Raw genomic sequence first — 57671 nt, forward strand, 5'->3', positions numbered from 1 at the left:
CCCGCGCGCACATGGACCGCGACGCCTATGAGGCGGCCCGGATCGCGGCGCGCGAAACGCCCGAAGCCTACTGGGGCGAACAGGCCAAACGCCTCGACTGGATGACCTTCCCGTCGAAGATCAAGGACGTCTCCTTCGCCAAGGAAGACTTCCGCATCCGCTGGTTCGAGGACGGGGTGCTGAACGTCTCGGCCAACTGCATCGATCGCCACCTGCCCCATCGCGAAAACGATGTCGCCATCATCTGGGAAGGCGACGAGCCGACCGACAGCGAGCACGTCACCTACGGCCAGTTGCATGAACGCGTCTGCCGCATGGCCAATGTGCTCAAGGCCAACGGCGTTCAGAAGGGCGACCGCGTCACCATCTATCTGCCCATGATCCCCGAGGCCGCCTACGCCATGCTGGCCTGCGCCCGCATCGGCGCGGTCCACTCGGTCATCTTCGGCGGCTTCTCGCCCGACAGCATCGCCGGGCGCATCGAGGACTGCGGCTCGACCTTCGTCATCACCGCCGACGAGGGCTGCCGCGGCGGCAAGAAGGTGCCGCTGAAGGCCAATGTCGACAAGGCGCTGGAAAAGGTCGCGGGCGTGGACGGCGTCCTGCTGATCCGCCACACCGGCGCGGACGTGGGCTTCATCGAGGGCCGCGACCGGGACTATGAGACCGAGGCCGCCAAGGTCACGACCCATTGCCATCCCGAGCCGATGCAGGCCGAGGATCCCCTGTTCATCCTCTACACCTCCGGTTCGACCGGCAAACCCAAGGGCGTGCTGCACACCACCGGCGGCTATCTGTTCTGGGCCAGCTACACCCACGAACTGGTCTTCGATTACCGTCCCGGCGAGGTCTTCTGGTGCACCGCCGACGTGGGCTGGGTGACGGGCCACTCCTATGGCGTCTACGGCCCCCTGGCCAACGGGGCCACGACCCTGTTGTTCGAGGGCGTGCCCAACTATCCGAGCGTCAGCCGCTTCTGGGAGGTCATCGATAAGCACAAGGTCGAGATCTTCTATACCGCCCCCACGGCCCTGCGCTCGCTGATGCGCGAAGGCGACGCGCCGGTGAAAACGACCAGCCGCAAGAGCCTGCGCCTGCTGGGCAGCGTCGGCGAGCCGATCAACCCCGAGGCCTGGCGCTGGTATCGAGAGGTGGTCGGCGACGGCCGCCTGCCCATCGTCGACACCTGGTGGCAGACCGAAACCGGCGGCGTGCTGATCTCGCCCCTGCCGGGCGCCACCGACCTCAAGCCCGGCTCGGCCACCAGGCCCCTGCCGGGCGTCGAGCTGCAGATCGTGGACGCCGAAGGCGCCGTGCTGGAGGGCGCGACCGAGGGCAATCTGTGCATCACCGACAGCTGGCCGGGCCAGATGCGCACCGTCTATGGCGATCACCAGCGCTTCTTCGAGACCTATTTCTCGACCTATCCGGGCAAGTATTTCACCGGCGACGGCTGCCGCCGCGACGCCGACGGCGACTACTGGATCACCGGCCGGGTCGATGACGTCATCAACGTCTCGGGCCACCGCATGGGCACGGCCGAGGTCGAGAGCGCCCTGGTCCTGCACGAAGCCGTGGCCGAGGCCGCCGTCGTCGGCTTCCCCCACGACATCAAGGGCCAGGGCATCTACGCCTACGTCACCCTGAACAAGGGGGTGGTGGCCACCGACGCCCTGCGCACGGCCCTGGTCGCCCAGGTCCGGCTCGAGATCGGCCCCATCGCCGCCCCCGACGTCATCCAGTGGGCCCCGGGCCTGCCCAAGACCCGCTCGGGCAAGATCATGCGGCGGATTTTGAGAAAGATCGCCGAGAACGAGATCGGCGCCCTGGGCGACACCTCGACCCTCGCCGACCCGTCGGTCGTCGAGGATCTGGTGAAGAACCGGGCGGGAGCGGCCTAGACCATTATCGGTTCGGATCGGATCAATCCGAACCCAGATTTCGCCCTAGACCGCTTCCAGCGCCTGCATCAGGTCGGCGTGCAGGTCTTCCACGTTCTCGATCCCGACCGACAGGCGGACCAGATTGTCGCCGATGCCGCAGCGTGCCTTGGCCTCGGGCGTATAGTCCGAGTGGGTGGTGCTGGACGGATGGGAGGCCAGGCTCTCGGTCCCGCCCAGCGACACGGCCAGCTTGAACAGCTGCAGGGCGTTCAGCATCCGGAAGGCCTCGGCCTCGCCGCCCCTGAGCCGGATCGAGAAGGTCGAGCCCGGGCCGGAGCACTGACGCGCGAAGACAGCCTGCTGGGCTGGCGAGCTCTCGGCGCCGCCGGCGTCCAGCACCGCCTCGATCTTCGGGTGGCCGCGCAGGCGGCTGACCAGTTCGACCGCATTCTGCTGCGACCGCTCCATGCGGATATGCAGGGTCTCCAGACTGCGGGTCAGCAGCCAGGCGGTATGGGCGTCGGTGATCGTGCCGCAGATGGTGCGCATCTCGGCCACCCGGCCCATCAGGTCGGCGCGACCGAGACAGGCGCCCGCGATCAGGTCGGAGTGGCCGCCGACATATTTGGTCAGGGAGTAGAGGATCAGGTCCGCCCCGTGCTCCAGCGGCTTCTGCCACAGGGGGCCGAGGAAGGTATTGTCCACCACCAGCGGCGGGGGCTCGGCCTGATCCAGCGCCTTGATCGCGGCGGCGGCCGCCTCGAGGTCGATCAGCTGGTTGGTCGGATTGGCCGGGGTCTCGACATAGACCGCCGCCAGCCGCCCGCCGCGTGACTTCGCAGTCCCGGCCGCCTCAAGGATCGCGCGGTTCAGCCCCTCGCCCTCGCCGCAGTCGGCGACGCTGACGGTCTGCACGCCCATGCGCGGCAGGATGCGGTCGAACAGGTACTCGGTGCCGCCGTAGGCCGGGGCCGTATAGACGACCACGTCGTTCGGACGGCTGAGCGCCAGAATGGTGGTCGAGATGGCCGCCATGCCGCTGGAGAAGACCAGCGCCTTGTCCGCGCCGTCCCAGACCGCGAGGCGATCCTCGAGGATTTCGAGGTTGGGGTTGTTGATCCGCGAATAGATCAGCCCCAGAGCCTCCTCCGGATCCTTCTCGCGCAGGCCGTAGGCGACCTCGAAGAAGCGCTTGCCGTCCTCGGCAGAGCGGAAGACGAAGGTCGAGGTCTGGAAGATCGGGGCCTTGATGGAGCCCTCTGACAGGGCGGGATCATAGCCGTAGCCCATCATCAGGGTTTCAGGCGAAAGCGAACGCTGGCCGATCGAGCGGCTCTTGTGACGACTCATACTGGGGTCTCCTCCGGGGCGCCTCCTAGGGCCCGCGTCAGAAGGTGTCACGCTGCACCGCGGCGCCGTCGCTGGCCATTGTCACAAATCACGCCTAGACAGTTCGCGGCCGACGGATCGTACACCCAAGCTGTGCGTTGAAGCCCGGCAAAGCCCGAAGCGGGGGGTTCCCGGGCGACGCCTGCCGCGTCCGCGCGCCCTCCGTTTGAGATTGTCTGGAAGGCCCGATGACGACCAAGAAGACCGCGCTGATCACCGGAATCACGGGCCAGGACGGCTCCTATCTGGCGGAACTGCTTCTCGAGAAAGGTTACGAAGTCCACGGCATCAAGCGCCGGTCGTCGCTGTTCAACACCGACCGCGTGGACCACATCTATCAGGACCTGCACGACGCGGACGTGCGCTTCCAGATGCATTTCGGCGACCTGACCGACACCTCGAACCTGGTGCGGATCATTCAGGAGGTGCAGCCGGACGAAATCTACAACCTCGGCGCCCAGAGCCACGTGGCCGTCAGCTTCGAGACGCCGGAATACACCGCCGACGTGGATGCGCTGGGCACCCTGCGCCTGCTGGAGGCGATCCGTCTGCTGGGGCTGGAGAAGAAGACCAAATTCTACCAGGCCTCGACGTCGGAACTGTACGGACTGGTGCAGGAGCCGATCCAGTCGGAGACCACGCCCTTCTACCCGCGCAGCCCGTATGCGGTGTCGAAGATGTTCGCCTACTGGATGTGCGTGAACTACCGCGAGGCCTACGGAATTTTCGCCTGCAACGGCATCCTGTTCAATCACGAGAGCGAGCGCCGCGGCGAGACCTTCGTCACCCGCAAGATCACCCGTGGTCTGGGCGAAATTGCGCAAGGCCTGAGCGACTGCCTGTACCTGGGCAATATGGACGCCCTGCGCGACTGGGGCCACGCCAAGGACTATGTCCGCATGCAGTGGATGATGCTGCAGCAGGATGAGCCGGACGACTACGTCATCGCCACCGGCAAGCAGTACAGCGTGCGCCGGTTCGTCGAGGTCTCGGCGGCTCGCATCGGCGTGACCCTGCGCTGGGAAGGCACGGGCGTGGACGAGGTCGGCATCGTCGAGAGCGTTGACCCGGCCCATGCGGTGACCCGCTGCCCGGCCATCAAGGAAGGCCAGACGATCATCCGGGTCGATCCGCGCTACTTCCGTCCGACCGAGGTGGAGACCCTGCTGGGCGATCCGTCGAAGGCGAAGGCGAAACTGGGCTGGGAGCCCGAGATCACCTTCGAGGAAATGGTCGACGAGATGATGGAGGCCGACCTGCTGGCCGCCCGCAAGGCGCTGCTGCTCAAGACCGCCGACTGGAGCTGACCGGTGGACCCGTTCGTCCGTCTCGACAGCACCGCGCACCGGCGCGAGGACAACCGCGGCTGGCTGGAGGTCCTCTACGAGAGCGACGCCATGGTGCTGAAGCGCTCGTTCTCGAAGCAGGGCGTCTTCCGCGGCCTGCACGTCCAGCGCGCGCCCTCGCCCCAGACCAAGGTGATCCGCGTGGTCGAGGGCCGGATCGTGGACATCGTCGTCGATCTGGACGACCCGATGCTCGCGCTGAAGACCGCCACCCTGACCCCCGCCGACGGCTGGGTGCGCATCGACGAACAGTACGCCCACGGTTTCTACGCCCTGGAAGACACCCTCTTTGAGTATGCGTGCGACGGCGGATACGATGAGGCGTCGGAAGAGGCCTGGTCCATCGCCGACCGCCTCCCGGCCCTGCTGGGCGTGGACACAGTGATCCTGTCGGACAAGGACCGCGCGGCGCCGCCCCTGCCGACGCCCGGAGCAGAGTGATGACCAAGCTTTCCCTGATCACCGCCAGCTACAACAGCGCCCGGACGATCGCCGACACCCTGCGCTCGGTGAACGCCCAGACCTATCCGGACTTCGAATATCTGGTCGTCGACGGCGGCTCGAAGGACGAGACGATGGAGATCGTCGCGCGCGAGGGCCAGCGCGTCACCTCCGCCGTGTCCGAGCCGGACAAGGGCATCTACGACGCCTACAACAAGGGCCTGTCTCGGGCGACCGGCGACGTGATCGGCTTCATCAACTCGGACGACTACTACTGCACGCCCGAGGCCCTTTCGGAGGTCATGGCGGCCTTCGAGGCCGATCCGGAGCTGGAGGCCGTGCACGGCGATCTGGTCTATGTCGATCCGGTCGACACCTCGAAGATCGAGCGACACTGGAAGTCGCGCCCGGCCACGGTCGAGAACCTGCGCCGCGGCTTCATCCCGGCCCACCCGACCCTGTTCCTGCGCCGCAGCGTCTATGACAAGGTCGGCGGGTTCGACACCGCCTACAGGCTGGCGGCCGATTATGACTTCATGCTGCGGACCTTCTACGTCCACCGGGTGAAGTCGCTCTACATCCCCAGCATCTGGGTGCGGATGCGCTCGGGCGGGGCGACCGGCGGCAACGCCTCCAGCATCATCCGCCAGAACGACGAGATCCGCGCCAGCCAGCAGGCGCACGGGCTGAACTACCCCAAGGCGCTGTTCTTCGCCCACAAGGTGCTGGACCGCTCGGTCCAGCGCGCCCGCGCCCCGTTCGTGAAGGCGCCCGACATCGCCGGAGCCGGCGGCAAATGATCGACGGCAAGCGCGTCCTCGCCATCGTCCCGGCCCGCGCGGGCTCCAAGGGCCTGCCGGGCAAGAACGTCCGGATGCTGGCGGGCAAGCCCCTGCTGGCTTGGCCCATCGCGGCCGCGCGCGCCTCGACCCGTGTCGACCGGGTGATCATCTCGACCGACAGCCAGGCCTTCGCCGACATCGCGGTCGAGTACGGCGCCGACGCCCCCTTCCTGCGCCCGGCCGAACTGGCCAGCGACACGGCCCCGTCCATCGGCTTCATCCTGCACGCCGTCGACACCCTGGCCGAGGCGGGCGAGGCCTATGATTACATCGTCCTGCTGGAGCCGACCTCGCCCCTGACCGAAGGGTCGGACGTCGATGCGGCGCTGGCCCAGCTGGTCGCCGCGGATGCGGACGCCATCGTCGGCGTGTCGAAGCTGGAGGCCACCCATCCCGCCTTCGCCGTGCGCAAGGACGGACAGGGCGGCATCACCCCCTACGCCTCGGCCAGCTTCGGCGAGATGCCCCGCCGGCAGGATATCGAGCCGTTGTTCTCGCTGGACGGGACCCTCTACATCTCGACCGTCGAGGCCCTGAGACGCGAACGGGGCTTCTGCCATGCCCGGACGCTGGGCTACGAAAGCGCGCGCCACAAGGCGCAGGAGGTCGACGATCTGGTCGACTTCATTTGCATCGAGGCGATCGCCTCCAACCTTGATACGATCCTTGAGGAAGGCCGGACCTCCCCGTCCGGCGCGGAATGACCATGCGCAAGTGCACCCGTTGCCTGACCCCCGAGACGGTCGACACCATCACCTACGATGACGAGGGCGTGTGCTCGGTCTGCCGTCAGGTCGAGTTCAAGCAGGACAAGATCGACTGGGCCGACCGCGGCCGGCAGCTGGAAGAGATCGTGGCCGCCCACAAGGGCAAGGGCCTGTACGACTGCATCGTCCCCTATTCGGGCGGCAAGGACTCGGTCTTCCAGCTCTACTACATCATCAAGGTGCTGAAGCTTAAGCCGCTGGTGGTCCGCTACAACCACTGGGGTTACCGGCCGCTGGTCGAGGAGAACAACACCTCGGTCTTCAAGCAGCTGGGCTGCGACGTGGTCGAGTTCACGCCGAACTTCCATGTCGTGCGTGAGCTGATGCTGGAGAGCTTCAAGCGCCGCGGCGACTTCTGCTGGCACTGCCACACGGGCATCTATTCGGGCGTCATGCACATGGCCGTCCGCTTCGAGGTGCCGCTGCTGTTCTGGGGCGAAAGCACGGCCGAGTACCACAGCTGGTACACCTTCGAGGAAATGGAGGAGGTCGACGAGAAGCGCTTCAACCGCCTGATGAACCAGGGGATCACGGCGGACGACATGTACGAGTTCCTGCAGGGGCGCGTGGAACGCCGCGACCTGTGGATGTTCGACTATCCGAAGCGCAAGGACCTGATCAAACTCAAGGTCCAGTCGATCTGCCTGGGCAACTACATCGAGTGGGACACCAAGGCGAACGTCGAGCTGATCAAGAAGGAGCTCGGCTGGAAGGGCCAGGAAGTCGAGGGCGTGCCGCCCGAGTACGACTACGAGAAGATCGAGTGCACCTTCCAGGGCATGCGCGACTGGTCGAAGTATGTGAAGCGCGGTTACGGCCGGGCCAACCACCTGCTGTCCATCGACATCCGCAACGGTCGCAAGACCCGCGAGGAGGCGCTGGAGATCGAGGCCAAGTACGACGGCAAGCGCCCGGCCTCGATGGACTGGTTCCTGCAGCATCTGCAGATCACCGAGGACGAGTTCTACGACATCCTGGCCCCGCACCAGGTCCACCCGTGGAAGTTCGACCGCAAGAACCTCGAGACCGGCGACGTCATGCCGGACTTCGACAAGTGGGACCGCACCGACCTGAGCGACCTCAAGGTCGGCCCGCCCAAGTAGGAGACCGCGCCCGATGACCATCGCCATCATCGACTACGGCATGGGCAACGTCCGTTCGCTGATGAACGCCTTCGAGTACATCGGCGAGGATGCGGTGGTGACCGCCGACTTCGACGAGCTGGAAGAGGCGGACCGGCTGGTCCTGCCCGGCGTGGGCGCCTTCGGCGACGCCATGGCCGCCATCGACGCCAAGGGCCTGCGCCCGGTGCTGGACCGGCTGGCGCTGGAGGTGAAGAAGCCGGTGCTGGGCGTCTGCCTGGGCATGCAGCTGTTCGCGAAAAGGAGCTTCGAGCACGGCGAGCACGAAGGCCTCGGCTGGCTGGACGCCGAGATCCGCCCCCTGCAGGTGCAGCGCCCGGCCAAGGTCCCGCACGTCGGCTGGAACGCCGTCTCCTTCGCGCCGGACGAATGGCTGTTCAAGGGCCTGCCGTCGGGCGAGAGCGACTACTATTTCGTCCACTCCTTCCACATGGTCTGCGCCGATCCGGCGGACGTGGCGGGCACCTGCGATCACGGCGGCCCCTTCACCGCGGCGGTGCGGCGCGGCAATCTGGTCGCGGCCCAGTTCCACCCGGAGAAGAGCCAGGACAACGGCCTGCAGCTGCTGCAGAACTGGCTGGCGCACGAATTCTGATGCTGAAGAAACGGATCATCCCGAAATTCCTGATCCGCGGCGGCCGTCTGGTGAAGATGCGCCGGTTCCACGACGATCAGCGCGAGGCGGGCAACCCTGTCTCGACCGCCAAGGTCTATGACTCCTACGGCGTGGACGAACTGCTGTTCGTCGACATCGACGCCACCAACGAGGGCCGGGTCGTCACCGGCAACGTCATCGAGCGGGTGGCCGAGGAGGTCTTCGTGCCCCTGACCGTCGGCGGCGGCGTGACGACGCTGGAGCAGATCGAAAGCCTGCTGAAGAGCGGCGCCGACAAGGTCAGCATCAACACCGCCGCCATCGAGACCCCGGACTTCATCACCCAGGCCGCCAGCCGGTTCGGCGACCAGTGCATCGTGGTCTCCATCGACTATCAGGCCGACGAGTTCGGCAAGAAGCGCGTGGTCGGCCGCGGCGGCACGACCCCGACCCACCACGATCCGGTCGAGTTCGCCCAGCGGATGCAGGACCTGCACGCCGGCGAAATCCTGATGTCGTCCATCGACCGCGACGGGATGATGAACGGCTATGATCTGGACCTGATCGCCGACCTGTCGAACAAGCTGTCGATCCCGCTGATCGCCTCCTCGGGCGCGGGCTCGCTGGCCGACTGCAAACAGGCGCTGGACGCGGGGGCGTCGGCGATCACCATCTCGTCGATGTTCATCTTCACCGACCACAGCCCGATCAAGGTCCGAACCTATCTGGCGACGAACGGGGTCTTCGTCCGGAACCAGAAGGGCAGCCGGTCCTGATGGACTTCGGGGGGGTACAGGATCTGGCGGTCAGGGTGGCGAGCGCCGCCGTGCGCAACATCGGCGCGGAACTGGCCTTCTACGCCGTCCTGGCCCTCGCCCTGACGCTGGTCATCGTCGCTGAACTGATCCAGCGCCGGGATGTCCTGAAGCGCTACACCTCCCGCAACGTGCGCACGGACGTGCTGTATGCGGTGCTGGAGCTCAGCCATCTCGAGGCCCTGTTGGTGCTCGCGCCGGTCGCGGCGAGCCTCAACGCCGGCATCGACGCCCACCTGCCCTGGCTGCGGCTGGACGCGGTCGCCGCCGCGCCCCTGTGGCTGAAGCTGGTCGTGACCCTGATCGCGGCCGACTTCGGCGCCTACTGGCTGCACCGGTGGAAGCACGCCTGGCCGGTGCTGTGGCAGTTCCACAAGGTCCACCATTCGCAGAGCGAGCTGAACGTCTTCACCCGCTTCCGCTTCCCGCTGCTGGACCGGTTGCTGGACATGGTGGTCCTGTTCCCGATCGGCGTCATCACCGGCTCGGCGACCGTGCCGCTGGCGCTGTATCTGCTGATGGTGCTGCGCTCCTGTCTGGAGCATTCCGGACAGAACTGGACCTACGGCCCGCTCGGCTGGCTGATCGTCTCGCCCAGCTACCATGGCGTCCACCATTCGGATGCGCCCGAGCACATCGACCGCAATTTCGCGGGCGTCTTCGCCATCTGGGACCGGATGTTCGGCACCCATGTTCCGAGGGGCGACAAGCCGCTGACCTACGGCCTGCACCACGAGAAGATCCCGCAGGATTTCCTGTATGGTCAGGTCGCCCCGATCCATGGCCTGTGGAAGCTGGCGCGCGCGAAGCGGGCCGGCTCGACCATGGAGACCGCCGCATGACCCTGCGTGTCCGTTCCAGCCTCGATGCACGCGGTCTGGCGACCTATGCCGCCAACCAGCTGAACGCCATGTTCCCCGATCCGGACGTGGTCGAGGCGGACGATCTGATGCCCGCGGTCACCGTGGCCCTGTCCCGGCTGGAGCACTGCTTCAGCCACGTCGACAACAAATACTTCTTCGACGGCGAGACCGCCGTGTTCAGCCATCTGCACGGCGACCAGTACGCCATGTGGCTGTACCTGCTGTCGAACGAGCTGTTCCGGCAGGGCGGCCCGGCCTCGACCTGTTCGAAGCTGTTCCTTCTGAACAAGGCGCTGCACGGCGTCGACGCCTTCTACGAGGTTGAACTGCCGTCGGTGTTCCTGCTGGTCCACCCGCTGGCGACCGTGCTGGGACGCGGGACCTACAGCGACTTCTTCGTCGCCTACCAGCGCTGCGGCGTCGGCTCGAACAAGGACGTCTATCCGACCTTCGGCAAGCACGTGACCCTGCGCCCGGGCAGCGCCGTGCTGGGCGGCTGCACAATCGGCGACCACTGTCAGATCGCCACAGAATCGCTGGTGCTCGATCGCGACCTGCCCGACCATACGCTCTACATAGGCGGCCCCAAGACCGCGACGCTGAAACGCCAGGACAAGCCCTACCCGCTGTGGCGGGTGTGAGGATCCGGACCCGATGACGACTGAACCCAAGACCAACGCCGAAGCCGATTTCGCGGAACTGCGCCGCCGGCTGCACAGGGCCATTCCGGGCGGGGCCCACACCTATTCGCGCGGCGATGACCAGTTCCCGTCGATTGCGCCGCCGGTCCTGAGCAAGGGCAAGGGCGCCCATGTCTGGGACACCCACGGCAACAGGTACCTCGACTACGGCATGGCGCTGCGGGCGGTGACCATCGGCTATGCCGACGACCGGGTGAACGCCGCCGCCATCCGCCAGATCGAGAACGGCGTGAACCTGACGCGCGCCACGGAGATCGAGCTGGAAGCGGCCGAACTGATCTGCGACCTGATCCCCTGCGCGGAGATGGTCAAGTTCGGCAAGAACGGCTCCAACGTGACCACCGCGGCGGTGAAGATCGCCCGCGCCTACACCGGCCGCCGCTACGTCTGCGTGCCGCGCCAGCATCCCTTCTTCTCGTTCGACGACTGGTTCATCGGCGTCACCGCCATCAAGCGCGGCACGCTGGACGATCACGCGGCGACGACGCTGGTGTTCGACTACAACGACCTCGGCTCGCTGAGGGCCCTGTTCGACCAGTATCCCGACCAGATCGCCGCGGTGATGCTGGAGCCGTCGACCCACATCTGGCCGCATCTGGCCAACGGCGATCCGGGCCTGCCGCCCGAGCCGTCCTTCGGCCCCGACCACTATGCGGGCGGCTTCCTGCATCAGGTGCGCGATCTGGCCCACGCCAACGGCGCCCTGTTCATTCTGGACGAGATGATCACCGGCTTCCGCTGGCATCTGAAGGGCGCGCAGGAGGTGTTCGGCATCGAGGCCGACCTGGCCACCTACGGCAAGGCGATGGCCAACGGCTTCTCGCTGGCCGCCGTGGTGGGCAAGCGCGAGTTCATGGAGGTCGGCTCCATCGACAAGCCGGGGATGGAGCGGACCTTCCTGCTGTCCTCGACCCACGGCGCGGAAATGCCAGCCCTGGGCGCCTTCGTCGAAGCCACCCGCATCAACGCCGCCGAGGACGTGCCCGGCCACATCTGGACCTACGGCGCGAAGCTGAAGGCGGGCCTTGCCGAGGTCGCGGGCCGTCACGGGCTGCAGGACCACGTCTTCATGGAAGGCCCGGCGGTCGCCCTGAACTACGTCACCCGCGACGCATCCGGCGCGCCGTCCCTGCCGATGCGCACCCTGTTCGCGCAGGAGATGCTGAAGCGCGGGGTGATGATGCCCTGGCTGGCGATTTCGCAGGCGCACGGCGACGCCGAACTGGCCACCACGCTGGACGCCTTCGACGGCGCGCTTGGCGTCTACAAACAGGCGCTGGACGCGGGCGTCGAGACGCAACTGAACGGCCCGGCGATCAAGCCGGTCTTCCGGACGCACAACTGATGACCGCCCCCACGTTCGCCTCCACCCGGCTGGACGGACAGGTCGCGCTGGTCACCGGCGGCGCGGGCATCCTCGGCAAGCTGTTCTGCCGTGCGCTGGCCGAGGCGGGCGCGCAGGTGGCCGTGGTCGACCTGTTCGAGGACGCCGCGAAACAGACCGCCGCCGATCTGGGCGACGCCTGCGCCGGCTTCGGCTGCGACGTCTCCGATCCGGCTTCGGTGCAGGCGGCGGTGGACGCGGTCATGGCGCGGTTCGGCCGCATCGACGTGCTGGTCAACAACGCGGCCACCAAGACCGCCGACGTGCGCGCCTTCTTCGAGCCGTTCGAGACCTACAGCCTCGACGTCTGGCGCGAGGTGATGAGCGTCAACATCGACGGCATGTTCCTGATGGCGCAGGCGGTCGGCCGGGAGATGCTGAAGGCCGGTCGCGGCGGTCGGGTGATCCAGACCGCCTCCATCTACGGCCTCGTCGGCCCCGACAGCCGCATCTACGAAGGCTCGGACTATCTGGGCGGCCCGATCAACACCCCGGCCGTCTATTCGGCGTCCAAGGCGGCGGTCGTCGGCCTGACGAAGTGGCTGGCCACCCACTGGGCCGACAAGGGCATCCGGGTGAACTGCCTCGTGCCCGGCGGCGTCTCCAGCGGCCAGAACTCGGTGTTCGGGGACAAATACTCCGCCCGCGTCCCGATGGGCCGGATGGCCAAGGGCGAGGAGATGGCCCCGCCGCTCCTGTTCCTGGCCAGCGAGGCCTCGTCCTATGTGACCGGTCAGGTTCTGGCGGTCGACGGCGGGTGGACCGCCTGGTGACCACCCAACGCAGGCGCGACCTGTTTCTGGTCGGGGTGAAGCTGGTCGACGTGGGAGCCCGCGCCGCCTTCATCCTGACGGCGACCTATGGCTTGCAGATCGCGCAGGCGGGCCGGTTCGGCCTGATCGCCACCCTGGTCGGGCTGTTCGCCTTCGCCTTCAATTTCGAGCGCCACATCGACATCCAGCGCCGCTCGGCGGGCGAGGCGCACGGGGTGTTCGACCGCCATGTCGTGCAGGCGCTGAAATTCTTCGCCTTCAACTGGGCGATCATGGTCCCGCTGTTCGTGCTGGCGGTCCTGCTGTGGACCCACGCGAGCCCGCTGATCCTGCTGCTGGCGGTGGTGGTGGTCGTCGGCGAGCACCTGTCCAACCAGGCCTACCAGTACGCCCTGATCAACCACCGCTACTATCCGATGCTGGTGGTGGTCGCGGCCAAGAACAGCCTGCTGGCGCTCGTCGTCCTGTACCGGGCCCTGTTCGCCCGGGACGGCTTCGACCTGCTGTTCGTGATGCAGCTCTGGACCGTCGGCGCGGTGTTGTGCACCGCGGGGCTGGCGGTGATGTTCGCGCGCCTGAACCAGGCCGACCGCCGGACCGAGCCCTTCCGCTTCAGCGTCGACATTCTGGGCCAGCACAGGGCGTCCCTGACCCATTTCCTGATCGGCCTGATCGCCATCCTGATCCTGCAGTTCGACCGGCTGGCCGTCGGCGGGCTGATGAGCTTCGAGCAGACCGGCCAGTATTTCCGCCACACCCTGCTGGTGTCCTTCGCCTACCAGGCCTTCAACATCGCGTCGTTCAACCGGATCACCCCGGCCATCTTCGCCGAGGCGAAGAGCCACGACATCCCGCACCTGCGCCGCCGGGTGCTGCGCGAGTATCTGAAGACCGTCGTCGGCGTGCCCCTGCTGCTGCTGCTCGCCTGGGGCGCGGACGTGGTCACCGGCCATGTCTGGTCCGAGCGGTTCCACCTGTCGCTGGCGCTGATGGCCGCCCTTCTGGTCGGCTTCGTCCTGCGCGCGGCCGCCGACTTCCACGCCCTGATCCTGAACGCCCGCCACGATGAGCGGCATATCCTCGTCTCGCAGGGGATCGCCTTCGCCGTCGGCGCGGTGCTGCTGGTGGTCCTGACCTGGCGGTTCGGGGTATACGGCGCCGCCTTCGCCACCATCGCCACCTCGGCCCTCTATCTCGTGCTCGTCAGCCGGGCCGTCCGAAGACTGCAGTCATGACCAGCGCCCTGATCTACGCCATCCACCGGACCCATAGCTGGTGGAGCCATGTCGGCGCCCATCTGGGCTTCGACAAGGTGACCGTGCTGACCGATCGCCGCGGACAGGGCGACGCCTCGATCACCGATGACTATTACCGCGCCTACCGCGCCCGCTACGCCGCGCGGGACACCGCCTCGGCCCTGCTGTCGGCGTCCGAGGTGATCGACGTGATCGCCCGCTGCCGGGTGCTGCGCTGGCTGCCGGTGCGCAAGGCCTCGGCGATGGCGCTGGCCATGGCCGACGCCATGCAGGCCCAACTGGACGCGATCCGGCCCGGCTATGTGATCAGCTTCCCGATCGACAATTACAACCAGGATGTGCTGGCCCGCCTCGCCCGCAAGCGCGGCCTGCCCTATTTCGAGGTCACCGCCAGCGCCCTGCCGGGCATGTGCATGCTGATGCACCGGGGCCGGCTGATCACCGCCCGCGCCGAGCCCGAGGCCGCCGACGTCGAGGCCCGCATCCGCGAGATCGCCGATCCCCTGTTCACCCCCGCCTATGTGCAGGGTCAGGCCGCCTACACCCCCGCCCGGTTCGTGAAGACCCTCGGCTATTTCCGCGTCCGCGCCGCCTTCTTCCAGCTCTACGCCTGGGCCCGGCGCGATCCGCTGAACACCCATTACGTCGACGCCCAGCCCTGGCTCGGCCACAAGGCGAAGTGGTCGGACGTGCGCGTCACCGGCATGGTCGAGCCCGACTGGGAACAGAAGGTCGAGGCCTTCCCGAAGGAGAAGCGGGTCCTGTACGGCCTGCAGCTCTTCCCCGAGGCGGCCATCGACTACTGGATCGAGGACCTCGATCTGGTCCGCCATGAAGACATGCTGGTCGAGATCGCCCGCGGCATGACCGCCGCCGGCTACCAGATCGTGGTCAAGGACCACCCGCTGCAGTTCGGCTTCCGCCAGACGCAGTTGCTGGACCGGCTGAAGGCCTTCCCGAACGTCGTCATCGTGCCCTACGAGGTCAGCGGCAACGCCCTGCTGGCCCGCTGCGGGGTCAATGTGACGGCCACCGGCACCCTGGGCCTGCAGGCCGGGCTGCTGGGCAATGTCTCGGTCACCGGCGAGGCCTATTACGTCACCGCCGACGACTTCGTGGTGCTGCACCGCTGGGCCGATCTGGAGACCCTGCCGCAGACCGTCGCCGCCCGCGCCGCGCCCGATCCCCTGCGCGCCCGTCAGGCCCGGATCATCGCCAACCTGCTGCAGGGCAGCTTCGACGCCGACTTCTTCTCGTTCCGCGGCTTCGATCCCGCCAGCCCCAATCCGGCCGCGGCCGAGCTGGGCCGCCGTCTGGGCGAACGCCTGCGCCTGCTCGGCCCCGAGGGCGAGGACTGGCACGGAAGCCACATGCCGCAAGGCGGCGGCGCCCATGACGGCTCGCCGCTGAACTGAGTTCCCCGGCCTGCGGCCCCGGGCGCGCTTGCCTCGCCCCCCTGGCCTAGCTACTAACTCAAGGGGTCGGCAGGACCCGCGTCTCGCGGGTTTCACGTCCCCCGGAACGGCTCCGGAGCGGCGGTCCGACGGATCGGTCGAGGATACTGCCAGATGGCTCAACCCGTTTACCTTGGCGTCGAACCCGATCAGGCCGTGAAGCCCGTCGGCCTCGCCAGTTGGTCGCCGGAGCTGGTCGAATACGACAAGCACGCCGCCTATGGCGTCTACGTCCGGACCCCGTCGGCGGCCTCTCGCGCCAAGGCCCTGACCATCTTCGGCGTCAGCATGGCCAAGCTGCTGTTCAAGCGGGCCATCCGCTACGAGTTCATTCCGCACGACACCCGCGCCGACAAATCCCTCGGCGGTCGGATGAAGTTCGCCGGCGCCGCCGCTCGCAACCTCTTCCGCGGCGATGACCGCGCTCAACGGCGCGCCGCCACCGGCGATCAGGGCCGTCTGGGCGAGCACGGCATCCACGTCGTGACCATGCCTGCCGACCGCTATGAAGCCCTCGCTGGCGTGGCCCAGCCCGAGTTCGACAAGCTGAAGGCCCGGCGTGGCAAGTCGAACGGTCAGCGCCAGTTCGAGGAATCGCGCGGTCAGGCCAGCCGCACCAGCCAGCGCGACCTTTTCGACGTCGTCGAGGCCACCCTGCGCGAGGCGGGCGTGTTCGACGTCGCCTCGGCCTATCTGGGCCGCAAGGCCGGGCTTATCGACGTCAATCCGCAGATCAACGACACCAGCGACACCTTCTGGCGCGACATCTTCCCGGATGCCGAGCTGTCCACCCTGCCACCGACCGCCTACTGCCACCGAGACGCCTCGGGCGGCGACCTGAAGGCCATCTTCTACATGACCGACGTGGACGACCGCTCAGGCCCGTTCAGCTACGTCGTCGGCTCGAACCGCATCGCCATCAGCCGCGTCGACGACCTGATCTGCGAGGCCAACGACTCCAACGGCCTGGCCGGGACCGACGCCAATGCCCGCGCCCTGTTCGCCGCCCTGCCGAAGAAGCTTCGCCAGAAGGGGTCGTTCGGCAACGACCTGACCCCGGAATCCGCCCTGGGCCGCGAGATCGGTCAGGGCCTGTGGAAGGTAAAGGCGGGCAAGGGCTCCATCGTCCTGTTCGACACCAAGGGCATTCACCGCGGCGGCATGGTTGAGGACGGCGAGCGCCGGGTCATCACCTGCGTGATCGGCTGACGGTCGTTCCGACCGCGCGGCGAAAGGCACCAGAATGAAATTCCATCCGGCCGCCCTGATGCTGATGGTGTGGACGGGCTGCATCGCGGCCTTCTACATCCTGCCGTTCCAGCTCGAGGGACGGGTCATGACGCTGTACGGCTTCATGATCCTGATTCTGTTCATCGCCACCTTCTGCACCGGCGCCTTGGTGGCCGCCCGGCCGCAGGCGCAGCGCCCCCGGCCCACCGATGTCGCCATCGACTTCCGGCTGACCGACCGCATACTGATGGTCGCCGCCATCATCGCCATCCTGGGCGCCCTGCTGGATGTCCAGGGCCGCAACGTGCTTGATCTCGCCGCCGCCTATCAAGCCCGCTCGGACCGCGCCGGCGCCCTGCTGGCGGGCGGGGAGTCGGATTCGACTCTCTGGTTCCAGCTGGCCTTCCTTACCTATCCGGCGGGCTATGTGTACATCGTGCGCGAGGTCGCCTTCCGGTCCCGTCCCGTGCTGTGGCGCATCGGCGTCTTCGGCATGGCGCCGGTGGTGCTGACCTCTCTGGCCATGGGCGGTCGCGCCCCGCTGTTCTACGCCCTGCTGATGCTGATCTACGGCTTCGCCCTGCGCAGCCAGCTGTTCAAGACCAAGCCCAAGCGCGCCGTCCCGACCCGCCGCGCCGCGCCCGGTCGCCCGGTCCGCAAGCCCTTCCGCCTGTCGACTCCAGCCAAGGCCGGCATCGGCCTGCTGGGCGCCGTCTTCTTCGTCTACTTCGTCCAAGTCTTCATCGCCCGCGCCGATGTGGTCGGCGGGATCGAGGGCATGTTCGGCGTGGCCAGCACCCGCTGGGGCGTCAATTTCGACGGCCATTTCTCGGACTTGATCTTCGGCGTCTTCGGTCTGGACGGCGCCTATATGATCTTCATCTTCGTCTGGTACCTGGTGCAGGGGCTGGTGATGTCGAACGCCATCTTCACCAGCTATGACGGCGGCATGCTGCTGGGCGGCTACGGCATCGACCTGGCCGCAGCCCTACTGCGCCGGGTCAATGGCAACTTCATCGCCGACGGCTATGCCGTGCTGCTGCAGATGAACACCTACGGCTTCCTGCCCTCGGCCTTCGGTTCGCTGTACGTCGATCTGAAATTCTTCGGCCTGATCCCCTGCCTTATCTGGGGCTGGCTGGCCGGCAAGGTCTACGGTCAGGTCAAGCGAGGGCAGGACCCGCGCTGGCTGCTGATCGTGCCCTTCGTCACCGTCGGCATCTTCTTCAGCCTAATCAACACGCCCATCGGCTTCTCGAACGGCTTCGTCACCCACCTCTGGCTGGTCGCCGCCTTCATGACGGCCAAGGTGGTTCGCCGCCCCGCCGGTCCCCGGCCCATGCGACCGCGGATCCCCGCCTGATGGCCGCCGGGGGGAGGGCTTACAGACCCGAGATCGACGGCCTTCGCGCCGTCGCCGTCGTCGCGGTCATCCTGTTCCACACCAATCTGGGCGCGGCGACGGGCGGCTACGTCGGGGTCGACGTCTTCTTCGTCATCAGCGGCTATCTGATCTCGTCGATCATCCTGCGCGAGCTGTCCCAGAAGAAGTTCACCTTCGTCGACTTTTACGAGCGGCGCATCCGCCGCATCTTCCCGGCCCTGTTCGTGACCCTGATCGCGACCAGCGTCGCCTCGTGGATCATCCTGCCGCCCGAGCAGCTGCAGACCTACGCCCAGAGCCTGATCGCCACGACGGTCTTCGCCTCTAACATCTTCTTCTGGCTGAAGAGCGGCTATTTCGGCGGCAACGCCGAGCTGTTCCCACTGACCCACATGTGGAGCCTGTCGGTCGAGGAGCAGTACTACATCTTCTTCCCTTTCCTCGCGATCGTCGCGGGCTGGGGCCGCAAATGGCTGCTCGACGTCCTCATGGGCCTAGGCCTGCTGGTCTCGCTCTGGCTCTGTCTGGACTACGCCCCGCGCGAGCAGATGATGGCCTTCTTCCTCACGCCGATGCGGGCGTGGGAGCTGCTGTTCGGCGTCTTTATCGCCATGCACGAGGCGCGCTGGCGTCCCGCCCTGACCCGCATCCGCTTCGCCGGTCCGGTGATCGAGTTGCTGGCGGCGGCGATGATCCTGATACCGATCTGGCTCTACGACAGCACCACCCTGTTCCCGGGCTGGAGCGCCGTGCCGCCGGTCCTCGGCACGGCCCTACTGATCCTGATGGCGCGCCCCGACACGGTGACCGGCCGGGTGCTGGCCAGCCGCCCGTTCGTCTTCATCGGCCTGCTCTCCTACAGCGCCTATCTGTGGCACCAGCCGCTCTACGCCCTGTCGCGGATGCAGGGCTTCGCCGAGCACGGCTGGCCCGCCTACGCCGCTCTGATCGCCGCCACCTTCGGCCTGGCCTGGCTGTCGTGGAAATACGTCGAGGCGCCGTTCCGGTCGAAGGACCGGTTCAGCCGCCTGCAGATCTACGCCCTGTTCTTCATCGGCTCGACCCTGTTGGGCGCGGCGGGTCTGGCCGGGCATTTCGCCAAGGGCTTCCCCCAGCGCTTCAGTGAGAAGAGCCTCGCCGTCGCCGCCAGCGGCGCGCCCAGCCCCATCCGCGACCAGTGCCACGTCGAGGGCGTCGACGCGCGGGGCCCCGAAAGCGCCTGCCGCTACTTCGTGTCCAGTACCGTCCACTGGGCCGTGCTGGGCGACAGCCACGGGGTCGAGGTCGCCTATGCTCTGGCCCAGCGCCTGCGTCCGGCGAACGAAGGCGTCCTGCACCTGACCTTCACCGGCTGTCAGGCGGCGCTGACCTTCCAGTCGGCCAATCCGGGCTGCACCGCCTGGATGAACAAGGCCATCCCCTACCTCGAGAAGGATCGCGAGATCACCGATGTGATCCTCGCCTTCCGCCACAGCTTCTACCTGTCGGGCGACCAGACGAGGAGCTATCCGCATGTCCCCAACATGGCGCCGAACTTCCTGACCGACCTGCCGCCGGCACAGGCGCGCGAGCGCTACGTCGCCAGCCTGACCGCGATCGTCCAGCGCCTGACCGCTTCGGGCAAACGGGTCCATCTGATGGCTCCGATCCCGGACCTGCCGACCCATGTGGAGCGCTACACCTTCACCGGCGATCCGAACGACGCGACCCGCGTCACCGGGACCACCCGCGCCTTCTATGAGCAGCGTAACGCCTACATCCTCCCGGTGCTGCGCCGCCTCGACGCCCTGCCGAACGTCAGCCTGCTGAACACCGCCGACACCGTTTGCGGGCCGGAGCGCTGCGCCTCCCTGATCGGCGGCCGGTCGATGTATTTCGACGACAATCACTTCAGCGCCGAGGGTGCCCGCCGCTTCATCACCGAGGAAGAGAAGCGCGGCGAACTGATCCTGCCCCGAGCCGCCCCTGAGCCTGCCGATGCCCGCTGACCGCAAGGTTCTGGTCACTGGCGCCACCGGCTTTCTGGGCAAGGCCGTCGTCGAGCGACTGATCGCCTCGGGTCGGTCGGTGCGGGGCGCGGTCCGCGCCCATCCCGGTCCCGGCGCGGTCGCCGTCGGCGACCTGTCCGTCGACACCGACTGGTCCGCCGCGCTGGAGGGCGTCGACACCGTCGTTCACTGCGCCGCCCGCGCCCATGTGCTGAAGGAGACGGCCGCCGACCCGCTGGTCCAGTTCCGCGCGGTGAACCGGGACGCCACGACGGCGCTGGCGCTCCAGGCCGCGGCGGCCGGCGTGCGGCGGTTCATCTTCATCTCCAGCATCGGGGTGAACGGCGCCGAGACCCAAGGGGCGCCCTTCCGCCACGACGACACGCCGGAGCCGCACTCGCCCTACGCCGTCTCCAAGTCCGAAGCCGAGGGCGATCTGCACAGGGTCGCCTATGAGACGCGGCTGGAGATCGTGATCATCCGCCCGCCGCTGATCACCGGGCCGGAGCCCAAGGGCAATCTGGCGACCCTGAACAAGGTCATCGCCAAGGGCCTGCCCCTGCCCTTCGGACTGGCCAACCGGAACCGCCGCGACCTGGTCTCTCGCGAGACCCTGTGCGACCTGATCGACGTGGTCATCGACCACCCCGCGGCGGCGGGTCAGACCTTCCTCGTCAGCGACGGGGCCCCCGTCTCGACCCGCACCCTGCTGGAACAGATGGCCGCCGCGCAGGGGCGCGCCCTGACCCTGCTGCCGGTTCCGACGGCGCTGCTGGCCCTGCCGCTGAAGCTGATCGGCAAGGGCGCCATGGCGTCCCAGCTGTTCGGCGATCTGGAGGTGGATATCGCCCACACCCGCCGGACCCTGAACTGGTCGCCCCCGGTTTCGTAGCCGCGACGCAATCTGCCGCTACCTGTCCAGCGAGGCTTGGGCTAGACGGGTCTGCTATCCGGGAGGAGCCGTTGAGCGTCTTCATCATCGCCGAAGCCGGCGTGAACCATAACGGCGACGCCGACCGGGCGCTGGCCATGGTCGACGCCGCGAAGGCGGCCGGGGCGGACGCAGTCAAGTTCCAGACCTTCTCGGCCGACAAGCTGGCGGCGCCCGGCGCGGAGAAGGCTGACTACCAGAAGCGCGAGACCGGCGAGGGCAACCAGCACGAGATGCTGAAGGCGCTGGAGATGTCGGAAGGCCTCCACCACCGCCTGATCGCGCGCTGCGCCGAGGTCGGCGTCGAGTTCATGTCCACGCCCTTCGACGAGGAGGCGGCGGACTTCCTCGTCGCCTCGGGCATGGCGCGGATCAAGGTCCCGTCGGGCGAGATCGTGAACCATCCCTTCCTGCGTCATCTGGCGGCCAAGGATCGCCCGCTGATCGTCTCGACCGGCATGGCCACGATGGAGGAGATCACCGACGCCGTCGCCGTCATCGCCGGGACCCGCGCGAAACACGGCCTGGCCGCGCCGCTGGATCAGGTGCTGACCATCCTGCACTGCACCTCCAACTACCCGGCCGCGCCGACCGACGTGAACCTGCGCGCCATGCGCACCATCGGCGAGGTCACCGGCCTGCCGGTCGGCTATTCGGACCACACGCTGGGCCTCGCGGTGTCGACCGCCGCCGTGGCCCTGGGCGCGACGGTGATCGAGAAGCATTTCACCCTCGACGTCACCCTGCCCGGCCCGGACCACCGCGCCTCCCTGACCGTCGAACAGCTGACCGATCTGGTGCGTCAGATCCGCGATGTCGAACAGGCGCTCGGCTCGCCGGTGAAGGCGCCGACCGCCGCCGAACTGCCCGTCCGCGCCGTGGCCCGTCGCTCGGTCATGGCCCGGACGGCCCTGCCCGCCGGTCATGTCCTGACCGAGGCCGACCTGATCCTGCTGCGCCCGGCCTCCGGCATCGCGCCGCGCTTCTTCCACACCCTGCCCGGCCGCGCCCTTCAGGCGGATGTCGAGGCGGGCCAGCCGCTGACCTGGGACCTGTTGTCCGGCGAGGCCCTGATCTGATGGATCGCCGCATCTGCTACATCAGCGGCACCCGCGCCGACTTCGGCCTGATGCGCTCGACGCTGCAGATCCTGCGCGACCATCTGGAGCTGGACCTGTCGGTGATCGTCACCGGCATGCATCTGTCGCAGGCCTATGGTCACACGGCGGACGAGATCGAGGCGGCGGGCCTGCGCATCGCCGCCCGCGTGCCGGTTCCGCTGGAGCCCGCGACGGGCGCGACGATGGCGCGCAATCTGGGGACCATGGTCACCGCCTTCACAGACGCGCTGGAATCCGAGCGGCCGGACGTGGTCCTGCTGCTGGGCGACCGGGGCGAGATGCTGGCCGGGGCGTTGGCGGCCATCCACCTGAACATCCCCGTCGCCCACATCCACGGCGGCGAGCGGTCGGGCACGGTGGACGAGCCGGTGCGCCACGCCATTTCCAAGCTCAGCCACCTGCACTTTACCGCCACGCAGGAAGCCGCCGACCGGCTGGCGCGGATGGGCGAGAACCCGGCCAACATTCACGTCACCGGCGCGCCCGGCCTCGACGGGCTGGTCGACGCCGAACTGCCGGACCTGACCGAGGTCACCCGCCTGCACGGACTGGACCCGGAGCGCCGCTTCGCCCTGATGGTCTATCACCCGGTGCTGCAGGAGGCCGCGACCGCCCCTGACGACGCGCGTCGGATCCTGAAGGGTCTGACCGACGCCGGTCTGCAGGTGCTGGCCCTGATGCCCAACGCCGACGCGGGCAGCGACGGGGTCCGCGCCGTCCTGACCGAGGCGAAGGGGACGCGGGACATCACCGTGCGCACCCATCTGGCCCGCCCCGCCTTCATCGCCGCCATGGCCCATGCGGACCTGATGATCGGCAACTCCAGCGCCGGGATCATCGAGGCCGCAAGCTTCGGCACGCCGGTGCTGAATGTCGGTCCGCGCCAGAACCTGCGCGAGCGCAACGCCAACGTCCGCGACGTCGAGGCGACCGAGGCCGCCCTGGCCGCCGGGATCACCGACCTGCTGGCGAAAGGACGGCTTGCGCCGGTGAACGTCTATGGCGACGGTCAGGCCGGGCCGCGCATCGCCCGATTGCTGGCCTCCGTCCCGCTGGACGCGGCCCTGATGATGAAGGTCAACGGGTACTGAGATGATCCATCTGATCGGCGCCGGCGGGCATGCGAAGGTGGTGCTGGACGCCCTGCTGGAAAGCGGGACGAACCTGTCCGGCGTGACGGCCCGCGCCGACGCCCCCGCGCCCGACCTGCTCGGCCTGACCGTGGAGGCGCCGGCGGTCGCCCCCTCGCTGGCGGGGCTGTCGTTTCATGTAGCCATCGGCGCCGCCGCGATCCGCGAGCGCCTGACCGCGGAGGCCGGGAGCGCCGGCGGCGCGGCCCTGACCGTGATCCATCCGGCGGCGACCGTGTCCCGCTTCGCCCTCGTCTCGGACGGCAGCTTCATCGCGGCCGCCGCGGTTCTCGGCCCGAAGGCGATCATCGGACGGGGCGTCATCGTCAATCACGGCGCCGTCGTCGACCATGACTGCGCCGTCGGAGACTTCACCCACATCGCGCCCAACGCCAGCCTCGGCGGCGGGGTCACCGTCGGCGCGCGCTGCCTGGTCGGCGCCGGCGCGGTCGTCCTGCCCGGCGTGGCGATCGGCGACGACGTGACCATCGGCGCCGGTGCGGTCGTGACCCGCGACGTGGCCGCCCACCAGACCTGGACCGGCGTTCCCGCCGCCCCGAAAGCCTCCTGAATGACCGAAGTCGAAGCCTTCAGCGCTCCCCGGACCGCGACCATCCGCGACGCGATGGAGACCATCAACACCTCCGGCATGCAGATGCTGCTGCTGGTCGATGAGGAGCGGCGCTTCCTGCGCACGGTGACTGACGGCGACCTGCGCCGCCTGCTGTTGGCGGGCGCCGAGATGAGCGACACCCTCGAGGGCCTGCCCGACCTCGCCTCCGTCACCGCGCCCGAGGAAGTCACCCGCAAGGCCGCGCTCGGCCTGATGGACCAGCACGAGATCAACCACCTGCCGCTGATCGACGGCGAGGGCCGGGTCGTCCGCGTGCTGAACCGCCGCGACATCGGCGCCCCGATCCTGCTGTCGACCCCGCACATGGGCGAGGCCGAACTGCATTTCGTGGAAGAGGCCTTCCGGACCAACTGGATCGCCCCGCTGGGCCCCAACGTAGACGCCTTCGAGCGCGAGATCGCCGGGCTGGCGGGCGTGCAGCACGCCGCCGCCCTGTCGTCCGGAACGGCCGCCATCCATCTGGCGGTGCGGATGCTGGGTGTTCAGCGCGGTGACAAGGTCTTCTGCTCGACCCTGACCTTCGCGGCCTCGGCCAACCCCATCGTCTATGAAGGCGGCGAGCCGGTCTTCATCGACAGCGAGCCGGACAGCTGGAACATGTCGCCGGTGGCGCTGGAGCGCGCCTTTGACGCGGCGAAGGCCGAGGGCTGGATGCCCAAGGCGGTCATCGTCGTGAACCTGTACGGCCAGTCGGCCGACATGGATCCGATCCTGGAGCTCTGTAACCGCTACGGCGTGCCGATGATCGAGGACGCCGCCGAAAGCCTGGGCGCGACCTACAAGGGCAAGGCCTCCGGCTCGTTCGGCCTGATGGGCGTCTTCTCGTTCAACGGCAACAAGATCATCACCACCTCGGGCGGCGGCATGCTGGTGTCCGACGACGAGGCCCTGATCAAACAGGCCCGCTTCCTGTCGACCCAGGCCCGCGATCCGGCGCCGCACTACCAGCACAGCCAGATCGGCTTCAACTACCGCATGTCGAACATCCTCGCGGGCGTCGGACGCGGCCAGTTGCAGGTGCTGGGCGACCGGGTCGAGGCCCGCCGCGCCGTGCACGACGCCTACCGCGAAGGCCTGAACGGCATCCCCGGCCTGGAGTGGCAGCCCGAGCCGGAGTGGAGTTGGTCCAACCGCTGGCTCTCGGCCCTGACGCTGGACCCGGCGATCACCGGCGTCAGCGCGGCGGAGGTCATCCAGCGCCTCGCCGACGAGATGATCGAGGCCCGCCCCGTCTGGAAGCCGATGCACCTGCAGCCCGTCTTCGCCGGCTGCCGCCACTTCGCCCACGGCAATGAGCCGGTGTCGGACCGCATCTTCGACGAGGGCCTCTGCATGCCCTCAGGGTCCAACATGACCCGGGCCGAGATCGACCGGATTATCGACGCCATGCGCGGCATCCTGAAGGCCCGGTGACCCCGTGAAGCGCGCGTTTGATTTCGTGATGGCGGGCGGCGCCCTGATCGCCCTGTCGCCGGTCATGCTGGCGACCGCGATCGCCGTGAAGGCGACGTCCAAGGGGCCGGCGATCTACTGGTCGGACCGGGTGGGCCGGGACAACAAGCTGTTCCGCATGCCCAAATTCCGCTCGATGCGGACCGAGACCCCGGCGGTCGCCACCCATCTGCTCACCGACACCACCGCCTGGCTGACGCCCATCGGCGGCTTCCTGCGCAAGTCGAGCCTGGATGAGCTGCCCCAGCTGTGGAGCATCTTCGTCGGCGACATGTCGATCGTCGGCCCGCGGCCGGCCCTGTTCAACCAGGACGACCTGATCGCCCTGCGCACCGAGAAGGGGGTCCACACCCTGCGTCCCGGCCTGACCGGCTGGGCCCAGGTGAACGGACGGGACGAGCTGTCCATTCCGGACAAGGTCGCCCTGGATCTCGAGTACCTTCAGAACCGCTCGTTCGGAATGGACCTGAAGACCATCTGGCTGACCGTCGGCAAGGTGCTGGGTGCGCGCGACATCTCGCACTGACCGGGACGTACGGCGGGCCGGTCAGGCCCGCTTGATCGGCACGACCTCGGCGCCCGGACGCTCGTCCTCGACCGCGCGCACGCGGGCCAGGGTGTCGAAGATCAGGGTCCGCGCGGCAGCGTTGTCGCCGGTGCGCGCCGTCTGCTCCAGCTTGTGCACCATCCGTTCGGTCATGCGGACGCCCTCGATGCGGTCGGTGACGCACATCAGGCTCTGGCCGCACATCTCGGCCACCTCGGTCGAGTCGACCAGTTCCTCGAACAGCTTCTCACCGGGACGCAGGCCGGTGACCTCGATCTCGATATCCTTGCCCGGGACCTTGCCGTAGAGGCCGATCAGCTGGCGGGCCAGGTCGATGATCTTCACCGGCTGGCCCATGTCGAGCACGAAGACGCCCAGCGGTCCGTCGGGCTGGCCCGCCGAATGGGCGGTGGCGTGCAGCACCAGCTGGACCGCCTCCGGAATGGTCATGAAGTAACGTTCGATATCCGGGTGGGTCAGGGTCACCGGCCCCCCGCGCTCGATCTGCGCCCGGAAGGTCGGCACGACCGAACCCGCCGAACCGAGAACATTGCCGAAGCGCACGACGCTGAAGCGGGTGTTGCCGCCCTCGCCCGTCTGCTGGGCGCGGACCACGGCCTCGGCCAGGCGCTTGGTGGCGCCCATCACGTTCGGCGGATCGACGGCCTTGTCGGTCGAGATGAAGACCATGTGCTTCACCCCGGCGGCGTTGGCCGCCTCGGCGACGTTCCAGGTGCCGACGACGTTCGTCAGCACGCTCTCGCACGGATGCTTCTCCATCAGCGGCACGTGCTTCAGCGCCGCGGCGTGGAAGACCACCTCGGGCCGCTCGGCCTCGAAGGCGTCCTTCAGCAGCGCCTTGTTGCGGACGTCGTACAGGTATTCACGACGCGACAGGGTCGGCCAGCGCGTGGCGATCTCCTGCTCGATCTTGAACAGGCCGAACTCCGAGTTGTCGACCAGCACCAGATGGCCGCAGCCGAGGCTGGCGACCTGACGGCAGATTTCCGAGCCGATCGAACCGCCGGCGCCGGTGACCAGCACCCGCTTGCCGGCGACCAGGGCCCGCAGCGGACCGTCGTCCAGCCGCACCGGCGGGCGGGCCAGAAGCTCTTCCAGCTCGAACCGGCGCATGACCGGCTCATCGGCCTTGCCCCCCACCTCGACCAGGCTGGGCACGCGCAGCAGGTGAACGCCGCGCGTCCGCAGCTGACCCAGCCGCTCCACGCCGAAGTCCACGGGGGTCAGGGTGTCGTCGAGGAAGACGATCGCCGCCTCGATATCGTGGTCGGTGAGGTCCTCAAGGATTTCGAACGCGCCGGCGGCGCCCGACAGCACGGGGGTGCCGCGCAGTTCGCGGGTGGCCGCGCCCCGGGTGTCCGTGACGATGCCCGCGGGACGATAGGCCTCGCCGCTGCGGGCGAGTTCGCGCAGGAAGGTCTCGACCCGGTCCATGGCGCCGACCACGATCAGGGGCTTGCGTTCATCCCGCGATCCCACGAAGGGCGCGATGGCCAGCAGGGCTTCCTTGTCGTGAACGATGCGGCGCAGCAGCACGAGCGCCAGCGTCATTCCGATATCAAAGATCGGGGCGATCAGAAGGGTCGAGCGGGGCAGCGAGGCGCCGCGGTCCAGGAAGAAGCTGAACACCAGGAAGATGGCCGCCGTCAGCAGCGAGGTGCGAACGATCGGCCCCACATCGACGATCGAGACATATCGCCACAACGCCCGGTCGGTCCGGAAAACGAGATCGAGCGCCAACCCCAGGGCGGCGAAGACGAGGGCGAACTCCCAGGCGGACCGGGTGGCGTCCAGGATGGCGTCCGGCGTCAGGCCGTTGCCCGAGGCGACCAGATAGCCGCCGATCATCGCCACGACGCGGACGCCGGCGCGAGTCGCCACCTTCAGACCGCGGATCAACATTACGTTTGCGTTGCCCAAAACTGTCCCGTCTGACAGGTTTCGTCCGGAAGACCCGTCGCGCCTGAGTAATAGCGCGCCGCGATCACAGTACGGTGACGAATCCCGTCGCCCTCCACTTCGGTCGTTCAAACTGCGCGCGCGACAGGGTTTTTCCCCGCATGACGCCCGCCCCGATGCGCTCAAATCGGCCCGATCGGAAAAAGTTCCACGCTTCTAGTCCCTTATTGCGCCGCTGTCACGCTTGGGCCACACACCGGCCTCGGCTGCCGGAACACCAGTATTCCAGAAAGCCGTTCATGTAGAAAAAGGCCGATTTCTTGAGTGATCCGGAGGCAGGTCGAACATCCATTGACACCGGGCGACACAAACTGTTCCGAGACGCGGAGCCAATCTGCCTTTAGAAGCGGGATCGCGGCGTCCGTGGGGAACTCATGAAGATCTATCCGGTGATCATGTGCGGCGGCGCGGGTTCGCGCCTGTGGCCCGCGTCACGTCCCGGACGGCCCAAGCAGTTCCTCCCCCTGACCGGCGCCCGCTCCCTGTTCCAGGAGACGGTGTTGCGGGTGGCTCCGCTCGCCGCAGAGGGCGACGTGGTCGTGGTGGCGGGCCTCGGCCACGCCGACGCCATCTCGGCCGAACTGGCCGCCATCGGGATCGAGGCGACCATCCTGCTGGAGCCCGAGGCCCGGGATTCCGGCCCGGCCATGGCCGCCGCCGCCGCCTTCGTTCAGCGTCGCGATCCCGACGGCGTCGCCGCCATCATCGCCTCGGACCACCACATCCCCGACGCCGCCGCCTTCCAGGCCGCCGTCCGGACCGCAGCCGACGAGGCGGCGCGCGGGCGGATCGTCACCCTGGGCGTGACCCCGACCTGGCCGTCCCCGGCCTATGGCTACATCTGCCCCGACGGCGCCGGCCTGACCGCCGTGAAGCGCTTCGTCGAAAAGCCCGACGCCGCCACGGCGGCCCGCTATCTGGCCGACGGCTTCCTGTGGAACAGCGGCAACTTCATCGTCTCGGCCGCCGCCCTGCTGGATGAGCTGACCCGCCACGCGCCCGGCATCGCCGAGGCCGCCCGGGCCGCCCTGCCGGCCGACCTGACCGGCCCGCTGGTGCGCCTGAACGACGCCTTCCGCGAGGCCCCGCGCATCTCGATCGACTACGCGGTGATGGAGAAGAGCGACCGGACCTCCGTCCTGCCGGTCGCGTTCGAATGGTCCGACGTCGGCGCCTGGGACTCGGTGCTGGCCACCGGGGCCGGACATACCGGGCTGCACATCGGCGTCGACAGCGCCGGCACCCTGGTCCGCGCGGCGGACGGCATGGTCGTCGCCACCCTGGGGGTCTCGAACATCGCCGTCATCGCCGAGCCCGACGCGGTGCTGGTGTGCGACCTGTCGCGCGCCCAGGACGTCAAGGCGGTGGTCGACCGGGTCAAGGCCGAGGCGCCCCGCCACGCCGACGTCCCCGACGCCGCCGAGCGCGCGCCCTACCAGCGGTTCGGCGACTGGATGCGCACCGCCGCCCTGCCGCTGTGGGCGACGCTGGGCGTCCATCCGGACGGCGCCTTCGTCGAAACCCTGACGCTGGAGGGGCGACCGGTCGAAAGCCGCCGTCGCGCCCGGGTGCAGACGCGCCAGATCTATGTCTTCGCCCGCGCCGGCGCGCAGGGCTGGACGGGTCCCTGGCGCGAGCGGGTCGAGAAGGGGCTCGAGCAGTTCCTCGCCGGCTACCTTCGCCCCGACGGCGCCGTGCGCAATGCGCTGAACGCCGACGGCTCGGTGCTGGACGACGGGATCGTCCTGTACGAGCAGGCCTTCACCCTGCTGGCCCTCTCGGCCGTCCATGCCGCGGGCATCCGGACCGACCTGTGCGAGGCCCAGGCCGGGCGCATGCTCGACCGCCTGTTCGCCGAGCGCCTGCCGAACGGCGGCTGGAAGGAAAGCGGCGACCATCCCTATCAGGCCAACGCCAACATGCATCTGTTCGAGGCCGCCCAGGCCTGGGCGGCGCGGGGCGTCGATCCGCGCTGGAACGACGTCGCCGACAGCCTGGCGGAACTGGCCCTGACCCGCTTCATCGACGCCGAGGGCGGCTTCCTGCGCGAGTTCTTCGACGCCGACTGGAACCCTGCGCCGGGCGCGGACGGTCAGTTGGTCGAGCCGGGCCACCAGTTCGAATGGGCCTGGCTGCTGTCCCGGCATGCGCTGAACCGGGGCGACGAGCGGGCGATGGCGGCTGCGAAGCGGCTCTACGTCCATGGCCTGCGCGGCGTCGATCCGCGCCGCGGCGTCGCCATCGACGAACTGGACGACAGCCTCGCGGTGCGCAGCGCGCGGGCGCGCCTGTGGCCCCAGACCGAATGGTTGCGCGCGGCCCTGGCCTTCGCCGAACTGGCGGGGGGATCGGAGCGGGAGCAACGACTGGCCGAGGCGCGCAAGGCGGCGGCGGGTCTGGCGCTCTACCTGCGTCCAAACGGCGCCTGGCGCGACAAGCTGGAGCCCGCGGGCGCCTTCATCGACGAGCCGGCCCCGGCCAGCTCGCTGTATCACATCGTCGGCGCCTTTGATCAGGTGTGCGCCGCGGCCGAGGCGGGCATCATCACCGAGGCGCCGTTCGGATTGAACTAAACGCCTGTTTGCACGTTTGAGGCCGGACCGCGGGGGCGGCCCTTTCATCCCCTGTTCAGCCGCGAGCGTCTCCCGTAGGGCGACGCCGCTGCAACGCGAGACCGACGTGATCGACCTCCACTGCCATATCCTGCCGGGCATCGATGACGGCGCGCCGGACCTGGAGACCTCGCTGGCCATGGCGCGCATCGCGGTGGCGGACGGGATCACGGTGACCGCCTGCACCCCGCACATGATGCCGGGCTATTACGAAAACACCTCGGACGGCGTCCGCGCGGCCGTGGTCGCGCTCCAGGCCGAGCTGGACAAGGCGGGAATTCCCCTTCGCCTCGTCACCGGCGCCGACGTGCATCTGGTTCCGGGCCTCGCCTCAGGTCTGCGGGACGGGACCAAGCTGACGCTGGCCGACACCCGCTACTTCCTGTTCGAACCGCCCCACAACACCGCCCCGCCGCGCATGGCCGACGCGGTGTTCGACTGCATGGCGGCCGGCTTCCATCCGCTCATCACCCATCCGGAGCGCCTGCGCTGGATCGAGGAGCAGTACGACCTGATGGTCCAGATGGCCCAGGCCGGCGCCTGGATGCAGATCACCGCCGGCTCGGTCACCGGCCGCTTCGGCAAGCGCACCCAGTACTGGGCCGAACGCATGCTGGACGAGGGCATCGTCCACATTCTGGCGACCGACGCGCACAATCTGCGCAGCCGCTCCCCGGTGCTTTCCGAAGCCGTCGAGGCGGTGTCGAATCGTCTCGGTGAACAGGCGGCGAAAGACATGGTGTTGACCCGACCCCTCGCCGTGCTGGAAAACGCTACGCCTGCTTCGGTCCCGCCCGCGGTCGGCGCCCCTCGTCCGGCCAGTCGGCCGGGCTTTCTCAAACGGCTGTTCAAGGCCGCCTGATTTTCAAGGTGACTGTCGCATGATGCGCGCCCTCCCGCCGGTCCTGACCGCCACGGCCCTGCTGCTCGCCGCTTGCGGCGGTCCCCGCATGGACCTGTCCCAGGTGACGGCCGCCCAGCCGGTGGACCTGCAGACCGCCCAGGTCTCCGCCACCTCGCAGGCCGAGTACCGCATCGGCGTCGGCGACAAGCTGGCCATCCGCGTCTTCCAGGTCCAGGACCTGTCCTTCGATTCGCTGACCGTCGACACCTCGGGCAACATCCAGCTGCCGCTGATCGGCGCCGTGCGCGCGTCCGACCGCACCGCCGGCGAGCTGTCGGCCGACATCGCCACCCGCCTGAGCGCCCAGTACCTGCGCAATCCGCAGGTCACCGTCACCGTGACCGAGGCCGCCAGCCAGAAGATCACCGTCGACGGCGCCGTGACCAAGCCCGGCGTCTACGAGATGCGCGGCACCACCTCCCTGCTGCAGGCCGTGGCGATGGCCGAAGGCCCCAGCCGCGTCGCCGACCTGACCAAGGTGGCGGTCTTCCGCACCGTGAACGGCCAACGCTCGGTCGCCCTGTTCGACCTGCAGGCGATCCGCCAGGGCCGCGCCGATGATCCGGTGGTGCTGGGCGACGACATCATCGTGGTCGACACCTCGCGCCTGAACTCGGCGCTGCGTGAAGTCGTGGGCGCCCTGCCGGCGCTGTCGATCTTCCGCCCGTTCTGATCATGACGGCGCGCCGCGCGCCGGTCCTCGCCGCCCTTCTGGTCCTCGGGCTGGGGGCGGCGGCCTGCGGCCACCCGTCCCCGGACGCCGGTTTCGCGGAAGCCCCGCCCGCCGTCCGCCTCGAAGCGCTGAACGCCGTCGACGTCCGCGTCGCACGGGTCTCCTGGACCCTCGCCCGCGCCAATGCCGACCTCTGCCCGGTCAACCGGCGGCGCGCGGGCTGGACCCTGCAGTCGGCCAGCCAGTACGGCGGCGAACTGCGTCCGCTGGCCGAGGCCCGCTATGGCCTGGACGGCGACCTGCCCGGCGTACTCGCCGCCCCCGCCGACAGTCCCGCCGGCGAGGCCGGACTGGCGCAGGGCGACCTGATCCTGTCGGTCAACGGCCAGCCCCTGTCACGCGGCGAGGCGGCGGTCGAATCCTACGACGGCCTGCAGGCCAACATCGCGGTTCTGGACGCCGCCGCGGCGCGGGGGCCCGTCAGCCTGCGGGTCCGTCGTGACGGCGTGGAGCGCGAGGTCACGATCCGTCCCGTCCTCGCCTGCGTCTACCCCACCCAGGTGGAGGTCACCGGCACCCTGCGCAGCCGCGCCGACGGCCGGAACATCTTCATCTCCGACGGCATGGTCAGCGTCGCCGCCGACGACGATCAGCTGGCCTTCGTCCTGGCCCACGAACTGGCCCATGCGGTGCTGGAGCATCGGACCCAGCCGGACGTCACCGGGACCCGCGGCGCCTCCAACTGGGCGATCAGCCTGCGCCGCGGCCTGTCGCTAAGCGCCGAGGCCGACGCTGACAAGGCCGGGCTGTTCCTGCTCACCCGCGCCGGGTTCGATCCCTGGCGATCCGTCGAGTTTCTCACCAGCTACGAGGAAGCGGACCGCGGCGCGCGCTATGCGCAGGTCAACAGCGGCGGCGTCTATGAATCCGCCTCATCCCGCCGGCGCGCCCTGCAGCCGGTGCTGGCCGACATCGCCGCACGCAGGGCGGCGAACCGGGCGCTCATCCCCTAGGCACGCCGCCGTCCGAGGGCCGTCGCGGCCGCCAGCAGGCCCCACCCCGCCAGGAAGCCGGTCATGTCGGCGACCACGTCCCAGACATCCGCGTCCCGCCCCACGGCCGGCAGTCCCTGGACCAGCTCGATGCCGATCCCGAGCGCCAGCATCACCGCCGCCAACCGCAGGAAACCTGCCCGCGGCCACCCGCATCCGGCCAGGATCGTCCAGGTCAGAAAGGCCACGGCGTGGTTGGCCTTGTCCCACGGCAACCCGCTTTCCACGCCGGTCGACGGGGTGAAGGCGAACCAGGCCACGGCGAAGGCGAAAAGGACCGTCCCCGCACGGAACATGTCTCTCAGCCGGGTGTTCGACATGCGGGGAGTGCGCCGCTTTCCGTGATTCGAAGGTGTCATGGATTGGGCGTATCCATCGGGTCGGAGGGTTGTTTCATGGCGACACGCATCAGTGACGCGCGCGACCGTCGGCGGGGCCTGTCCCGCGGCGCGGAAGCGGCTCCTTACGCCGGACGAGGCGCCGGGCTCTACAGCGAAGTGAGCCTGTCTCCGGTTTTGCGGCCATCGTCCCGTCCCGAGCTCCCGCCCACCGATGACGAGCGCCTCGGTCCGCGCGCCTGATCGCCGCGGAGACCGAAGACAAGGCTTGACCGCGGGGGGCCTGCCCCGCGACATGGCGGAGGCCGCGCGAACGCGAATTCGTGTGCGTGGTGTAGGGCTTTGCGGTATCAGCCCGGTTGGATTTCGATCGGCGGCTCCGGCCGCCATGATGTGACGGATGGCATGATGCTGGGCGACAATCACTTCGCTGACGAACGAAACCCGCGCCCCGGCCGCGCGTCCGGGCCGTTCGGCGAGGGTGCGTACGACGAAACCCAGCACGGGGTCTGGTCCGACGACGCTGACGAGGCCCCGGCGTTCGACCTGGGCGCCTACTGGCGCCTGGCCATCAAGCACCGCATCCTGATCATCGGCTGCTTCCTGGCGGCGCTCGCCGTCGGCGCCGCCCTGACCCTGCTGATGACGCCGATCTACACCGCCCAGGCGACCCTGCAGATCGACCGCGAGGCCGCCCGCGTCTTCAACTCCGCCGAGGACGTCAGCCCGCGCGAAAGCATGGCGCAGGGGGAAGAGTTCTTCCAGACCCAGTACGGCCTGCTGCGTAGCCGCTCGCTGGCCGAGCGCGTGGTGGAAAGCCTCGGCCTGGCCAGCTCCGACCAGGCCCTGCGCAACCTCGGCGTCGAACCCCCGGCGGCCAACGGCTCCGCCGCCGCCCAGGCCGAGCGCCGCCGCAACGCCGCGCTCAACTATGTGCAGGAAAACCTCGCCGTGACCCCGGTGCGCGGTTCGCGCCTGGTGGCCGTCGGCTTCGACAACCCGGATCCGGTCGTCGCCGCCCGCGTCGCCAACGGCTTCGCCGAAAACTTCATCCAGGCCAACCTCGACCGGAAGTTCCAGTCGTCGGCCTACGCCCGTGAATTCCTGGAAGACCGCATCGCCCAGACCAAGGCCCGCCTCGAAGAGGCGGAGCGCCAGCTGGTCGCCTATGCCGCCAACCAGCAGATCATCAACGTCGGCGAGCCGTCGGAAGGCGGCGCCGACTCTTCGGGCGGCAGCTCGCAATCGCTGGCCTCGAACAACCTGGTCGCCCTGAACTCGGCCCTGGCCGAGGCCCGCGCCGCCCGCGTGGCGGCCGAGGAGCGCTGGCGTTCGGCCCGCACGGCCGAGGTCATGACGCTGCCGGAAGTCCTGCAGAACCCGTCGATCCAGCGCCTGGGCGAACAACGCGCCCAGCTGGAAGCCGAGTACCAGCAGAAGTCGAGCATCTATCAGGCCGACTATCCGGAAATGGTCCGTCTGCGCGGCCAGATCACCGAGATCGACGGCCAGATCCGCGCCCTCGCGACCAACATCCGCGCCTCGATCCAGAGCCAGTATGTCGTCGCCGCCAACCAGGAGCGTTCGCTGCAGGGTCAGGTCAATGCGCTGAAGGGCGACGTGCTCGACCTGCGTGACCGCTCGATCCAGTACAACATCCTGCAGCGCGAGCTGGACACCACCCGCACCCTCTATGAGGGCCTGCTGCAGCGCTACAAGGAAGTCGGCGTCACCGGCAACGTGACCGCCAACAACATCTCGATCGTCGACAACGCCACCCCGCCCCCGGCGCCGTCCAAGCCCAACATGATCATCAACCTCGCCCTGGCCGCCATCTTCGGCCTGGGTCTGGGCGTGGTCGCGGCCCTGGTGCTGGAAGCCCTCGACGAAACCGTCGCCACCCCGGACGACGTCGAGAAGAAGCTGGGCGTGCCGGTTCTGGGCGTCGTGCCGCTGCTCGAGAAGGGCCAGACGACCTCGGCCGCCCTGGCCGACATCCGCTCCGGCTTCTCCGAGGCCTACTACTCGCTCCGAACGGCGTTGCAGTTCTCCACGCCCGACGGCGCGCCGGCCAGCCTGCTGGTCTCCTCCGCCCGTCCGGCCGAGGGCAAGTCGACGACCGCCTACGCCGTGGCCCTCAACCTGGCCCGCGTCGGCAAGCGGGTGCTGCTGGTCGACGGCGACCTGCGCAACCCGTCCATGCACCGCGTGGTCGGCGTCGAGAACGAGCGCGGCATGAGCAACCTGCTCTCCGGCTCGACCGATCTGGCGACCGTCGTGCAGCGCACCCGTCAGGACAATCTGTTCTTCATCCCCTGCGGCCCGCTGCCGCCCAACCCGGCCGAACTGTGGGGCGGCGATCGCCTGCGCCAGTTCCTGAACGAAGCCCGCACCAATTTCGACCACGTGATCGTCGACGGCCCGCCGGTTCTGGGCTTCGCCGACTCGCCCCTGCTGGCGGCCACGGTCGGCGGCGTGCTGTTCGTGCTGGAATCGCGCGGCACCCGTCGCGGTCAGGCCCGCGGCGCCCTGCGTCGCCTGAAGATGGGCCGCGCCCGCCTGCTCGGCGCCGTGCTGACCAAGTTCAACGCCAAGACCACCAACTACGGCGGCTACGACTACGCGTACGACTACAACTACGGGGTCGAAAGCGAGCGTAAGGGCGGCAAGAAGGGCAAGTCCGCTTGAGGGATCAGGCGGCTCCGTCCGCGACGGCCGCGCCCGGTCGCGGCCGGGTCGCCGAAGCGTCCTCCTGGGTGCTGATCGCCGCCGGCGTCGTGCTGGGATGGCAGGTGGTGATCCAGCCGCTGATCCAGCGGGCTCCGGCGGAGGTCGCCATCCGGCTAGCGCCGGGCTCGCCGCTGGTCCTGCGCCGCGCGGCCGAGAGCGAGTTCGCCGCCGGCCAGAAGGACAATGATCCGCGCCGGTACGCCAACGCCGCCGCCCTGTCCCGCGACGCCTTCGCCCGCTCCCCGTTCGACGTCCGCGCCCTGCGCGTCATCGGCCTGACCGAGGCCCAGGCCGGGCGGGAGGCCGTCGCCGACGACATCCTGACCCTGGCCGGCAACTGGAGCCTGCGGGACGACCCGTCCCACGCCTGGCTGGTCCAGCACCGGCTGAAGGCGGGCGACTACGCCTCCGCCTTCGCCCACGCCGACACCCTGGTGCGCCGCCGCGACGACATGCGCCCGCGCATCTTTGAACTGTTCACCACCGCCGCCACCCTCGACGGCGCCCGGGCCCTGCCCGAGGTGGCCGTGCTGCTGTCGGCCAGCCCGCCCTGGCGGCAAGCCTATCTGGAAAGCCTGCACGCCGACGCCCGCGGCCTCCAGGTCGCCGTCAATCTGGCCATCATGCTGCAGGCCGGTCGCGCGCCGCTGACCAACGACGAACTGCACCAGCTCTACATCCAGCTTCTGGAAAAGGGTCAGCTGGAGGCGGTCCGCGTGGTCCGCACCCGGCTGAACCGTCCGTCGAACGCCACGCTCGTCACCAACGGCGGCTTCGGCGACGCCTCCGCGCCCGCGCCGTTCCAGTGGGCCCTCGCCCAGGACGCCGGCGTCGTGGCCGAGATCGTGCCGGACGACGTGCGCACCGCCGATCCCGCCCTGCGCGTGGACTACGACGGCTACGCCTCGTCGAGAATCGCCGAACAGCTGATGTTCCTGACGCCGGGCCGCTACCGCCTGACCGCCGAATCCCGCGCGGAAGAAGGCGACCCTGCCGCGCGGCTGGCGATCACCGTAACGTGCGCGCCGGGCGACCTGCGGGTCCTGTCCGCCCCCGCCGCCGCGCCGGGAGCCCAGGTCTGGACCCCGTTCAGGGCCGATTTCACCATTCCGGCGGGCTGTCAGGCCCAATGGCTGCGCCTCGAAACGCGCCCCGACGACAAACGCTCGCGAACCGTCGCCTGGCTGGACAAGGTGGCTGTGAGCCGCCTCCCGTGAGGGGCGGCTTAATGTCTTAACGGTGGCCGATTTGCATCATGAGCGACCGGAATCGTATTGATTTCGAAACCTTCGGCCCCTATACCCATTCTCGATACGTCGCGGGCCAGCCCGTACCAAAGACCTGATTGAAGGGGATTAGCATGCGTAAGACCATCGCCGCTGTAACGGCCGGCCTGCTGCTCGTGGCTGGCCAAGCCGCCGCCGCCAACACCACCGCCACCGCTCGCGTTGGCGACCGCGTGGGCGCTCGCGCCGACGCCTCGTCGGAGTTCGCCGGCATTCCGATGCCCGTGCTCCTGATCGGCACCGCCGTGATCGTCGCGGTCGTGGTTGTCGCTTCGGACGACGACTCGGAAAGCGACTAAGCCGACCCGGTCCGCGCTACGCCTTCGTAGTCGTAACGCGTGCCGACAAGAGCTTTGAAGGGCCAGTGGGACGCTGTGGCAATCGCCGCGGCTATCCTGCTGGCCCTTTCGTTTGTCTTCGGCGGCGCCAGCCGTGAGCACGCCCTGCGGCTTGCCCTCGTTGAACTGGCCGCCCTGCCCCTTCTGGTCCTCAGCGCCAATCGCCTGATCCGCACCGGCCTGTGGCGCGAGCATCGATTCGCCCTCGGCCTGCTCGGCCTGATCGCGGCGATCCCCCTGATCCAGCTGATTCCCCTGCCGCCGTTCCTCTGGACGGCCCTGCCCGGCCGCGCGGACATGGTCCTGGCGCTGCAACTGGCCGGCATCCAGCCCGGCTGGGCCCCCATCACCGCCACGCCGGACCTGACCTGGCAGTCGGTCCTCGCCCTGCTGCCCCCGGCCGCCATGTTCATGGCCGTTCTGGGCGCGTCCCACGCCCAGACGGCACGGATGATGTGGTTCTATCTCGCCGGCGCCGTCGTCGCCGTCCTGCTGGGCGCGGCCCAACTGGCCAGCGGCGGGACCCAGCTCTACCTGTGGGCCACCACCGCCGCCGGTTCGGTCACCGGCTTCTTCGCCAACCGCAACCACCTCGCCACCCTGCTGCTGTCCTGCCTGCCCTTCGCGGCGGTGTTCGGCGCGGCCGTCCTGCGCCGCCGCAGCGACGAGCGCCTGCCGCTGTGGTTCGGCGCCCTGTTCATGGGTCTGGTCGTCATCGGACTGGCCGCCATCCGCTCGCGCGCCGGCGTGATCCTGTTCGGCCCGATCGCCGTGGCCGGGATGCTGGCCGCCTGGATCGCCGCCGGGCGCGGTCGCCCGGGCCCCGGCCTGATCGCCCTGACCGGAGGCGTCGCCGCCGCCATCGGCGTGGTCGCCGTTCTGGCCCTGCCGCCGATCCTGGCCCGCTTCGACGTCCAGTCCGCGCCCGAAGGCCGCTTCGAGGGCTGGCCCGTGGTGGCCGACGCCGCCGACGCCTGGCTGCCGCTCGGCTCGGGGATCGGCAGCTTCGACGCCGTCTACCGGTCGGTCGAGCCGCTGGAACAGCTGGACCCGACCTTCTTCAACCACGCCCACAACGAATACCTCGAGACCTGGCTGGAAGCCGGCTGGCCCGGCGTGGCCCTGATCATCGCCTTCCTGGTCTGGTACGGCCGTCGCCTGTGGGCGGCGTGGAAGGCCGGGCCGTCGCGCGAACGCGACCTGCAGCGCGCCGCCAGCATCGCCCTGCTGGCCATGCTCGCCCATTCGGCGGTCGACTACCCATTGCGTACGGCCACTCTTGCAGTGCTGTTCGCCCTGTGCGCCGCCATCCTCGAGAAGGCCGGGCAGCCCACGGACCGGGAACTGGCCTGATATGGCTCAGCCGATCCGCCGCATCCTGATCGTGGGCGGCGGCACCGCGGGCTGGATGGCCGCCGCCGCCCTTCAACGCACGCTGGGGCCGCATGCGCGGGTCACCCTCGTCGAATCGGACGACATCGGCATCGTCGGCGTGGGCGAGGCGACCGTGCCGCCGATCCGCGACTTCAACAGCCTGATCGGGCTGGATGAGGCCGAGTTCATGCGCGAGACCCGCGCCACCCTGAAACTGGGCATCCTGTTCAGGGACTGGGGCAAGCTCGGAAGCGCCTACGCCCATCCCTTCGGCACCTTCGGGCCCGGCCCGACGCTCGGGGACTTCAACCAGGTCTGGCTGAACCAGAACAGCGCCGGCGCGCCGACGGACCTGTGGGACTATTCGGTCTGCGCCCGCGCCATGGCGGCCGGCAAGGCCGGGGCCCGCGATCCCGACCCGCGCTCGCCGCTCCATACCCTGTTCACCGCCTACCATTTCGATGCGGGCCTCTACGCCCGGTATCTGCGCCGGGTCTGCGAGGGGCGCGGGGTCGAGCGGGTCGAGGGGAAGGTGGTCGAGGTCGTCCAGCGCCCCGACGACGGCTTCATCGAGAGCGTCACCCTTGAGGACGGCCGCAGCCTGTCGGCGGACCTCTTCATCGACTGCTCGGGCTTCCGAGGGCTGCTGATCGAGGGCGCCCTGAAGGCGGGCTACGAGGACTGGTCCCACTGGCTGCCGGTCGACCGCGCCATGGCCGTGCCCTGCACCCGCGTCGGCCCGGCGACGCCCTACACCACCTCGACCGCCCTCGAGGCCGGCTGGCAGTGGCGGATCGAGCTGCAACACCGCACCGGCAACGGCTACGTCTATTGCTCGGACCACATCGACGATGACCGGGCGCGCGAGACCCTTCTGGCCAATCTCGACGGCGAGCCCCTGGCCGAGCCCCGCCCCCTCCGGTTCGTGACCGGCCGCCGCCGTAAGTACTGGGACCGCAACGTCGTGGCCCTGGGCCTGTCCAGCGGCTTCATCGAGCCCCTGGAATCGACCAGCATCCATCTGGTCCAGTCGGGCATCTACCGGCTGCTCCAGCATTTCCCGGACATGGACTTCAGTCCGGTCAACATCGACACCTACAACACCCGTCTGGGCCGTGAGGTGGAGCTGGTCCGCGACTTCGTGATCCTGCACTACCACGCGACCCGCCGGGACGACTCGCCCTTCTGGCGGCAGGTGGCGGCCATGCCCGTCCCCGATTCCCTGAGCGAGCGGGTCGAGATCTTCCGCGACCGCGGCATGCTGTTCCAGGTCCACGCCGACGAGTATTTCAGCCAGGGCTCCTGGATGGCCGTCATGTACGGACAGGGCATTACCCCCCGCGCCGCCAGCCCCCTCTACGCCTGGCGGGACGCCGAGCGGACAGCGGCGGGGCTACGCCAGTTGTCCGAGGGTCTGTCACGCGCCGTCGAGGCCCTCCCCGCACACGAGGACTATCTGAAAGCCCGCGGCATGTGGGGCGCGGACGCCTGAGGCGGCGACGCCTGCACGATATCCGTCCGTATCGCCGCCTCGGGATTGAGGGCTGCCGTCGCCTCGAGGAAGCCGCCGGGTTTCATCGACGGCTCCCGCGCCGTCTCCAGCCCCGCCAGCCGCGCCAGATCCGCGACAAAGGTGATGCAGTTGCGCCGCCGCAGGTCGTAGACCGAACCCTCCTCGCCGCCCCACCAGTCGGCACGGGCGCGGATGGCGCGATAGGCGTCGTCGGTCACGGTCAGGCGCAGATAGGGCACGCCTTCGCCGACATAGCGGGCGTCCGGCGAGGCGACCTCGCCCCGCCCCCGCGCGAACAGCAGCTGCGGCCCCGGATTGCGGGCCGTGAAGCCCGCCGACCAGTCGACCGCCTCCCCGGTGGCGTCCAGCGTGCCCGAGGCGTGCACATAGGCGTGGGGGAACAGCAGATAGCCGTCGCGAACGCGAGCGCCGGGGTGGGCGTAGAAGGTCAGGGTCACGGCCGCCCAGGCCGGTCCGGCAACGAGGACCAGAACCAACGCAGGTACAAGACAACGCCACAAACGCCGGACCATGGAGCCTCGCTACAGGCTCCCGAAACGCGGAAGGGCCGCCGGGGTCTCCCCCGACGGCCCTCCGTCCGTTCACATTGACGGGATCAGACGGTCAGTGACCGCCCGGCGCCGCCACGGCGTCGGCGTTCTTCACCTTGGCCCGCGCGGCGGCCACGGCGAAGATCGTCAGGATCACATAGCCGGCCAGCGGGATGACGAAGGCCAGGTTCAGACCCGCCGAGTCGGCCATCCAGCCGCCCAGCAGCGGCAGGATCGCGCCGCCGATGATGGCCATGCAGAGCAGGCCCGACGTCGCCGAGGCCGGAGCCGACGAACGCTCCAGCGTCAGGGTGAAGATCGCCGGGAACATGACCGAGTTGAACAGGCCGATGAGCAGGGCGGCGAACGAGGCGTTCACCCCGCCGGTCTGGGTCACGATCGCGCACAGGACGGCGGCGGCGGCGGTGCAGACCGCCAGCAGCCAGCCGGCCGGAATGCGGGTCAGCAGGGCGCTGCCGGCGAAACGGCCCATCAGGGCGCCGGCCCAGTACAGGGCGACCAGACGGCCCGCGTCGTGGATCGGCAGACCCAGGGCGCCGTCCGAGTGCAGGAAGTTGGTCATCAGGCTGCCGACGGTCACTTCCGACCCGACGTAGACGAAGATGGCCAGGGCGCCGAACAGGGCCCAGCCCGAGCTCAGGGCCTTCAGCGGCGATCCGGGGGTCTCGGCGGAGGCGGCGGCGCTCGCGGCGGTCAGGCGCTTGCGGACGCTCCAGATGAAGACGCCCAGCAGGCCGAAGAACACGGCCAGACCGATGAAGACGGTGTCGATGTTGCGCAGGGTGGCGGCGCGGGCGGCCGGGTCGATGACGGCGGCCGCGGTTTCGGCCGGGGCCGTCTCGGGACCGACGGCGGCGGCGTAGGCGCCCATGCTGCCGATGTAGTTATGCAGGAAGACGACCCAGCCGATCACCAGGCCGATGGCGGCGCCGACGGCCAGCCAGCCCTTGATGTCACGACGCAGGGCGCCGACCAGAACGCCGGCGACCAGGCCGATGCCCACGCCCAGCAGGATCAGCAGCAGGGCGGTCGGCGAGGCCAGGGCGCTGACGCCGCCGACGGCGAAGATGCCGCCCGACAGCATGACGGTGGCGCCCAGCAGCGGACCGACGACGGTGCCCAGCGAGTTGAAGGCCTGCGAGAACACCAGACGGAAGTGCGACCCCTTCGGCGTCCCCAGCGAGGCGGCCAGCGGGTTGGCGGCCACCTGCAGCAGGGTCACCCCGGCGGCGATGACGAACAGGGCCACCAGCACGCCCGGATAGAAGTCGAAGACGGTCGACAGCGGCACGATCAGGGCGCCCAGCACCATGACCGCGAGCGCGCCGACGATCGACTTGGCGTAGCCCAGCTTCGACAGCACGGCGGCGGCGGGCAGGGAGACGATGCCGTAGGCGGTGAACCAGGCGAACTGCGTCAGCAGGGCCTCGGTGAAGTTCAGCTCGAACACGCCCTTCACCGCCGCGATCAGCGGGTCGATCAGCGAGGTGGCGAAGCCCCAGGCGAAGAACAGGGTGGTCACATAGGCGAAGGCGGTACCAAGCCCCTTCGCAGAGGTCTGCTGGTGATCTGTCATCTCACTCCCCATGGCCGGCGTCCCAACAGCACGGCCTTTGAGGCCTTGGTTCCACCGGCGCGGCCCCGCGTCCAGCGATTTGAGGAAATCCGTAACCAAAAGTGGGCGCAGGCGGAGCAAACCGCGCGCAAAAAAGGGCCGCCCGGAGAGACCGGGCGGCCCTGTAGGCTGCTGACCGGTTGGGAGATCAGTAGCGGTAGTTGATTCCGAACAGGAAGGTCCGGCCGTACGACTGGTGGTCGATCACGCGACGCTCGTCGCCCGCTTCATAGGTGTAGAAGGGCTCGTCGGTGGCGTTGTTGACCTGGGCCAGGAAGGACAGGCCTTCCAGCGGACCGGATTCGAACTGGTAGCCGATCTGGGCGTCGACGATGTTCTCGGCCCCGACCTGACGCAGGGTGCGTCCGTTGCCGAAGCCCGCGACCTCGCCCAGGAATTCCGAGCGGTAGCGGTTCGAGACACGCGCCTGGAAGCCGTCCTTTTCATAGTACAGCGTCAGGTTGGCGACGGTTTCCGACAGGCCCGGGATGGGCGTGGCGGGGTTGCCCGGATCCGGCTGGATGCTGCTCTCGGTCTGCGAGATCGAGAACTGGCCGCCGAAGCCTTCCAGCCAGGGCGAGATGAAGTCGAACGGCGTGGAGACGGTGAACTCGGCGCCGTAGATCTCGCCGCCCTCGCCGTTCTCCGGACGGGTGTAGTTGCCGATCCGGTAGACCGCGCCGGTGGGCGGATAGCCGGTGAAGTCGACCTGGGTCGTGCGGTCGTAAACGTAGGTCTCCAGGTCCTTGTAGAAGACCGCCAGCGAGACGTAGGCCGAGCGACCGAAATACTGCTCGAACGACAGGTCGAAGACGTTGGCCAGCCACGGACGCAGTTCCGGGTTGCCGCCGCCGCCGGTGAAGGGCGGGTTCGACGGATCATAGACCGGGAAGTTCGGCAGCGGGTTGGACGGATCGTCCAGCGCCGCGTTGTAGCTGAAGGTCCGGCTGGCGCGCATCTGGTCCATCCGCGGACGGGCCATGGTGCGGGCGGCCGAAACGCGCAGGAAGCGCTGGTCGCCGATCTCGAAGATCAGGTTGGCGCTGGGCAGCAGCTCCCAGTACTCGTCGCCGCCCGAGACGGCGATCGATTCCGAGATGCCGGTGCCGAGCTGGCGGGCGGCGAAGCCGTCCGAGTGCTGCTCGGTGTGGGTGGCCTGGATGCCGAAGTTACCGGTCAGCGGGATGCCGAACAGGTCGGTGTCCAGGCTCAGCTTCACGAACGGGGTGAAGACCTTTTCCTCGACGAACCAGTTGCCCGCGCGCACGTCGGCGTTCGGGTTGCGGACCATGTTGTAGAAGCCGCTCTGGACCAGGCCGAGGGCGTCGTAGCTGATCATCCGCGGGATGCCGAGGTATTCCAGCGAGGTCGGCTCGAGGCGGAACTCGAGCGGAACCACGGCCGAGGCGCCGCCCGGGACGGCGAGGAACCACTGGTCGTTGACCAGTTCCTTCTCACGCTGCGAGCGGTAGAAGCCGACCTCGATGTTCGACACCGGGCCCCAGTCGACATTGGCGTCCAGCGCCATGCGGATGCCGGCCAGTTCATCGCTGACCGACGGGCTGTTCAGATAGCCGTCCTGGCCGCCCGGGATCACGTCGCCGCCCCAGCCCTGCGGGCTGGTCAGGCGGATCAGGTTGAAGTCGCCGTAGTCCAGCGCCGGGGTGAAGCGGGTGATGTCGTCGCCGGTGCGGAACTGGATGGTGTCCGTCGCGCCCAGCGGACCGCGGCCGGTGCCGGCGTAGGTCTCGAGGATCTGGTCGGTGCGGTCGACGTTCGAATAGTTGACGTCGGCGCTCAGGGTGACGTTCTCGCTGACGTACACCTCGGTGTTCCAGCCCAGCGACATCATGGTGCTTTCGCGGGTGTTCACGTCATTGCGGACCACCCCCTTCACGCCGGTGTAGGTCCCCGAGGTGACCATGCCGTCCTCGACGGTGTAGCCCGGCTGCAGGGTCGCCGACGACCAGAACAGCGGCAGCTCGATGCCGCGCAGGATCTGGCTGTTGTCGAACGTCGAGTAGAAGGCGTCGAACGTCATGTGCAGGTGCTGGTTCGGACGCAGCTCCAGCACGCCGATGTAGCCGTCGCGCTCCAGCTCGCTGGACATCACATACGGCTTGGCGCCGCCGATGACGCGCGGGCCGCCGCCGGTGACTTCCGGATAGCCCCAGGCGTTGAAGCGCTCGGACTGGTAGGGCGACTCGATGTGGGCGTAGCCCAGCACGATCCCCACCGTGTCATCGGCGAACTGGTCGATGTACGAAACGCTGTAGCGGACGCCGTGGTCGGTCGAGCCCGCGTTCAGCGCGCCCATGTCGTTCAGCTCATAGCGCAGGTTCAGCGCCAGGGTCTGGCGGCCGTATTCCAGCGGGCGGATGACGCGCAGGTCGGCGGTGCCGGCCAGGCCCTGGCCGATCAGGGCCGCGTCCGGGGTCTTGTAGACCACCACGCTGCCCAGCAGCTCCGACGGATACTGGTCGAACTCGACGCCGCGGTTGTCGCCGGTCGAAACCTGCTCACGGCCGTTCAGCAGGGCCGTGGTGAAGTCCGGGCCCAGGCCGCGGATCGAGATCACCTGGCTGCGGCCGTCGAGGCGCTGGGTGGTCAGGCCGGGCAGGCGGCCCAGCGATTCCGCGATCGAGACATCCGGCAGCTTGCCGATGTCTTCGGCGGTGACGACCTCGACGATCGAGGTTTCGTTCCGCTTGGTCGCAATCGAGCTTTCGATCGCCGACCGGATGCCGGTGACGACGACTTCCTCGATCTCGACGGGTTCGTCCTGCGCGGACTGGGCCGACGCAGTGTTGGCGAAGGCCAGCATGGCCACGGCGCCGATGGCCGCTCCGCCGAGAAGGCGCGCACGCCGGGTCATACGGGTGTTCATCTCATTCCTCCCTGGACCGGCGCCTTCTGTCGAAGCGTCCGGTATTACCGCAAAGTAATGCAAACTTTGATCAAGGTTGCAAGCGCCTCGGCCGTAGCGAACGTCGATCCGTGTTCGAAATGTGACGGCCATACCCCGTCATGTTGCAGCGCAAAACAGCCTTCGGCCTTGCAGCGCCGCAATTTGGCCCGACCGAATGGGCGGATTGACATGCGGCCGCTCCGCTGCAAAATCTTGCAAACTGATCCAGCGGGCCACGCCGTTCGCGGACATGGGAGGATGCAGCATGGACAGACGGCGCCGGCGGCCACGCACCGCCCGTACACTCCTGCTTTCGGCGATTCTGGCCGCGACGGCGGGGACCGCGGTCGCCCAGACCCCTTCCGCGGAGGCCCTGCGGCAGCGTCCGCCCGAGGACGAGGTCATCTATTTCCTGCTGCCGGACCGCTTCGCCAACGGCGATTCGGCCAATGATTCCGGCGGCCTGACCGGCGATCGTCTGGTCACCGGCTACGATCCGACCGACCCCGGCTTCTACCACGGCGGCGACCTGCGCGGCCTGACCGAGCGCCTCGACTACATCCAGGGCCTGGGCGTCACGGCCCTGTGGATCGCGCCGGTGTTCGCCAACAAGCCGGTGCAGGGCCCGCCCGGCCACGAGAGCGCGGCCTACCACGGCTACTGGATCACCGACTTCACCCGGGTGGACCCGCATTTCGGGACCAACGACGACTTCCGCGCCCTCGTCGACGCCGCCCATGCGCGGGGGATGAAGGTCTATCTGGACATCGTCATCAACCACACCGCCGACGTCATCCGTTATCGCGAGTGCCCGGCGAACGACTGCGGCTATCGCTGGCGGGGCGACTATCCCTACCAGCGTCGCGGCGGGCTGGACGGCGAGGCGATCAATGCGGGCTTCACCGGCGCGGCCGGTTCGGACTTCTCGACCCTGACCCACCCCGACTATGCCTACACGCCCTACGTCCCGGCGGGCGAGGAGACCCTCAAGGCGCCCGGCTGGCTGAACGACGTCAGCCTCTACCACAACCGGGGCAACAGCGCCTGGTACAGCGAGGCCCGCCTCGACGGCGACTTCGCGGGGCTGGACGACCTGTTCACCGAGCACCCCCGCGTGGTGCAGGGCTTCATCGACCTCCATGGCGACTGGATCGACCGGTACGGGATCGACGGCTACCGCATCGACACCGCCCGCCACGTGAACCCCGAGTTCTGGCAGGCCTTCGTCCCCGCCATCCTCGAACGGGCCCGCGCGCGCGGCATTCCGAACTTCCACATCTTCGGCGAGACCTTCGACTTCCAGACCGGCACGGCGGCCATGCACACCGTCGTCGACGGCCTGCCGACCGTGCTGGACTTCGCCTATCAGCAGACGGTCGAGCACCTCGTCACCGGCGCCTCGGCGCCGGACCGGATGGGCTATCTGCTGATGGAGGACGCCGTCTATGCCGGCGGCGTCGAGACCGCCCGTCGGCTGCCGACCTTCACCGGCAACCACGACATGGGCCGGATCGGGCACCTGATCCTGAAGGCCCGGCCGGACATCAGCGACGCCGAACTGCTGGAGCGGACCACCCTCGCCTACGCCCTGGTCATCCTGGGTCGCGGCATTCCGGTCATCTATTACGGCGACGAACAGGGCTTCACCGGCGACGGCGACGACCGCCGCTCGCGTCAGGACCTGTTCGAGACCCGCACCGCCTCCTACGCGGACGATCGCCGCATCGGACAGGCCGCCGCTCCCTATGACACCGACGCCGACATGTACCGGCGACTGGCCGGGCTGACGCGCGTCCGCGCCGTCGACGCCCGCCTGCGCCACGGCCGCGTCGCCGTCCGCATCGCGGACCAGACCCCGGGCGTCCTGGCTGTTTCAAGACTTGATGACGCGGGCGAGACCCTGGTGGTGTTCAACACCTCCACCGAGGCGCGCGACGTCAATGTGCCGGTCGAGACCGGCTCCACGCGCTGGCGCGCGCTTCTGGGCGCCTGCCCCGCCCGGGAGGCCGCGCCCGGCGTCCTGTCCGTTTCCGTGCCCGCCCTGGGCTATCTTGTCTGTGTTTCCGAAGGCTGAGTGTGACCGCCCAGATGCTTGAACAGCCCGCCGCCGATGCCGACGCCGCCGCCGAATGGTGGCGCGGCGCCGTCATCTATCAGGTCTATCCGCGCAGCTTCGCCGACACCAACGGCGACGGCGTCGGTGACCTGAAGGGCGTGACCGCGCACCTCGAGCACATCGCCTCGCTCGGCGTCGACGCCGTCTGGCTGAGCCCCTTCTTCACCTCGCCGATGAAGGATTTCGGCTACGACGTGGCCGACTACTGCGACGTCGATCCGATCTTCGGCGACCTCGCCGACTTCGACGCCCTGATCGACAAGGCGCATCGGCTGGGCCTGCGGATCATCATCGACCTGGTCTTCTCCCACACCTCGGAAGAGCACGCGTGGTTCCGCGACAGCCGCCAGAGCCGGACCGGCGAGCACGCCGACTGGTACGTCTGGGCCGACGCCAAGCCCGACGGCTCTCCGCCGTCCAATTGGCAGTCGGTCTTCGGCGGCCCGGCCTGGACCTGGGACGCGCGCCGCGGCCAGTACTACATGCACAACTTCCTGCCCGAGCAGCCGCAGTTGAACGTGCACAATCCGGTCGTGCAGGAGGCGCTGCTGGACGTCGCCCGCTTCTGGCTGGACCGGGGCGTCGACGGCTTCCGTTTCGACGCCATCAACTTCTCGATGCACGACCCGAAGCTGACCGATAACCCGCCCCTGCCGGCGGGCGGCAAGCGGACCCGGCCGTTCGACTTCCAGGACAAGATCCACAACCAGAGCCAACCCCAGATCGCCGACTTCCTGAAGCGGATCCGGGCCCTGACCGACAGCTACGGCGGCCGGTTCAGCGTGGCCGAGGTCGGCGGCGACCACGCCGAACGCGAGATGCAGGCCTTCACCGCCGACGAGGACCGGCTGAACAGCGCCTACGGCTTCCTCTACCTCTACGCCCCGGCGCTCCGTCGCGAGATGCTGCAGCAGGCCGCGGCGACCTGGGACGGCCGTCCCGGTCAGGGCTGGCCGTCCTGGACCTTCTCGAACCACGACGCCCCGCGCGCCATCTCGCGCTGGGCCGAGGGCCGCGATCTGCAGGCCGTCGCCGAGATGGCCATGCTGCTGCTGATGTGCCTGCGCGGCAATGTCTTCGTCTATTACGGCGAGGAGCTGGGCCTGCCGCAGGGCGAGGTGCCGTTCGAACGGCTGGTCGACCCCGAGGCCATCGCCAACTGGCCCCAGACGCTGGGTCGCGACGGCGCCCGCACCCCGATGCCCTGGGCGGCCTCGGCGCCCTATGCGGGCTTCTCCAGCGTCGAGCCCTGGCTGCCGGTCGATCCGCGACACGCGCCGCTGGCGGTGGACGCCCAGGAGGCCGATCCGCGCTCCATGCTGAACGTCACCCGCCGCCTGGTCGCCGCGCGCAAGGCGCACCCGGCCCTGTCCCGCGGCGCGCTGAAGATGCTGGACGCGCCCGAGGGCGTGGTGGCGTTCGAGCGCAGCCTCGACGGCGAAACCCTGCTGTGCGTGTTCAACCTCGGCCACGCCGCCGTCGACTGGACCGCCCCGTCGGGCTGGCGCGTGGTCGAGTCGGTCAACGTCGAGGCGGGCTCCGCCGGGACCTTGGCGCCGCTCGCGGGACTGGTGCTGACGGGCGAGCCCGGATGACGTCAGCCGCCGCAGCTCTCGCGCACGATCAGGTCGGTCGGAATGCGTTCCGAACGGCCGACGGAGTCGCCGGGGTTGTCGATCAGCTTGGACACCAGCAGGCGTCCGGCCTTCATCGTGTCCTGCGCGATGGTCGACAGCGCCGGACGCGCGTAGCGGCTGAACGGCACATTGTCGAAGCCGATGACGGAGACGTCCTCCGGCACCCGCAGTCCCGCGTGCAGCAGCGAGCGCACGGCGCCCAGGGCGATCTGGTCCGAGGCGCAGACGATGCCGTCGAACTGCACGCCGCGGCGGATCAGGCCGTCCACCGACGCCTCGGCGGACTCGACCTCGAAATGAGCCTCCATGATCAGGTCCGGGTCGACGCCCAGCCCGGTCTGCTCGAGCGCCTCGAGGTAACCGCGGTGCCGCTGCATGGCCTCGGGCGGATCGAGGTCGCCCAGGAAGACGATACGCTTGCGCCCCAGCCGGGCCAGATGCCGCGTCGCGCGGCGTCCGCCGGCCAGGTTGTCCGAGCCGACCGAGCAATAGAGCTGGTCCGGCATCTCGGCGCCCCAGACGACGAAACGCCCGTCCGTCTCGGCCAGCCGGTTGAGGCTCTGGTGCAGGAAGGACTGCCCCAGGAAGATCACGCCGTCGGCGCGGGTGTTCATCGCCGCCGACAGGTCGTCGTAACTGGTCGGGGCGAAATGGCTCATGATGACGTCGCAGCCGCGCTCGCGCGCCGCCTCGCCGACGCCGGCCAGCAGCTCCAGGAAGAACGGATCGCTCAACCGGCCCTCGCGCCCCTGCGGACGCGGCGTGACGAGGGCGATCACCCCGTCGGCGCCGACCGGACCGGAGGGCATGTAGCGGCGGAACGGATAGTCGTGCTCGCGCGCCAGCTTCCAGATAAGTTGCTTGGTCCGGGCGTTGACCGCCGGGCTGTCGTTCAGCGCCCGCGAGGCCGTCGAGATCGACACGCCCGCCATCTTCGCCAGATCTTCAAGGCGGGTGTTTCGGCGGCTCACGTCACGGCTCCGGCTGGACTCACGGCTGCAAAATTTGCTGCAAACCTTGCTTGTTCTGCGCCGTCACGGTCGCGCTTGGCAAGTCCTGTTCGATGGAGCGTTCCCTCATGCTGACCCGTCGCCTGCTGATCTCGAGCACGGCCCTCATGGCGGCCCTGCCCGCCCCGGCCTTCGCCCGCCAGACCGCCACGACGGCGGCCCCGGTCGGCGCCGCCTCGCCCGGCGGGGTCCTGTCGGTCACCGTCGGCGTCACCGGCGAAGGGCGGCCCGAGTACACCGTCTCCCGCCTCGGCCAGCCGGTCATCGCCGCCTCTCGCCTCGGCTTCATCCTGACGGATGCGCCCAAGCTGGAGCGCAACTTCACCGTCACCGCCGACGCCCCGACGCAGCATGACGACACCTGGGAACAGCCCTGGGGCGAGCGGCGCTCGGTCCGCAATCGCTACACCGAATTCCGCGTCCACCTGACCGAGCGCAGCACGCTGGGCCGCCGGGTCGATGTGGTGTTCCGCCTGTACGATGACGGTCTGGGCTTCCGCTACGAGTTCCCGGAGCAGCCCAACCTGACCACCGTCCGCATCGGCGACGAACTGACCGAGTTCGCCGTGGCCGAGCCGGGCACGGCCTGGTGGATCCCGGCCTTCGAGTGGAACCGCGAGGAGTATCTCTACAACCGCACCGCCATCGAGTCCGTCGGCGTCGCCCAGACGCCGATCACCCTGCGCACCGACAACGGCCTGCACGTCTCGATCCACGAGGCGGCGCTGGTCGACTATTCGGCCATGAACCTGCGCCGGGTCGAGGGCGGGCGGCTGAAGGCGGCGCTGACGCCGGGCCTGACCAATGCGGCGGTCGAACGCACCGCCCCCTTCACCACCCCCTGGCGCACGCTGCAGATCGCCGACCGCGCGGGCGATCTGGTGGAATCCAGCCTGATCCTGAACCTGAACGAGCCCAACAAGCTGGGCGACGTGAGCTGGTTCAGGCCGATGAAGTACGTCGGCATCTGGTGGGACATGCACCTGGACCGCAAGACCTGGGGCTCGGGTCCCAAGCACGGCGCGACCACCGACTACACGCTCAGGCACATCGACTTCGCGGCCGAGCACGGCTTCGGCGGGGTGCTGGTCGAAGGCTGGAACAAGGGCTGGGACGGCGAGTGGTTCGGCAACGGCTGGGACTACAGCTTCACCGAGCCCTATGCCGACTGGGACATCGAGCGCATCGCCGCCTACGGCCGGACGAAGGGCGTCGAGATCATCGGCCACCACGAGACGGGCGGGAACGCCTTCCACTACGAACAGCAGATGGACGCGGGCTTCGCCCTGTACCAGCGCATGGGCTGGCATTCGGTGAAGACCGGCTATGTCGCCGACGCCGGAGGCGCGCGGGTGCGCGGCCCGGACGGTCAGGCGCATCTGAGCTGGCACGAGAGCCAGGAGATGGTCCGCCACCATCAGCGCGTGGTGGACTCCGCCGCCCGCCATCAGGTCGCGGTCAACGCCCACGAGCCGCTGAAGGACACCGGCCTGCGCCGGACGTATCCGAACATCATCAGCCGCGAAGGCGCGCGCGGCATGGAGTACAACGCCTGGGGCCAGCCGGGGAATCCGCCCGAGCACGAGGTCAATCTGGTCTTCACCCGCCTGCTGGCCGGTCCGATGGACTTCACGCCGGGCATCTTCGGCATGACCACGCGCAGCCCGGACGGCGTGGCCACGACCTGGGCCAAGCAGCTGGCGCTGTATGTGACCATCTACAGCCCGATCCAGATGGCCGCCGACGTGCTGGAGAACTACGAGGCCAACCCCGGCCCGTTCCAGTTCATCAAGGACGTGGTCACCGACTGGGAGGACACCCGCGTGCTGAACGGCGAGGTCGGCGACTACGTCACCATCGTCCGCAAGGACCGCAACTCCGACCAGTGGTTCCTCGGCGCCATCACTGACGAGGAGCCGCGCGCGCTGAAGGCCCCGCTGTCCTTCCTCGACCCCGGCCGCCGCTATCGCGCGGAGATCTACCGTGACGCCCCCGGCGCCCACTGGAAGACCAACCGCGAGGCCATCGAGATCCTGACGCAGGAGGTCACCGCCGCCGACACCCTGGACCTGCGCCTCGCCCCGGGCGGCGGCCAGGCCATCCGCTTCGTTCCGCTGGGCCGGGGCCGCCGCGCATGAGCGAGACCCTGACCGCCCTCGCCCGCGTCCGCCCCCGGCTCAGCCGGCTGGCGATCTGGAACATGTGCGTCGGCTTCTTCGGCATCCAGATCGGCTTCGGCCTGCAGAACGCCAACACCAGCCGGATCTTCCAGACCCTCGGCGCCGAGGTGGATTCGCTGGCCATCCTGTGGATCGCCGCGCCCCTGACCGGCCTGCTGGTCCAGCCGATCATCGGCCACTTCAGCGACCGCACCTGGGGCCGTCTCGGCCGCCGTCGGCCCTACTTCCTGGTCGGGGCCATCCTGACCACCCTGGCGCTGTTCGTGATGCCCAACAGCCCGTCGCTGTGGATCGCCGCCTCCATGCTCTGGGTCATGGACGCCTCGATCAATGTGACGATGGAGCCCTTCCGCGCCTTCGTCGGCGACAACCTGCCGGAGGAGCAGCGCACCACCGGCTATGCGATGCAGAGCTTCTTCATCGGCGCGGGGGCGGTGTTCGCCTCCTGCCTGCCGTGGCTGCTGTCGAACGTCTTCCACGTCGCCTCGACCGCGCCCGGGGGCGTCATCCCCGACAGCGTCCGCATCTCCTTTTACGTCGGCGCGGTCGGCCTGCTGACCGCCGTCCTGTGGACCGTCTTCACCACCCGCGAGTACAGCCCCGAACAGATCGCCGCCTTCGAGGCGGATCGCGCGACCGCAGCCGAGGGCGACTCCGCCGCGCTGCGCCCGGCCGGCCGCTGGCTGACCGGCGGCCTGATCTGGATCGCCGTCGGCGCGCTCGGCTTCTGGGGCGTGATCGCCGCAGGCCTGGCCAAGGACCTGCTGATCCTCACCGGCTTCATCGCGGGCTTCGGCCTGCTGCAGGTCGCGGTCGGCCTGTTCCGGCGCGTGCAGGCCTCCAACGGCCTGACCGAAATCCTCGGCGACATCTTCGCCATGCCCCGCACCATGCGCGGTCTGGCCGTGGTCCAGTTCTTCAGCTGGTTCGCCCTGTTCGCCATGTGGATCTACATGACCCCGGCGGTGACGGCCGTGCATTTCGGCGCCGCCGACGCCACCTCCGCCGCCTATGGTCGCGGCGCCGACTGGGTCGGTGTCCTGATGGGGATCTACAACGGCGTCGCCGCCCTGGCCGCCTTCCTGATCCCGGTGCTGGCCCGCCGCATCGGCAAGCGCGGCGCCCACGCGGTCAATCTGGCGCTCGGCGCGGCCGGTCTGGCCGGGGTCTTCCTGATCCGCGACCCGGCCCTGCTGTGGCTGCCGATGATCGGCGTCGGCTTCGCCTGGGCGTCCATCGTCTCGATGCCCTACGCCATCCTGTCCAGCGCTGTGCCGGGCCGGAAAATGGGCGTCTACATGGGGGTGTTCAACATCTTCATCGTGGTGCCCCAGCTGGTCGCCGCCACCCTTCTGGGCGCCCTGCTCAAGGGCCTGTTCGGCGAGCAGGCGATCTGGGCCCTGGTCATCGGCGCGGTCAGCTTCCTGATCGCCGCTGGCGCCAGCCTGCGGGTCCCGCAGGAGGCCGCATGACCCCGGACCGCCGCTCGATCCTCGGCCTGATGGCCGCCCTGCCCTTCGCGGCGCCGGCCCTCGCGCGCGCCGATGCACCCGCTTCGGGACGACTGGTCGAGCATCCGGCCCTCGTCTCCGCCCACGCCGCCCCGCGCGATGTCACCGTCTGGCTGCCTCCGGGCTATGACGCGGCGCCGGACGCGCGCTGGCCCGTCCTCTACATGCACGACGGCCAGAACCTGTTCGACGGCGCCCGCGCCGCCTACGGCAAGGAATGGGGCGTCGACGAGCATCTGGCCCGGCTGATCGCGGGCGGGCAGGTTCGCGCCCCTATCGTCGTCGGGGCCCACAACACCCCGCTGCGCCTGCGGGAGTATGTGCCCGCCGACCTGCTCCGGGCCCTGCCCGACGACATGCGCGGCGACATCCAGTCCATCTATGGCGGCGAGCCCCTGTCGGACGGCTACGTCCGCTTCCTCGCCGAGGCGCTGAAGCCGCTGATCGACGGCGCATACCGCACCCTGACCGGACCGGCCGACACCGCGATCATGGGCTCCAGCATGGGCGGCCTGATCTCCCTCTATGCGATGATGAAGCGCCCGGACGTCTTCGGCGCCGCCGGCTGCGTCTCGACCCACTGGCCGCTGAAGGTCGAGGGTCTGGAGGCGCCGCAGCAACTGAACCCCTGGCGTGAACGGCTGGTCGCCGCCTGGACCGGCGTGGTTCGCGCGGGCTTGCCGGACCCGGCTACGCACCGGCTGTATTTCGATCGCGGCGACGAGACGCTGGATCAGTTCTACGCCGTCTTCCAGAGCCGTATCGACGACGCCGTCCGCGCCGCCGGCTGGGGCCCGGATCGCTTCCGCTCGCTGGTCTTCCCCGGCGCCGAGCACAACGAGGCCTCCTGGAACCAGCGCCTCGACGTTCCCCTGACCTTCCTGCTTCCGCCTGCCTGAGAGTTCGCCCCATGCGCATGTCCCCCCTCCTGCTCGCCGGCGCCGTGTTCGGCCTCGCGGGCTGCTCCACCCTTGAAGGCCTGATGCCGGGCGCGCCGTCCGAACCGGCGCCGAACGTCGTGGCGATCGCCCCCGGCGCGCCGGGCGACGTCCCGACCTGGGTCAACGCCGCCAAGACCGGCGCGGGCGCGTCGTACGAAGCCTATGTCGACGGCCGCTATCGCGACGGCGGCCGGACCGGGACGGTGTCGAAGGTCTGGTTCTCGCTCGCCGACGGCGTCCTGACCGAGACCATGTACGGCCTGATCCACGAGGCGCAGATCAAGCAGATGCGCTTCGCCGTGGTCACCTCCACCGGCCTGTCGGTGGAAGGGACCGACACCACCAGCCGCACCGAATACCTGCATGTCGACGCCCAGGGCCGCCCCCTGTCGCCCGCCTACCGGGTGATCACCACCGACAAACAGGGCCGCTACGAGATCGAGAAGCGGATCTACACCGACCCGGATCGTCAGGCCCTGGTCGTGCGGGTCTCGATCCGCGCCCTGGGCGGCGACGTCACCCCCTACCTGCTGCTGGAGCCGCACATCGGCAACACCGGCGTCGGCGACAGCGGCGACGCGGTCGCGGGCGGCGGGACCGAGGACGCGGCCCTGTACGCCTGGGAGGGCGACACCCACCTGGCCCTGCGCAGCGACCGTCCGTTCACCCAGGCCAGCGTCGGCTTCGTCGGCGCGTCCGACGGCCTGACCGATCTGGCCGACGGCCGTCTGGACACCGTCTATCGCTCGACCGGCGAGACCACCGGCAACATCATGCTGACCGGCGCCCTGCCCCGGGTGCGCGGCGGCCAGAGCCTCGAACAGGACTTCGTCATCGGCTTCGGCCGGTCGCGCCAGGACGCCCGCGCCGCCGCGGGCGGCAGCTTCGACACCGGCCTCGATGAAGTCCTCGCCCGCTTCAACGGCGAGGGCGAGCGCACGGGCTGGGAGGACTATGTCGCCTCCCTGACCGAACTACCGCGCCTTGCGGAACAGGCCACCGACGGCGGCCGGCTGGCCTACGCCTCGGCCCTGATGCTGAAGGTGCAGGAGGACCGCACCTACGCCGGCGCCCTGATCGCCTCGCTCAGCAACCCGTGGGGCGACACCGTCGACGCCACCAACAGCTCGACGGGCTACAAGGCCGTCTGGCCGCGCGACTTCTACCAGGTCGCCATGGCCATGCTGGCGCTGGGCGACACCGAGACCCCGCACGCCGCCTTCCAGTACCTGCCGCAGGTCCAGGTCCGCGCAGACACGCCCGGCAACACCGGCTCGACCGGCTGGTTCCTGCAGAAGACCCACGTCGACGGCGAGATCGAATGGGTCGGGGTCCAGCTCGACCAGACCGCCATGCCCATCATGCTGGGCTGGCGTCTGTGGAAGGCCGGCATCGTCTCCGACGCCGAGATGGCGGCCATGTACAGCCGCATGATCAAACCGGCCGCCGACTTCCTCGTGGACGGCGGCACGGCGGGCCTGCTGTGGAATGACCGCCGCATCACCCCGCCCTGGACCCAGCAGGAGCGCTGGGAGGAACAGGAGGGCCACTCGCCCTCGACGACCGCCGCCGTCATCGCCGGCCTGACGGTCGCCGCCGACCTCGCCCGCGCCTCGAACGACACCGCCTCGGCCGAGCGCTATCTCGCCGCCGCCGACGACTACGCCTCGAAGGTCGAGTCCCGGATGTTCACCACCTCGGGCGCCTATGGCGACGGCCGCTATTTCATGCGCCTCAGCCGCAATGACGATCCGAACGACCACGGCCTGCTGGGCGAGAACAACGGCCAGCCCGCCATGCCCGAGGACCGCATCATCGACGGCGGCTTCCTGGAGCTGGTCCGTTACGGGGTGCGCGGCGCCCTGGCTCCGTCGATCGTCGACTCCCTGCCCGAGTACGACGACCAGGCGCGCGAGGATCGCTTCCGCGTCCGCTACGATCTGGACGGCGCCCCGGGCTTCCGCCGCTACGGCAACGACGGCTACGGCGAACAGGCCGACACCGGCGGCAACTACGGCGTCGGCGGGGTGATGCATCCCGGCCAGCGCGGCCGGGTCTGGCCGATCTTCACCGGCGAACGCGGCCATTATGAACTGGCCGCCCTGCTGGCCATGCCTTCGGCCTCGCGCGAATGGATGGACGCCCAGGTCAACGGCATCCGCCAGACCTATGTCCGCGGCATGGAGAGCTTCGCCAACGACGGCCTGCTGCTGCCCGAACAGGTCTGGGACGGCGTCGGCGACGACACCGCCCACGACTATCGCCGCGGCCAGGGCACCAACTCCGCCACCCCGCTGGCCTGGTCGCACGCCG

Annotated in this window: 45 protein-coding genes (1 of these 45 running past the window's edge); 38 read left to right on the top strand and 7 right to left on the bottom strand. The window is 69.0% G+C overall.

Annotated elements, in window-relative coordinates:
- On the top strand, positions 1-1901 hold a 1901-nt coding region (gene acs / locus VGE03_RS00885), incomplete at its 5' end, for an acetate--CoA ligase (RefSeq protein WP_331044579.1).
- Positions 1902-1946: 45 nt separating this feature from the next.
- On the opposite strand, the gene VGE03_RS00890 is transcribed toward acs, so the two are convergent.
- Positions 1947-3233, bottom strand: coding sequence for a cystathionine gamma-synthase family protein (locus tag VGE03_RS00890; protein ID WP_331044580.1), 1287 nt, complete (start codon positions 3231-3233; stop codon positions 1947-1949).
- Between the two features lie 227 nt (positions 3234-3460).
- On the opposite strand from VGE03_RS00890, the gene gmd reads away from it, so the two are divergent.
- The 22 genes from gmd (at position 3461) to VGE03_RS01000 (ending at position 26047) form a co-directional block, all read left to right on the top strand.
- Positions 3461-4579, top strand: coding sequence for a GDP-mannose 4,6-dehydratase (gene gmd, locus VGE03_RS00895; RefSeq protein ID WP_331044581.1), 1119 nt, complete (start codon positions 3461-3463; stop codon positions 4577-4579).
- A 3-nt stretch (positions 4580-4582) separates the two neighbouring features.
- Entirely contained in the window at positions 4583-5059 is a 477-nt protein-coding gene (locus VGE03_RS00900; protein WP_331044582.1) for a dTDP-4-dehydrorhamnose 3,5-epimerase family protein, read from the top strand.
- Complete coding sequence (locus VGE03_RS00905) at positions 5059-5859, top strand: glycosyltransferase family 2 protein (protein ID WP_331044583.1); 801 nt, start codon at positions 5059-5061, stop codon at positions 5857-5859. Before VGE03_RS00900 ends, VGE03_RS00905 begins: the two co-directional genes overlap by 1 nt.
- Complete coding sequence (locus tag VGE03_RS00910; protein WP_331044584.1) at positions 5856-6605, top strand: acylneuraminate cytidylyltransferase family protein; 750 nt, start codon at positions 5856-5858, stop codon at positions 6603-6605. The genes VGE03_RS00905 and VGE03_RS00910 overlap by 4 nt, the downstream gene beginning before the upstream one ends.
- A 2-nt stretch (positions 6606-6607) precedes the next feature.
- A complete protein-coding gene (locus VGE03_RS00915; RefSeq protein ID WP_331044585.1) occupies positions 6608-7771 on the top strand; it encodes an N-acetyl sugar amidotransferase in 1164 nt (387 codons plus the stop codon).
- A gap of 13 nt (positions 7772-7784) precedes the next feature.
- Positions 7785-8405, top strand: a complete 621-nt coding sequence (gene hisH, locus VGE03_RS00920) for an imidazole glycerol phosphate synthase subunit HisH (RefSeq protein WP_331044586.1) — start codon at positions 7785-7787, stop codon at positions 8403-8405.
- Positions 8405-9181: an imidazole glycerol phosphate synthase cyclase subunit gene (locus VGE03_RS00925; protein WP_331044587.1), complete on the top strand. Its 777-nt coding sequence runs from the start codon at positions 8405-8407 to the stop codon at positions 9179-9181. The genes hisH and VGE03_RS00925 overlap by 1 nt, the downstream gene beginning before the upstream one ends.
- Before the next feature lie 35 nt (positions 9182-9216).
- Positions 9217-10062 (top strand): sterol desaturase family protein, encoded by an 846-nt coding sequence (locus tag VGE03_RS00930; RefSeq protein WP_331044588.1) that lies wholly within the window; start codon positions 9217-9219, stop codon positions 10060-10062.
- Positions 10059-10724 (top strand): hypothetical protein, encoded by a 666-nt coding sequence (locus VGE03_RS00935; RefSeq protein WP_331044589.1) that lies wholly within the window; start codon positions 10059-10061, stop codon positions 10722-10724. Before VGE03_RS00930 ends, VGE03_RS00935 begins: the two co-directional genes overlap by 4 nt.
- A 13-nt stretch (positions 10725-10737) precedes the next feature.
- Complete coding sequence (locus VGE03_RS00940) at positions 10738-12129, top strand: glutamate-1-semialdehyde 2,1-aminomutase (protein ID WP_331044590.1); 1392 nt, start codon at positions 10738-10740, stop codon at positions 12127-12129.
- Positions 12129-12941 carry an SDR family oxidoreductase gene (locus tag VGE03_RS00945; RefSeq protein WP_331044591.1) on the top strand — a complete coding sequence of 271 codons (813 nt, stop codon included), beginning with the start codon at positions 12129-12131 and terminating at the stop codon, positions 12939-12941. The genes VGE03_RS00940 and VGE03_RS00945 overlap by 1 nt, the downstream gene beginning before the upstream one ends.
- On the top strand, positions 12938-14176 hold the full coding sequence (locus tag VGE03_RS00950; protein ID WP_331044592.1) for a lipopolysaccharide biosynthesis protein: 1239 nt from the start codon (positions 12938-12940) through the stop codon (positions 14174-14176). Before VGE03_RS00945 ends, VGE03_RS00950 begins: the two co-directional genes overlap by 4 nt.
- Positions 14173-15612, top strand: a complete 1440-nt coding sequence (locus tag VGE03_RS00955) for a hypothetical protein (protein ID WP_331044593.1) — start codon at positions 14173-14175, stop codon at positions 15610-15612. The genes VGE03_RS00950 and VGE03_RS00955 overlap by 4 nt, the downstream gene beginning before the upstream one ends.
- A 153-nt stretch (positions 15613-15765) precedes the next feature.
- Positions 15766-16860, top strand: coding sequence for a hypothetical protein (locus VGE03_RS00960; protein WP_331044594.1), 1095 nt, complete (start codon positions 15766-15768; stop codon positions 16858-16860).
- Positions 16861-16894: 34 nt separating this feature from the next.
- Positions 16895-18244 (top strand): hypothetical protein, encoded by a 1350-nt coding sequence (locus VGE03_RS00965; protein ID WP_331044595.1) that lies wholly within the window; start codon positions 16895-16897, stop codon positions 18242-18244.
- Complete coding sequence (locus VGE03_RS00970; RefSeq protein WP_331044596.1) at positions 18244-20253, top strand: acyltransferase family protein; 2010 nt, start codon at positions 18244-18246, stop codon at positions 20251-20253. Before VGE03_RS00965 ends, VGE03_RS00970 begins: the two co-directional genes overlap by 1 nt.
- Entirely contained in the window at positions 20243-21145 is a 903-nt protein-coding gene (locus VGE03_RS00975; protein WP_331044597.1) for an NAD-dependent epimerase/dehydratase family protein, read from the top strand. The genes VGE03_RS00970 and VGE03_RS00975 overlap by 11 nt, the downstream gene beginning before the upstream one ends.
- Positions 21146-21216: 71 nt before the next feature.
- Positions 21217-22263 carry an N-acetylneuraminate synthase gene (neuB, locus tag VGE03_RS00980; protein ID WP_331044598.1) on the top strand — a complete coding sequence of 349 codons (1047 nt, stop codon included), beginning with the start codon at positions 21217-21219 and terminating at the stop codon, positions 22261-22263.
- Positions 22263-23396 (top strand): UDP-N-acetylglucosamine 2-epimerase, encoded by a 1134-nt coding sequence (gene neuC / locus VGE03_RS00985; RefSeq protein ID WP_331044599.1) that lies wholly within the window; start codon positions 22263-22265, stop codon positions 23394-23396. Before neuB ends, neuC begins: the two co-directional genes overlap by 1 nt.
- A gap of 1 nt (position 23397) precedes the next feature.
- A complete protein-coding gene (locus VGE03_RS00990; protein ID WP_331044600.1) occupies positions 23398-24006 on the top strand; it encodes a NeuD/PglB/VioB family sugar acetyltransferase in 609 nt (202 codons plus the stop codon).
- A complete protein-coding gene (locus VGE03_RS00995; RefSeq protein ID WP_331044601.1) occupies positions 24007-25482 on the top strand; it encodes an aminotransferase class I/II-fold pyridoxal phosphate-dependent enzyme in 1476 nt (491 codons plus the stop codon).
- Positions 25483-25486: 4 nt separating this feature from the next.
- Positions 25487-26047, top strand: a complete 561-nt coding sequence (locus VGE03_RS01000) for a sugar transferase (RefSeq protein ID WP_331044602.1) — start codon at positions 25487-25489, stop codon at positions 26045-26047.
- A gap of 21 nt (positions 26048-26068) precedes the next feature.
- Here VGE03_RS01000 and VGE03_RS01005 read toward each other — a convergent pair whose 3' ends face one another.
- Positions 26069-27970, bottom strand: a complete 1902-nt coding sequence (locus tag VGE03_RS01005; RefSeq protein WP_331044603.1) for a nucleoside-diphosphate sugar epimerase/dehydratase — start codon at positions 27968-27970, stop codon at positions 26069-26071.
- A gap of 452 nt (positions 27971-28422) precedes the next feature.
- Between VGE03_RS01005 and VGE03_RS01010 the strand changes: the two genes are divergently transcribed.
- From VGE03_RS01010 to VGE03_RS01025, 4 genes are all read left to right on the top strand, one after another.
- Positions 28423-30621, top strand: a complete 2199-nt coding sequence (locus tag VGE03_RS01010) for an AGE family epimerase/isomerase (RefSeq protein ID WP_331044604.1) — start codon at positions 28423-28425, stop codon at positions 30619-30621.
- Between the two features lie 106 nt (positions 30622-30727).
- Positions 30728-31522 (top strand): tyrosine-protein phosphatase, encoded by a 795-nt coding sequence (locus VGE03_RS01015; RefSeq protein WP_331044605.1) that lies wholly within the window; start codon positions 30728-30730, stop codon positions 31520-31522.
- 19 nt (positions 31523-31541) lie between these two features.
- The gene (locus VGE03_RS01020; RefSeq protein WP_331044606.1) at positions 31542-32237 is read left to right on the top strand and encodes a polysaccharide biosynthesis/export family protein; all 696 of its coding nucleotides are present in this window, start codon (positions 31542-31544) and stop codon (positions 32235-32237) included.
- A gap of 2 nt (positions 32238-32239) precedes the next feature.
- Positions 32240-33250: a M48 family metallopeptidase gene (locus VGE03_RS01025; RefSeq protein ID WP_331044607.1), complete on the top strand. Its 1011-nt coding sequence runs from the start codon at positions 32240-32242 to the stop codon at positions 33248-33250.
- Here the strand turns inward: VGE03_RS01025 and VGE03_RS01030 are convergent.
- Positions 33247-33609: a hypothetical protein gene (locus VGE03_RS01030; RefSeq protein WP_331044608.1), complete on the bottom strand. Its 363-nt coding sequence runs from the start codon at positions 33607-33609 to the stop codon at positions 33247-33249. The two genes, VGE03_RS01025 and VGE03_RS01030, sit on opposite strands and share 4 nt — an antisense overlap.
- Positions 33610-34035: 426 nt before the next feature.
- Here VGE03_RS01030 and VGE03_RS01035 point away from each other — a divergent pair, with 426 nt between their 5' ends.
- From VGE03_RS01035 to VGE03_RS01055, 5 genes are all read left to right on the top strand, one after another.
- The gene (locus VGE03_RS01035) at positions 34036-36315 is read left to right on the top strand and encodes a polysaccharide biosynthesis tyrosine autokinase (protein ID WP_331044609.1); all 2280 of its coding nucleotides are present in this window, start codon (positions 34036-34038) and stop codon (positions 36313-36315) included.
- A 68-nt stretch (positions 36316-36383) separates the two neighbouring features.
- Entirely contained in the window at positions 36384-37574 is a 1191-nt protein-coding gene (locus VGE03_RS01040) for a hypothetical protein (RefSeq protein WP_331044610.1), read from the top strand.
- Between the two features lie 143 nt (positions 37575-37717).
- Positions 37718-37942 (top strand): hypothetical protein, encoded by a 225-nt coding sequence (locus VGE03_RS01045; protein ID WP_331044611.1) that lies wholly within the window; start codon positions 37718-37720, stop codon positions 37940-37942.
- A 75-nt stretch (positions 37943-38017) separates the two neighbouring features.
- On the top strand, positions 38018-39334 hold the full coding sequence (locus VGE03_RS01050; protein ID WP_331044612.1) for an O-antigen ligase family protein: 1317 nt from the start codon (positions 38018-38020) through the stop codon (positions 39332-39334).
- A 1-nt stretch (position 39335) separates the two neighbouring features.
- A complete protein-coding gene (locus tag VGE03_RS01055; RefSeq protein ID WP_331044613.1) occupies positions 39336-40847 on the top strand; it encodes a tryptophan halogenase family protein in 1512 nt (503 codons plus the stop codon).
- Here VGE03_RS01055 and VGE03_RS01060 read toward each other — a convergent pair.
- From VGE03_RS01060 to VGE03_RS01070, 3 genes are all read right to left on the bottom strand, one after another.
- A complete protein-coding gene (locus VGE03_RS01060; protein WP_331044614.1) occupies positions 40808-41401 on the bottom strand; it encodes a hypothetical protein in 594 nt (197 codons plus the stop codon). The two genes, VGE03_RS01055 and VGE03_RS01060, sit on opposite strands and share 40 nt — an antisense overlap.
- Positions 41402-41492: 91 nt before the next feature.
- Positions 41493-43016: a glucose/galactose MFS transporter gene (locus VGE03_RS01065; protein WP_331044615.1), complete on the bottom strand. Its 1524-nt coding sequence runs from the start codon at positions 43014-43016 to the stop codon at positions 41493-41495.
- 187 nt (positions 43017-43203) lie between these two features.
- Positions 43204-45942 carry a TonB-dependent receptor gene (locus VGE03_RS01070; RefSeq protein WP_331044616.1) on the bottom strand — a complete coding sequence of 913 codons (2739 nt, stop codon included), beginning with the start codon at positions 45940-45942 and terminating at the stop codon, positions 43204-43206.
- Positions 45943-46228: 286 nt separating this feature from the next.
- Here VGE03_RS01070 and VGE03_RS01075 point away from each other — a divergent pair, with 286 nt between their 5' ends.
- Together VGE03_RS01075 and VGE03_RS01080 are read left to right on the top strand one after the other, a co-directional pair.
- Entirely contained in the window at positions 46229-48037 is a 1809-nt protein-coding gene (locus VGE03_RS01075) for an alpha-amylase family glycosyl hydrolase (RefSeq protein WP_331044617.1), read from the top strand.
- A gap of 14 nt (positions 48038-48051) precedes the next feature.
- Positions 48052-49674, top strand: coding sequence for an alpha-amylase family glycosyl hydrolase (locus VGE03_RS01080; RefSeq protein ID WP_331044628.1), 1623 nt, complete (start codon positions 48052-48054; stop codon positions 49672-49674).
- Positions 49675-49676: 2 nt separating this feature from the next.
- Here VGE03_RS01080 and VGE03_RS01085 read toward each other — a convergent pair whose 3' ends face one another.
- Positions 49677-50687, bottom strand: a complete 1011-nt coding sequence (locus VGE03_RS01085; protein ID WP_331044618.1) for a LacI family DNA-binding transcriptional regulator — start codon at positions 50685-50687, stop codon at positions 49677-49679.
- 107 nt (positions 50688-50794) lie between these two features.
- Between VGE03_RS01085 and VGE03_RS01090 the strand changes: the two genes are divergently transcribed.
- The 4 genes from VGE03_RS01090 to VGE03_RS01105 all read left to right on the top strand — a co-directional run.
- Positions 50795-52864: a glycoside hydrolase family 97 protein gene (locus VGE03_RS01090; RefSeq protein ID WP_331044619.1), complete on the top strand. Its 2070-nt coding sequence runs from the start codon at positions 50795-50797 to the stop codon at positions 52862-52864.
- Positions 52861-54378, top strand: coding sequence for an MFS transporter (locus tag VGE03_RS01095; protein WP_331044620.1), 1518 nt, complete (start codon positions 52861-52863; stop codon positions 54376-54378). Before VGE03_RS01090 ends, VGE03_RS01095 begins: the two co-directional genes overlap by 4 nt.
- On the top strand, positions 54375-55316 hold the full coding sequence (locus tag VGE03_RS01100; protein WP_331044621.1) for an alpha/beta hydrolase: 942 nt from the start codon (positions 54375-54377) through the stop codon (positions 55314-55316). Before VGE03_RS01095 ends, VGE03_RS01100 begins: the two co-directional genes overlap by 4 nt.
- An 83-nt stretch (positions 55317-55399) precedes the next feature.
- Positions 55400-57671 carry the 5' portion of a glucan 1,4-alpha-glucosidase gene (locus VGE03_RS01105; RefSeq protein WP_414644866.1) on the top strand. Its footprint extends 83 nt past the window's final position, so the window shows 2272 of its 2355 coding nt (coding positions 1-2272); its start codon is at positions 55400-55402; the stop codon falls past the right edge of the window.

Source organism: Brevundimonas sp. (genome assembly GCF_036400995.1).
Taxonomy (GTDB): Bacteria; Pseudomonadota; Alphaproteobacteria; order Caulobacterales; family Caulobacteraceae; genus Brevundimonas.

What these genes read in the sequence shown, in the direction of transcription:
- VGE03_RS00890 (WP_331044580.1), bottom strand. Translation starts at nt 3,233, where the DNA reads ATGAGTCGTCACAAGAGCCGCTCGATCGGCCAGCGTTCGCTTTCGCCT.
- gmd (WP_331044581.1), top strand. Translation starts at nt 3,461, where the DNA reads ATGACGACCAAGAAGACCGCGCTGATCACCGGAATCACGGGCCAGGAC.
- VGE03_RS00905 (WP_331044583.1), top strand. Translation starts at nt 5,059, where the DNA reads ATGACCAAGCTTTCCCTGATCACCGCCAGCTACAACAGCGCCCGGACG.
- VGE03_RS00910 (WP_331044584.1), top strand. Translation starts at nt 5,856, where the DNA reads ATGATCGACGGCAAGCGCGTCCTCGCCATCGTCCCGGCCCGCGCGGGC.
- VGE03_RS00915 (WP_331044585.1), top strand. Translation starts at nt 6,608, where the DNA reads ATGCGCAAGTGCACCCGTTGCCTGACCCCCGAGACGGTCGACACCATC.
- hisH (WP_331044586.1), top strand. Translation starts at nt 7,785, where the DNA reads ATGACCATCGCCATCATCGACTACGGCATGGGCAACGTCCGTTCGCTG.
- VGE03_RS00925 (WP_331044587.1), top strand. Translation starts at nt 8,405, where the DNA reads ATGCTGAAGAAACGGATCATCCCGAAATTCCTGATCCGCGGCGGCCGT.
- VGE03_RS00935 (WP_331044589.1), top strand. Translation starts at nt 10,059, where the DNA reads ATGACCCTGCGTGTCCGTTCCAGCCTCGATGCACGCGGTCTGGCGACC.
- VGE03_RS00940 (WP_331044590.1), top strand. Translation starts at nt 10,738, where the DNA reads ATGACGACTGAACCCAAGACCAACGCCGAAGCCGATTTCGCGGAACTG.
- VGE03_RS00945 (WP_331044591.1), top strand. Translation starts at nt 12,129, where the DNA reads ATGACCGCCCCCACGTTCGCCTCCACCCGGCTGGACGGACAGGTCGCG.
- VGE03_RS00955 (WP_331044593.1), top strand. Translation starts at nt 14,173, where the DNA reads ATGACCAGCGCCCTGATCTACGCCATCCACCGGACCCATAGCTGGTGG.
- VGE03_RS00960 (WP_331044594.1), top strand. Translation starts at nt 15,766, where the DNA reads ATGGCTCAACCCGTTTACCTTGGCGTCGAACCCGATCAGGCCGTGAAG.
- VGE03_RS00965 (WP_331044595.1), top strand. Translation starts at nt 16,895, where the DNA reads ATGAAATTCCATCCGGCCGCCCTGATGCTGATGGTGTGGACGGGCTGC.
- VGE03_RS00970 (WP_331044596.1), top strand. Translation starts at nt 18,244, where the DNA reads ATGGCCGCCGGGGGGAGGGCTTACAGACCCGAGATCGACGGCCTTCGC.
- VGE03_RS00975 (WP_331044597.1), top strand. Translation starts at nt 20,243, where the DNA reads ATGCCCGCTGACCGCAAGGTTCTGGTCACTGGCGCCACCGGCTTTCTG.
- neuC (WP_331044599.1), top strand. Translation starts at nt 22,263, where the DNA reads ATGGATCGCCGCATCTGCTACATCAGCGGCACCCGCGCCGACTTCGGC.
- VGE03_RS00990 (WP_331044600.1), top strand. Translation starts at nt 23,398, where the DNA reads ATGATCCATCTGATCGGCGCCGGCGGGCATGCGAAGGTGGTGCTGGAC.
- VGE03_RS00995 (WP_331044601.1), top strand. Translation starts at nt 24,007, where the DNA reads ATGACCGAAGTCGAAGCCTTCAGCGCTCCCCGGACCGCGACCATCCGC.
- VGE03_RS01010 (WP_331044604.1), top strand. Translation starts at nt 28,423, where the DNA reads ATGAAGATCTATCCGGTGATCATGTGCGGCGGCGCGGGTTCGCGCCTG.
- VGE03_RS01020 (WP_331044606.1), top strand. Translation starts at nt 31,542, where the DNA reads ATGATGCGCGCCCTCCCGCCGGTCCTGACCGCCACGGCCCTGCTGCTC.
- VGE03_RS01025 (WP_331044607.1), top strand. Translation starts at nt 32,240, where the DNA reads ATGACGGCGCGCCGCGCGCCGGTCCTCGCCGCCCTTCTGGTCCTCGGG.
- VGE03_RS01030 (WP_331044608.1), bottom strand. Translation starts at nt 33,609, where the DNA reads ATGTCGAACACCCGGCTGAGAGACATGTTCCGTGCGGGGACGGTCCTT.
- VGE03_RS01035 (WP_331044609.1), top strand. Translation starts at nt 34,036, where the DNA reads ATGCTGGGCGACAATCACTTCGCTGACGAACGAAACCCGCGCCCCGGC.
- VGE03_RS01045 (WP_331044611.1), top strand. Translation starts at nt 37,718, where the DNA reads ATGCGTAAGACCATCGCCGCTGTAACGGCCGGCCTGCTGCTCGTGGCT.
- VGE03_RS01055 (WP_331044613.1), top strand. Translation starts at nt 39,336, where the DNA reads ATGGCTCAGCCGATCCGCCGCATCCTGATCGTGGGCGGCGGCACCGCG.
- VGE03_RS01060 (WP_331044614.1), bottom strand. Translation starts at nt 41,401, where the DNA reads ATGGTCCGGCGTTTGTGGCGTTGTCTTGTACCTGCGTTGGTTCTGGTC.
- VGE03_RS01065 (WP_331044615.1), bottom strand. Translation starts at nt 43,016, where the DNA reads ATGACAGATCACCAGCAGACCTCTGCGAAGGGGCTTGGTACCGCCTTC.
- VGE03_RS01070 (WP_331044616.1), bottom strand. Translation starts at nt 45,942, where the DNA reads ATGAACACCCGTATGACCCGGCGTGCGCGCCTTCTCGGCGGAGCGGCC.
- VGE03_RS01075 (WP_331044617.1), top strand. Translation starts at nt 46,229, where the DNA reads ATGGACAGACGGCGCCGGCGGCCACGCACCGCCCGTACACTCCTGCTT.
- VGE03_RS01080 (WP_331044628.1), top strand. Translation starts at nt 48,052, where the DNA reads ATGCTTGAACAGCCCGCCGCCGATGCCGACGCCGCCGCCGAATGGTGG.
- VGE03_RS01090 (WP_331044619.1), top strand. Translation starts at nt 50,795, where the DNA reads ATGCTGACCCGTCGCCTGCTGATCTCGAGCACGGCCCTCATGGCGGCC.
- VGE03_RS01095 (WP_331044620.1), top strand. Translation starts at nt 52,861, where the DNA reads ATGAGCGAGACCCTGACCGCCCTCGCCCGCGTCCGCCCCCGGCTCAGC.
- VGE03_RS01100 (WP_331044621.1), top strand. Translation starts at nt 54,375, where the DNA reads ATGACCCCGGACCGCCGCTCGATCCTCGGCCTGATGGCCGCCCTGCCC.